Annotated in this window: 40 protein-coding genes, 1 other RNA gene and 1 pseudogene (1 of these 42 running past the window's edge); 10 read left to right on the top strand and 32 right to left on the bottom strand. The window is 64.3% G+C overall.

The annotated features are described in order from the left end of the window. Positions 1-2,582, bottom strand: the 5' portion of a protein-coding gene (gene secA / locus J2X56_RS19215) for a preprotein translocase subunit SecA (protein WP_209568224.1). The gene continues 175 nt to the left of window position 1, outside the view; only the first 2,582 of its 2,757 coding nucleotides appear in the window; the start codon lies at positions 2,580-2,582; the stop codon falls past the left edge of the window. A 346-nt stretch (positions 2,583-2,928) separates the two neighbouring features. After that, the gene (locus J2X56_RS19210) at positions 2,929-3,906 is read right to left on the bottom strand and encodes a M23 family metallopeptidase (protein ID WP_121042534.1); all 978 of its coding nucleotides are present in this window, start codon (positions 3,904-3,906) and stop codon (positions 2,929-2,931) included. 53 nt (positions 3,907-3,959) lie between these two features. On the opposite strand from J2X56_RS19210, the gene J2X56_RS19205 reads away from it, so the two are divergent. After that, positions 3,960-4,514, top strand: a complete 555-nt coding sequence (locus tag J2X56_RS19205; protein ID WP_034329324.1) for a DciA family protein — start codon at positions 3,960-3,962, stop codon at positions 4,512-4,514. A gap of 152 nt (positions 4,515-4,666) precedes the next feature. On the opposite strand, the gene lpxC is transcribed toward J2X56_RS19205, so the two are convergent. From lpxC to mraZ, 17 genes are all read right to left on the bottom strand, one after another. Continuing rightward, positions 4,667-5,602, bottom strand: coding sequence for a UDP-3-O-acyl-N-acetylglucosamine deacetylase (gene lpxC / locus J2X56_RS19200; protein WP_039790443.1), 936 nt, complete (start codon positions 5,600-5,602; stop codon positions 4,667-4,669). Positions 5,603-5,798: 196 nt separating this feature from the next. Next, on the bottom strand, positions 5,799-6,305 hold the full coding sequence (locus J2X56_RS19195; RefSeq protein ID WP_034329321.1) for a peroxiredoxin: 507 nt from the start codon (positions 6,303-6,305) through the stop codon (positions 5,799-5,801). Positions 6,306-6,499: 194 nt separating this feature from the next. Further along, a complete protein-coding gene (gene ftsZ / locus J2X56_RS19190; RefSeq protein WP_034329320.1) occupies positions 6,500-7,690 on the bottom strand; it encodes a cell division protein FtsZ in 1,191 nt (396 codons plus the stop codon). 353 nt (positions 7,691-8,043) lie between these two features. After that, complete coding sequence (gene ftsA / locus J2X56_RS19185) at positions 8,044-9,276, bottom strand: cell division protein FtsA (RefSeq protein WP_008334543.1); 1,233 nt, start codon at positions 9,274-9,276, stop codon at positions 8,044-8,046. Positions 9,277-9,286: 10 nt separating this feature from the next. Then, the gene (locus tag J2X56_RS19180; protein WP_121042532.1) at positions 9,287-10,057 is read right to left on the bottom strand and encodes a cell division protein FtsQ/DivIB; all 771 of its coding nucleotides are present in this window, start codon (positions 10,055-10,057) and stop codon (positions 9,287-9,289) included. Between the two features lie 28 nt (positions 10,058-10,085). After that, positions 10,086-11,090: a D-alanine--D-alanine ligase gene (locus J2X56_RS19175; protein ID WP_121042530.1), complete on the bottom strand. Its 1,005-nt coding sequence runs from the start codon at positions 11,088-11,090 to the stop codon at positions 10,086-10,088. Beyond that, on the bottom strand, positions 11,087-12,514 hold the full coding sequence (gene murC / locus J2X56_RS19170) for a UDP-N-acetylmuramate--L-alanine ligase (RefSeq protein WP_134135690.1): 1,428 nt from the start codon (positions 12,512-12,514) through the stop codon (positions 11,087-11,089). Before murC ends, J2X56_RS19175 begins: the two co-directional genes overlap by 4 nt. Further along, entirely contained in the window at positions 12,511-13,593 is a 1,083-nt protein-coding gene (gene murG, locus J2X56_RS19165) for an undecaprenyldiphospho-muramoylpentapeptide beta-N-acetylglucosaminyltransferase (RefSeq protein WP_034329311.1), read from the bottom strand. The genes murC and murG overlap by 4 nt, the downstream gene beginning before the upstream one ends. After that, positions 13,590-14,864 (bottom strand): putative lipid II flippase FtsW, encoded by a 1,275-nt coding sequence (gene ftsW / locus J2X56_RS19160; protein WP_134135692.1) that lies wholly within the window; start codon positions 14,862-14,864, stop codon positions 13,590-13,592. Before ftsW ends, murG begins: the two co-directional genes overlap by 4 nt. Then, a complete protein-coding gene (gene murD, locus J2X56_RS19155; protein WP_310161771.1) occupies positions 14,861-17,116 on the bottom strand; it encodes a UDP-N-acetylmuramoyl-L-alanine--D-glutamate ligase in 2,256 nt (751 codons plus the stop codon). Before murD ends, ftsW begins: the two co-directional genes overlap by 4 nt. A gap of 119 nt (positions 17,117-17,235) precedes the next feature. Then, a complete protein-coding gene (mraY, locus tag J2X56_RS19150; protein WP_034329301.1) occupies positions 17,236-18,405 on the bottom strand; it encodes a phospho-N-acetylmuramoyl-pentapeptide-transferase in 1,170 nt (389 codons plus the stop codon). Between the two features lies 1 nt (position 18,406). Further along, complete coding sequence (gene murF / locus J2X56_RS19145; RefSeq protein ID WP_310161768.1) at positions 18,407-19,867, bottom strand: UDP-N-acetylmuramoyl-tripeptide--D-alanyl-D-alanine ligase; 1,461 nt, start codon at positions 19,865-19,867, stop codon at positions 18,407-18,409. Further along, positions 19,864-21,390 (bottom strand): UDP-N-acetylmuramoyl-L-alanyl-D-glutamate--2,6-diaminopimelate ligase, encoded by a 1,527-nt coding sequence (locus tag J2X56_RS19140; RefSeq protein WP_310161767.1) that lies wholly within the window; start codon positions 21,388-21,390, stop codon positions 19,864-19,866. Before J2X56_RS19140 ends, murF begins: the two co-directional genes overlap by 4 nt. Next, positions 21,390-23,168, bottom strand: a complete 1,779-nt coding sequence (locus J2X56_RS19135) for a penicillin-binding protein 2 (protein WP_121042518.1) — start codon at positions 23,166-23,168, stop codon at positions 21,390-21,392. Before J2X56_RS19135 ends, J2X56_RS19140 begins: the two co-directional genes overlap by 1 nt. Beyond that, entirely contained in the window at positions 23,165-23,437 is a 273-nt protein-coding gene (gene ftsL / locus J2X56_RS19130) for a cell division protein FtsL (RefSeq protein WP_034329293.1), read from the bottom strand. Before ftsL ends, J2X56_RS19135 begins: the two co-directional genes overlap by 4 nt. Further along, a complete protein-coding gene (gene rsmH / locus J2X56_RS19125) occupies positions 23,434-24,417 on the bottom strand; it encodes a 16S rRNA (cytosine(1402)-N(4))-methyltransferase RsmH (protein WP_134135696.1) in 984 nt (327 codons plus the stop codon). The genes ftsL and rsmH overlap by 4 nt, the downstream gene beginning before the upstream one ends. 12 nt (positions 24,418-24,429) lie before the next feature. Next, a complete protein-coding gene (gene mraZ, locus J2X56_RS19120) occupies positions 24,430-24,858 on the bottom strand; it encodes a division/cell wall cluster transcriptional repressor MraZ (RefSeq protein WP_006465511.1) in 429 nt (142 codons plus the stop codon). An 879-nt stretch (positions 24,859-25,737) separates the two neighbouring features. On the opposite strand from mraZ, the gene J2X56_RS19115 reads away from it, so the two are divergent. Further along, the gene (locus tag J2X56_RS19115; protein WP_006465510.1) at positions 25,738-26,022 is read left to right on the top strand and encodes an HU family DNA-binding protein; all 285 of its coding nucleotides are present in this window, start codon (positions 25,738-25,740) and stop codon (positions 26,020-26,022) included. A 390-nt stretch (positions 26,023-26,412) separates the two neighbouring features. Further along, entirely contained in the window at positions 26,413-26,892 is a 480-nt protein-coding gene (locus J2X56_RS19110; RefSeq protein WP_134135697.1) for a nuclear transport factor 2 family protein, read from the top strand. Positions 26,893-26,932: 40 nt separating this feature from the next. Here J2X56_RS19110 and J2X56_RS19105 read toward each other — a convergent pair whose 3' ends face one another. Continuing rightward, entirely contained in the window at positions 26,933-28,093 is a 1,161-nt protein-coding gene (locus J2X56_RS19105) for an enoyl-CoA hydratase/isomerase family protein (RefSeq protein WP_310161762.1), read from the bottom strand. Positions 28,094-28,160: 67 nt separating this feature from the next. Next, positions 28,161-28,495, bottom strand: an RNA gene (rnpB, locus tag J2X56_RS19100) — RNase P RNA component class A. A gap of 182 nt (positions 28,496-28,677) precedes the next feature. On the opposite strand from rnpB, the gene J2X56_RS19095 reads away from it, so the two are divergent. Together J2X56_RS19095 and J2X56_RS19090 are read left to right on the top strand one after the other, a co-directional pair. Continuing rightward, complete coding sequence (locus J2X56_RS19095) at positions 28,678-29,943, top strand: D-amino acid dehydrogenase (RefSeq protein ID WP_310161760.1); 1,266 nt, start codon at positions 28,678-28,680, stop codon at positions 29,941-29,943. A 37-nt stretch (positions 29,944-29,980) separates the two neighbouring features. Further along, positions 29,981-30,781: pseudogene (locus J2X56_RS19090) on the top strand (HpcH/HpaI aldolase family protein). Positions 30,782-30,875: 94 nt separating this feature from the next. On the opposite strand, the gene J2X56_RS19085 reads toward J2X56_RS19090, so the two are convergent. From J2X56_RS19085 to J2X56_RS19075, 3 genes are all read right to left on the bottom strand, one after another. After that, entirely contained in the window at positions 30,876-31,883 is a 1,008-nt protein-coding gene (locus tag J2X56_RS19085; protein WP_310161758.1) for an aldo/keto reductase, read from the bottom strand. Positions 31,884-31,968: 85 nt separating this feature from the next. Further along, positions 31,969-32,973: an AraC family transcriptional regulator gene (locus J2X56_RS19080; protein WP_121042506.1), complete on the bottom strand. Its 1,005-nt coding sequence runs from the start codon at positions 32,971-32,973 to the stop codon at positions 31,969-31,971. A 298-nt stretch (positions 32,974-33,271) separates the two neighbouring features. Then, complete coding sequence (locus tag J2X56_RS19075; protein ID WP_121042504.1) at positions 33,272-34,285, bottom strand: LysR family transcriptional regulator; 1,014 nt, start codon at positions 34,283-34,285, stop codon at positions 33,272-33,274. A gap of 413 nt (positions 34,286-34,698) precedes the next feature. Between J2X56_RS19075 and J2X56_RS19070 the strand changes: the two genes are divergently transcribed. From J2X56_RS19070 to J2X56_RS19055, 4 genes are all read left to right on the top strand, one after another. Then, complete coding sequence (locus J2X56_RS19070) at positions 34,699-35,562, top strand: alpha/beta hydrolase (protein ID WP_227022654.1); 864 nt, start codon at positions 34,699-34,701, stop codon at positions 35,560-35,562. Positions 35,563-35,572: 10 nt separating this feature from the next. Further along, positions 35,573-36,781, top strand: coding sequence for an efflux RND transporter periplasmic adaptor subunit (locus tag J2X56_RS19065; RefSeq protein ID WP_310161747.1), 1,209 nt, complete (start codon positions 35,573-35,575; stop codon positions 36,779-36,781). 99 nt (positions 36,782-36,880) lie between these two features. Further along, on the top strand, positions 36,881-40,096 hold the full coding sequence (locus J2X56_RS19060) for an efflux RND transporter permease subunit (protein ID WP_088755841.1): 3,216 nt from the start codon (positions 36,881-36,883) through the stop codon (positions 40,094-40,096). 33 nt (positions 40,097-40,129) lie between these two features. After that, a complete protein-coding gene (locus J2X56_RS19055; RefSeq protein ID WP_204726196.1) occupies positions 40,130-41,644 on the top strand; it encodes an efflux transporter outer membrane subunit in 1,515 nt (504 codons plus the stop codon). A gap of 107 nt (positions 41,645-41,751) precedes the next feature. Here the strand turns inward: J2X56_RS19055 and J2X56_RS19050 are convergent, their stop codons facing one another. The 5 genes from J2X56_RS19050 to J2X56_RS19030 all read right to left on the bottom strand — a co-directional run bounded on the left by J2X56_RS19050 (position 41,752) and on the right by J2X56_RS19030 (position 49,618). Next, a complete protein-coding gene (locus tag J2X56_RS19050) occupies positions 41,752-43,236 on the bottom strand; it encodes a SulP family inorganic anion transporter (RefSeq protein ID WP_209533741.1) in 1,485 nt (494 codons plus the stop codon). A gap of 211 nt (positions 43,237-43,447) precedes the next feature. Continuing rightward, the gene (locus J2X56_RS19045; protein WP_310161739.1) at positions 43,448-44,188 is read right to left on the bottom strand and encodes a response regulator; all 741 of its coding nucleotides are present in this window, start codon (positions 44,186-44,188) and stop codon (positions 43,448-43,450) included. Then, a complete protein-coding gene (locus J2X56_RS19040) occupies positions 44,185-46,257 on the bottom strand; it encodes an ATP-binding protein (protein WP_310161737.1) in 2,073 nt (690 codons plus the stop codon). Before J2X56_RS19040 ends, J2X56_RS19045 begins: the two co-directional genes overlap by 4 nt. A gap of 10 nt (positions 46,258-46,267) precedes the next feature. Beyond that, the gene (locus tag J2X56_RS19035; RefSeq protein WP_310161734.1) at positions 46,268-47,842 is read right to left on the bottom strand and encodes a hypothetical protein; all 1,575 of its coding nucleotides are present in this window, start codon (positions 47,840-47,842) and stop codon (positions 46,268-46,270) included. Positions 47,843-47,950: 108 nt separating this feature from the next. After that, positions 47,951-49,618, bottom strand: a complete 1,668-nt coding sequence (locus tag J2X56_RS19030; RefSeq protein ID WP_121042491.1) for an HD-GYP domain-containing protein — start codon at positions 49,616-49,618, stop codon at positions 47,951-47,953. 460 nt (positions 49,619-50,078) lie between these two features. Between J2X56_RS19030 and J2X56_RS19025 the strand changes: the two genes are divergently transcribed. Next, positions 50,079-50,852: a 3',5'-cyclic-nucleotide phosphodiesterase gene (locus J2X56_RS19025; RefSeq protein WP_034330453.1), complete on the top strand. Its 774-nt coding sequence runs from the start codon at positions 50,079-50,081 to the stop codon at positions 50,850-50,852. Between the two features lie 81 nt (positions 50,853-50,933). Here J2X56_RS19025 and J2X56_RS19020 read toward each other — a convergent pair whose 3' ends face one another. The 3 genes from J2X56_RS19020 to J2X56_RS19010 are packed head-to-tail and all read right to left on the bottom strand — an operon-like array spanning position 50,934 to position 57,525. Beyond that, a complete protein-coding gene (locus J2X56_RS19020) occupies positions 50,934-51,701 on the bottom strand; it encodes a FecR domain-containing protein (RefSeq protein ID WP_121043072.1) in 768 nt (255 codons plus the stop codon). A gap of 21 nt (positions 51,702-51,722) precedes the next feature. After that, entirely contained in the window at positions 51,723-55,832 is a 4,110-nt protein-coding gene (locus J2X56_RS19015; protein WP_310161730.1) for a filamentous hemagglutinin N-terminal domain-containing protein, read from the bottom strand. A gap of 1 nt (position 55,833) precedes the next feature. Continuing rightward, positions 55,834-57,525 (bottom strand): ShlB/FhaC/HecB family hemolysin secretion/activation protein, encoded by a 1,692-nt coding sequence (locus J2X56_RS19010; RefSeq protein ID WP_204726201.1) that lies wholly within the window; start codon positions 57,523-57,525, stop codon positions 55,834-55,836. Positions 57,526-57,671 lie beyond the last annotated feature (146 nt).

Below are 57,671 nucleotides of genomic sequence, written 5' to 3'. Positions count from 1 at the left end.
ACGTTGATGGGCGAGCCACCGGCCATGCTTTCCTCGGCCGCTTCGATTTCCTCGCGGCTCTGGATGCGCACGGTCATGACGACCTTGATGACTTCGTTCTTGATCAGGTCCAGCATCTGGGCGAACAGCTCAAACGCTTCGCGCTTGTATTCCTGCTTGGGGTTCTTCTGTGCATAGCCGCGCAGGTGGATGCCCTGGCGCAGGTGATCCAGTGCGGCCAGGTGTTCGCGCCAGTGGTTGTCGATGCTCTGGAGCATGACGCTGCGCTCGAAACCGGCGAAGGCATCCACACCGACCACGGCGACCTTGGCTTCGTAGGTCTCCTTGGCGGCCGTCAGCAGGCGCTCCAGCAGTTCGTCTTCGGCCAGGTCGGGCTCGGCCTTGAGCATGGCTTCCAGGTCGATGTCGAGCTGCCATTCGTTCTTGAGCACAGCTTGCAGGCCGGGGATGTCCCACTGCTCTTCCATCGACTCGGCCGGCACGTATTCGCGGAACAGGTCGGTGAAGACGCCATCACGCAGGGAGGCAATCATCTCGGCCATCTCGGCCGACTCCAGCAGTTCATTGCGCTGCTGGTAGATGACCTTGCGCTGGTCGTTGGCGACGTCGTCGTATTCCAGCAATTGCTTGCGGATGTCGAAGTTGCGGGCTTCCACCTTGCGCTGGGCCGACTCGATGGAGCGGCTCACGATGCCGGCTTCGATCGGTTCGCCTTCGGGCATTTTGAGGCGGTCCATGATGGCGCGCACGCGGTCGCCGGCGAAGATGCGCAGCAGCGCATCATCCAGCGACAGGTAGAAGCGCGAGGAACCCGGATCGCCCTGGCGGCCGGAACGGCCACGCAGCTGGTTGTCCACGCGGCGCGATTCGTGACGCTCGGTGCCGATGATGTGCAGGCCGCCGGCATTGACCACGTGGTCGTGCAGGGATTGCCATTCATCGCGCAATTGCTGCGACTTGGCAGCCTTGTCGGCATCCGACAGGGACTCGTCGGCTTCGATCAGCTGGATCTGCTTGCCCACGTTGCCGCCCAGCACGATGTCGGTACCACGGCCGGCCATGTTGGTGGCAATGGTGATCATCTTGGGACGGCCGGCCTGCGCCACGATCTCCGCTTCACGCGCGTGCTGCTTGGCGTTCAAGACATTGTGCGGCAGCTTGGACTTGGTCAGGATGCCCGAGAGCAGTTCCGAGTTCTCGATCGAGGTGGTGCCCACCAGCACGGGCTGGCCGCGCTCGTAGCAGTCCTGGATGTCCTTGACCATGGCCATGTACTTCTCTTGCGCGGTCTTGTAGACCTGGTCCTGGCGGTCCTTGCGGGCATTGGGACGGTTGGGCGGGATCACCACGGTTTCCAGGTGATAGATTTCCTGGAATTCGTAGGCTTCGGTATCGGCCGTACCGGTCATGCCGGACAGCTTGGCATACATGCGGAAGTAGTTCTGGAAGGTGATCGAGGCCAGGGTCTGGTTCTCGTTCTGGATCTTCACGCCTTCCTTGGCTTCGACGGCCTGGTGCAGGCCATCGGACCAGCGGCGGCCCGTCATCAGGCGGCCGGTGAATTCGTCGACGATCACCACTTCGCCGTTCTGCACCACGTAATGCTGGTCGCGGTGATACAGGGTGTGCGCGCGCAGGGCGGCGTACAGGTGGTGGATCAGGGTGATGTTGGCGGCATCATAGAGCGATGCGCCCTCGGGCAGCAGGCCCATCTGGGTCAGGATTTCCTCGGCCTTGTCGTGACCGGCTTCGGTCAGCAGGACCTGGTGGCTCTTCTCGTCCTTGGTGTAGTCACCGGGGACTTCGATCTTGCCTTTGCCGTCCGGGGTCTCTTCGCCGATCTGCAGGGTCAGCAGCGGCGGCACGGCGTTCATCTTGTGATACAGCTCGGTGTGGTTCTCGGCCTGGCCGGAGATGATCAGTGGGGTACGCGCTTCGTCGATCAGGATCGAGTCCACTTCATCGACGATGGCGAAGTTCAGGGCGCGCTGCACGCGGTCATCGGCATCGAAGACCATGTTGTCGCGCAGGTAGTCGAAACCGAATTCGTTGTTGGTACCGTAGGTGATGTCGGCGGCGTAGGCTTCCTGCTTGACGTCGTGTTCCATCTGCGACAGGTTCACGCCGGTGGTCAGGCCCAGCCAGCTGTAGAGGCGGCCCATGTCTTCGCAATCGCGCTGCGCCAGGTAGTCGTTGACGGTCACCACGTGCACGCCCTTGCCGCCGAGCGCATTGAGGTAGGCCGGCAGGGTTGCCATCAGGGTCTTGCCTTCACCGGTGCGCATTTCGGCGATCTTGCCGAAGTGCAGCGCCATGCCGCCGATGAGCTGCACGTCGAAGTGACGCATCTTGAGCACGCGGCGGGACGCTTCGCGGCAGACGGCGAAGGCTTCCGGCAGGATCGCATCCAGCGTTTCGCCACCGGCGATGCGTTGCTTGAATTCGGGCGTCTTGGCTTGCAGTTCGGCGTCGCTCAGCTTCTCGACCGAGGGCTCCAGCGCGTTAATCTGGCGGACGATTTTTTGATATTGTTTGAGCAGTCGCTGGTTACGGCTGCCGAAAATCTTGGTCAGGAATGACATGCTTGGATTCTATAAAAGCGCCGATGAACGATCCGGCAGAGTGACGTTGGGCTCCCGGCCGCGGGATTCCAGCCGACAACGCCCGAAAATAAACCATGGATTCTAGCACGCAGGCCGAGGGCATTGGCTCGCCAGCCCGTCTTCATGCCGCCTGCGCGCCGCATTCGCTTTAGATCGGGCGTGTTTGCAAGGTTTCAATGGGGGAGGAGGATTTGGCAAAAATCGTCATGCCAGGCTTGCCAGAGATGCAACAACGTGCAGGGAATGCGGCCTGCAGGCTACCCTGCCCGGCCGCAAACGCCCGCCCCACGGGGGCTGGCGCCGGCCAGAACTTGCCTGAACGGACTCAGCGGCCCGCGACGAAGACCGGCATCTGCTTGGGCTGGTTGCCGCCGGTGGCACCGAGCGCCAGGAACTTGCGCGGATCCTGGGCGATGCCGCGAATGCGCACCTCGAAGTGCAGGTGCGCCCCGGTCGAACGCCCGGTCGAACCCACATCGGCCACGTGCTGGCCGCGCTTGACGATGTCGCCCACCTTCACGAACAGGCGCGAGGCGTGGGCATAGCGGGTGATGATGTTGTTGCCGTGGTCGATTTCCAGCATGTTGCCGAACTGATAATGATATTCCGAGGCGATCACCACCCCGGCGGCGGCGGCGACGATGCGGGTGCCGACCGGGGCCGGGAAGTCCAGGCCTTCATGGAAGGCGTTATGGCCGCTGAAGGGGTCCAGCCGCCAGCCGAAGCTCGACGAGTTGTAGGCCACGTTGACCGGTTGATTGGTCGGCAGCAGGCGCGACTTGATCTTGTCGCCCATGAGGGTGGATTCCACCGCGTTGAGATAATCGGAACGATGGCCGGCATCCTGGGCCAGGTTGTCGAGCATGCGGCGCAGCTCGTCCATGCCGACATCCCGGCCGGAGCCGGCGATGCTGGAGACTTCAGCGCCGCCACGACCGGGCAGCTCCTTGAAATTGAATTCTTCCGGACGGATGCCGGCCAGGCCCTGCACGCGTTCGCCCAGCGCATCCAGGCGCATCATCTGGGCCTGCATCTCGCCGACCTTCACGGCCATCATGGCCAGGTTCTCTTTCAGGAATTTCTCGTTGCGGCCATCTTCTTCCTGGCTCATGGAGACGGCCAGCTTGTGCAGCATGGGCGCGGCATCCGGGTCGCCGGCCTTGTTGAGCAGGAAATAGGTGATGGACAGCGAGGCGCCGGCAATCACGCTCACCAGCAGCAGCAACATCAGCAGGAGGTGCTTGGTGCCGAGCGTGACTGATCGGGCTTTGGTGAAACGGGGGTGCAACAGGATAATTTGCATCTTTGCTCCTTGGTCTCCGGCCGGTCAGACACCGGATGTGATAAGGTTTAAAGATGAAGTACGCATCTACGTTTACCCCTTATCGGCCTGCTCTCACAAGTGCTCAACGCATGGCGAAGAGCACGAAGGGAGCCGCGGATTTCTTGCGGTCGAATTCGACGATGGCGGCGCTGTTGCCCGCCCTGGCTCGCATGGGCACGCTGCAGCAGTCAGTGGCCGCGAACTTGCCGGCGATGTTTGCCGCGTGTCAGATCTTGCAGTTTGAAGCTGGCGTGCTGGTCATGAGCGCGCCCAATGCAGCGCTGGCGGCACGGTTGAAGCAGCAAACCCCGAGGCTGCAGGACCGCCTGCTGAAGGACGGATGGCAGGTTAATTCAATCCGAATCAAAGTGCAAGTTGGCCGGACGGCCCCCCCGCCAGCGCCAAAACGGGTGCTGGAACTGACCGAAAACGCGCTCACTTCCTTCGCCGAACTCAGCAGTACACTGGCCAGCGATCCGCGCAGCCAGGGCCTGAAGGAAGCCATCGACGCCATGATACGGCGGCGCGACCAGCGCAGATTGGCCAAGCAGGCAGGAGAAGACCCGCCATTTCTTCAGGGAAAATAGTCCTGAAATAGCCGGATCACGAGATTCTTCTAAAAAATTTACAAGATTTCTCTCGTCAGATCGCCAGCAAGCCACCGCCAGAAAAGCAAACGCCCCGGTCCAGGCCGGGGCGTTCTACATTGCGGCGTGTGCAGCCAGCATCAGCGCCAGCGTCAGTTCAGCGCCCACTCCTGCTGGGCTTGCATCACGTAAGTCTGCGGGGCCTGGTCGAGCTGGTCGAAGCTGACGATCTCATAGGCATCCGGCTGCGACAGCAATTCGCGCAGCAGCAGGTTGTTGAGGCCATGGCCGGACTTGTGGGCATCGTAGCTGGCCAGCAGCGGATGGCCGATGATGTACAGGTCGCCGATGGCATCGAGGATCTTGTGGCGCACGAACTCGTTGTCGTAGCGCAGGCCGTCGGCATTGAGGATGCGGTACTCATCCATGACGATGGCGTTCTCGAAGGAACCGCCACGGGCCAGGCCCATGCCGCGCAGGGTTTCCACGTCCTGCATGAAACCGAAGGTGCGCGCGCGGGCGATTTCCTTGACGTAGGAGTCGATGCCGAAATCGACCTCGGCCACCTGTCCGGTACCATCCACGGCCGGGTGGTTGAATTCGATGAAGAACTTCAGGCGGAAGCCGTCATAGGGCTCCAGGCGCGCCCATTTTTCCTTGTCGCCCGTGCCTTCGCGCACTTCCACCGCCTTCTTGACGCGGATGAATTTCTTGGGCGCGTTCTGCTCCTGCAAGCCGGCCTGCTGCAGCAGGAAGACGAAGGACGAGGCCGAGCCATCCATGATGGGGATTTCTTCGGCGGTCAGGTCGATGATGAGATTGTCGATGCCCAGGCCGGCGCAGGCCGACAGCAGGTGTTCGACGGTGGACACCTTGGCACCATCCTTGGTCAGGGTCGAGGCCATGCGGGTATCGCCCACGCCGGTAGCGATCATCGGCAGCTCGACCACGGGATCGAGATCCACGCGGCGGAACAGGATGCCGGTATCGGGTGCGGCCGGACGCAGGGTCAGCTCGACCTTGGTGCCGGAGTGCAGGCCGACGCCGGTGGTCTTGACCAGATTCTTGATTGTGCGCTGTTTCAACATCCGGTCATTATAGCCAAGATGCCCCTGCCCCGCCCCTTGCGGCAGGGCTTTGTTGCAAATCGTTCCTATCTGTAAAACAGGGGCCGGAGGCGCCCATTCATCGATCACAGCGATAAATCCATTTCCCCAAGGAAAAACGGCATGCCGCAGCATGCCGTTTCTTTTTCCCCTGGTGGCCGGGAAATCCCGGCAGGCATCAGCCCAGCTGGCCCAGCAGGGTTTCCGCGTTGGAGACCTCGAACTTGCCCGGGGCTTCCAGATTCAGTTGCTTGACCACGCCGTCTTCGACCAGCATGGAATAGCGCTGCGAGCGCACGCCCATGTTGCGTTCGGTCAGGTCGAATTCCATGCCCAAAGCCTTGGTGAACGTGGCGCTGCCATCACCCAGCATGCGCACGATGCCGGTGGCCTTTTGGTCGCGGCCCCAGGCGCCCATCACGAAAGCGTCGTTGACCGAGATGCACCAGATCTCATCCACACCCTTGGCCTTGAACTGGTCAGCCAGGGCGATGTAGCCCGGCACGTGCTTGGCCGAACAGGTCGGGGTGAAGGCGCCCGGCAGCGCGAACAGCGCGATCTTCTTGCCCTTGACCAGGTCCGACACCTTGAAGGCATTGGGGCCCAGGCTGCAGCCTTCGGTCTCGGTCTCGATGAATTCGGTCAGGGTGCCTTCGGGCAGGCGGTCGCCGATCTTGATGGTCATGGTGTTTCCTCGTCTGGTTGTAGGACTGTGAATTAAGTGGTGAAACAGATGCATCTGCCGAGATTGATCGATTCAGCAGATGAGTTGCCGGCACGCTGCGCACGAAAAAACGCCGCGCACGTGGCGCGGCGTTAGTATGCCTTGGAACCGGCCGGCCTGCTCTGAAGCCGCCGACCGACCCGAGCCAACGACGATCAGTCCGCCTGCTTGCGCAGGAAGGCCGGGATGTCGTAGGTTTCCATGCCGTTCTTTTCCAGGGCGCGCACGGTGTCGGAAGCCGACTCGCGACGCCACACGGCCGGGGCCTTCAGGCCACCGAAGGTAGCACCACCGGCTTGCGCGTTACCTTGCGGCATCACGCCACCGACGGCCATCATCGGCTCGTTGTGGGTACCGGTGCGCATGACCGGGGTCTGCACCAGTTGCACGGCCTTGCGGGCACGGCCCAGGCCGGTGGCCACCACGGTCACGCGGATCTCGTCACCCATGCTGTCATCGTAGGCGATGCCCTGGGCGATCGAGGCGTCCGGTGCCGCGAAGGCGCGCACGGTCGCCATGACTTCCTTGATTTCCTTGCCCTTCAGGCCACGGCTGGCAGTGACGTTGACCAGCACGCCGCGCGCGCCGGACAGGTCGATGCCATCCAGCAGCGGCGAAGCCACGGCCTGTTCGGCGGCCACGCGGGCGCGGTCGACACCGGCGGCCGTCGCGGTACCCATCATGGCCTTGCCCTGCTCGCCCATGATGGTCTTGACGTCGTTGAAGTCGACGTTGATGTGGCCGGGCACGTTGATGATTTCGGCGATGCCGGCCACCGCGTTGTTCAACACGTCATCGGCGTGCGACAGCCATTCGATCATGCTGTCGTCTTCGTAGATCTCTTCCAGCTTTTCGTTGAGGATGATGATCAGCGAATCGACGTGCTGGGTCAGCTCTTCCAGACCGGCGTCGGCGATGTCCATGCACTTCTGGCCTTCGTAGGAGAAGGGCTTGGAGACCACGGCCACCGTCAGTGCGCCCAGCGACTTGGCCACTTGCGCCACCACCGGAGCGGCACCGGTGCCGGTACCGCCACCCATGCCGGCGGCGATGAAGACCATGTGCGCGCCGCGCAGGGAGTCTTCGATGCGGGCGCGGGTTTCCTCGGCCAGGCGGCGGCCGACGTCGGGCTGCATGCCGGCGCCCAGACCGGTATCACCGATCTGGATGACGTTGTGCGCCTTCGATTGCTTCAGTGCCTGGGCATCCGTATTGGCGGCGATGAATTCGACGCCGGACACACCCTTGTTAATCATGTGCTGCACGGCATTGCCGCCAGCACCGCCAACGCCCACGACCTTGATGATCGTACCCAGCGTCGCATTGTCGACCATATCGATTTCCATGATGACTCCTTAAAATATATGTGTCCTGCAGCTGGCAGTTGATAGGCATCACGCGGTGTGACGACTAGCAACTGATCACTGCTGTCCGTATGTGTGCTTCCCTGTTGTTTCTTGTTGATGCTGATACCGATGCTGCCAATGATGCGACTGATGCCTTGAAACCTTAAATTCTTGAAACCTTAAATTCTTGAAGCCTTGATACCGCTATTCTAAGAAAACACTGCTGCAAATTTGCTGCCGTTCTCATCAATTTTTACTGCCAGAACCGTACAACCGAACCGCCAGCAACGACCAATGCTTTTACATCCTGATGCATTCACCACCGGCCGCTCGTGGCAGCCGATGAGAATCGGTCAGAAATTGCCGAGGAACCATTCCTTCATGCGCTGCCAGACCGCCTTCACCGAGCCTTCCTGGCGCGTCACGATGTAGCCGCGCAGATACTGTTTCTTGGCTTCCTGCAGCAGGCCGAGCACGGTCGAGTAGCGCGGGCTGCGCACCACGTCGGCCAGCTGGCCGCTGTACTCGGGCGTGCCCAGGCGCGCCGGTTTCAGGAAAATGTCTTCGGCCAGTTCGGTCATGCCCGGCATCATCGCCGAGCCACCGGTCAACACGATGCCGGAAGACAGCACCTCTTCATAACCCGACTCGCGCACCACCTGGTGCACCAGCGCGAACAGCTCTTCCACGCGTGGCTCGATCACGGCGGCCAGGGCCTGACGCGAGAGCGTGCGCGGATTGCGGTCGCCCAGGCCGGGCACTTCCAGCGTCTCGGTCGGGTCGGCCAGGATCTGCTTGGCCACGCCATAGCGCAGCTTGATTTCTTCGGCTTCCAGCGTGGGGGTGCGCAGGGCCATGGCGATGTCGTTGGTGATCTGGTCGCCGGCGATGGGGATCACCGCGGTATGGCGGATCGCACCTTCGGTGAAGACCGCCACGTCGGTGGTACCGCCGCCGATGTCGACCAGCACCACGCCCAGCTCGCGCTCGTCGGTGGTCAGCACCGAATCGGCCGAAGCCATCGGCTGCAGGATCAGGTCCGACACTTCCAGGCCGCAGCGGCGCACGCACTTGACGATGTTCTGCACGGCAGAGACCGCACCGGTGACGATGTGTACCTTCACTTCCAGGCGGATGCCGCTCATGCCGATGGGCTCGCGCACGTCTTCCTGGTTGTCGACGATGAATTCCTGCGGAACCGTGTGCAGCAGCTGCTGGTCGGTCGGGATGTTGACCGCCTTGGCGGTCTCGATCACGCGCGACACGTCGGCAGCGGTGACTTCCTTGTCCTTGATGGCGACCATGCCGCTGGAATTGAAGCTGCGGATGTGGCTGCCCGCAATGCCGGTATAGACATTGCGGATCTTGCAGTCGGCCATCAGCTCGGCTTCTTCCAGCGCGCGCTGGATGGATTCGACGGTGGCCTCGATGTTGACCACCACGCCTTTCTTGAGCCCCTTGGATTCGGACTGCCCCAGCCCGATCACTTCATGGCGGCCATCGGGCAGCACCTCGGCCACCACCGCCACCACTTTCGAGGTGCCGATGTCGAGACCGACGATCAGATTTTTTGCGTCTTTTGTCATAGCGTTCCGCTTATTTCTTTTTCCCGTTCATTGCCGCCAGCACCATTCCATCTGCCTTCAGGGCCATCCCGTTGGGATAGCGCAAGTCGACGCTTTCTATCTTGCCCTGCAATCTTTCCAGCAGCTGCGGATATACCGCCACCAGCCGCGCCACCCGTTCCTTCAACACCGCATCGCCCTGGTCACGGCCCAGCTCGACGGTCATGCCGTTGTCCAGCCGCACGGTCCAGGCGTAGCGGTTCGACAGCACCAGCGACTCCGGCTCCAGCTTGATGGGCGCGAACCACTGGCGAAACAGCGCCAGCCGCGCCACCACCTGCTTCTCGCTGCCGGGTGGGCCATCGAACTCCAGCAGGTCACCGTCGTCCTCGGCCTCGGCCAGGTTGGCGGTGAACACGTCACCCTTCTGCGAGAGCAGCTTGCCATCCTCGCCCCAGGTGCCCAGGGCCTTGTGTTCCTCGATCTTCACCACCAGCCGGTCCGGCCATTCACGCCGCACCATGGCCTTGCGCACCCAGGGCACGGCTTCGAAGGCCGCCCGCACCGCCGTCAGATCGGCGGTGAAGAAATTGCCATGGATGCGCGGCACCGCGGTCGCCCGCACCGTCAACGCATTGACCTTCTCCAGCGGCATGTCGCCGGAGGATTCGATGCGTATCGTGTGCAGCGTAAACATCGGGCGCTGCGCTACCCACCATAAACCCGATGCCACCAGGGCCAGCAGCACCAGCGCAATGAGCGCACTGCTGATGGCGTTGAGCATCTTGACGTCCTGCCACATCGACGCGTTCTTCCTTAAACCCGGGCCATTACGGCTGGCCCGCCTGCGGCGTCCAGTCCTTCGAGGGCGTCATGTCCAGCGACGCCATCTGCAGGATCGTGCAGCACAGGTCTTCATAGCTCAGGCCCACGGCCTTGGCCGCCATCGGCACCAGGGAATGGCCGGTCATGCCCGGCGAGGTATTGATTTCCAGCAGGAAGGGCTCGCTCTTGCCATCGGCCTCGCGCAGCATGAAGTCCACACGGCTCCAGCCACGGCAACCGAGCGCATTGAACGCACGTACGGCCAGATCCTGCAAATGGCGCGTCAGTTCCTCGTCAAGGGGCGCCGGACACAAATATTTCGTGTCGTCGGTGAAATACTTGTTCTGGTAGTCGTAATTGCCCTCCGGTGCGCGGATCTCGATGACCGGCAGCGCGCGCGCCTCGCGGCCCGTGCCCAGCACCGGCACCGTCAGTTCGCGGCCACGGATGAACTCCTCGGCCAGCACCACGCTGTCGTAGCGCGCGCAGAGATCAAAGCCGGCCTGCATGTCCGAGTAGCCGTTGACCTTGGCAATGCCGATGGTCGAACCTTCGTGCGGCGCCTTCAACATCAGCGGCAGGCCCAGCTCGTCAGGGACCACGCGCAGTTGCTCACGCGTAGTGGCCTTGGCATCCAGGCTCAGGAAGCGCGGCGTCGGCAGGCCGTGCGAGAGCCAGATGCGCTTGGTCATGATCTTGTCCATGGCGATGCTGGAGGCCATCACGCCGGGACCGGTATAGGGCAGGCCCATCTGTTCCAGCGCGCCCTGCAGCGTGCCGTCTTCGCCGTAGCGGCCATGCAGGGCGATGAAGACGCGATCGAATTTCTCGGCCTGCAGATCACCCAGGCTGCGCTCGGCCGGGTCGAAGGCATGCGCATCCACACCCTTGCTGCGCAAGGCCTGCAGGACACCGTTGCCCGACATCATCGACACTTCGCGCTCGGCGGAGCGGCCGCCGAAGAGCACGCCGACACGGCCGAAGGCCTTGATCTGGTCCTGGCTGATCATGCGGCCCCCTGTTCGTTCTTGCCACCGGCTTGCGCCACCAGGCGGCCGGGTACGGCGGAAATCGATCCCGCGCCCATGGTCATGACCACATCGCCATCGCGCACCACATTGCGGATGGTCTCGGGCATGTCGCCGATGTCATCCACGAAGACCGGCTCCACCTTGCCTGCCGCACGCAGCGCATGCGCCAGCGAGCGCCCGTCAGCGGCCACGATGGGCGCTTCACCGGCCGAATACACTTCGCCCAGCACCAGCACATCGGGCGAGGACAGGACCTTCACGAAATCCTCGAACAGGTCGCGCGTGCGGGTGTAGCGATGCGGCTGGAAGGCCAGCACCAGGCGGCGGCCCGGATAGGCGCCACGGGCGGCGGCAATGGTGGCGGCGGTCTCGACCGGGTGATGGCCGTAATCGTCCACCAGCGTGAAATGACCGGCCGGATTGCCCTGCGCATCGGTGATCGGCACTTCGCCATAACGCGTGAAGCGACGGCCCACACCGTTGAATTCGGTCAGTGCTTTCTGGGTGGCGGCATCGTCCACGTCCAGTTCGCGCGCAATCGCGATGGCGGCGCAAGCGTTCTGCACGTTGTGCATGCCGGGCTGGTTCAGGCTCACCTGCATGGGGGCGTAGCCGTCCTGGATCACGGTGAATTCCATCTTGCCCTCGACCGCCTTGGCATCGATGGCGCGCACATCGGCGTCTTCATGGAAGCCATAGGTGAGGATGGGCTTGGAGACCATGGGCATGATTTCTCGCACGTGCGGGTCATCCAGGCAGAGCACGGCCACGCCGTAGAACGGCAGGCGCTGGGTGAACTCGACGAAGGCCTGCTTCAGGCGCGCGAAATCATGGTTGTAGGTTTCCATGTGATCGGCATCGATGTTGGTGATGACTTCGATCACGGGCGTGAGGTTGAGGAAGGACGCATCCGATTCATCGGCCTCGGCCACGATGAATTCGCCGGTCCCCAGCTTGGCGTTGGCGCCGGCGCTGGTGAGGCGGCCGCCGATGACGAAGGTCGGGTCCAGCCCGCCCTGCGCCAGCACGCTCGCCACCAGGCTGGTGGTGGTGGTCTTGCCGTGCGTACCGGCAATCGCAATGCCCTTCTTCAGGCGCATCAGTTCGCCCAGCATCACCGCACGCGGCACGATGGGGATGTGCTTCTTGCGCGCGGCCAGCACCTCCGGGTTGTCGCCCTTGACGGCGGTGGAGGTGACGATGGCGTCAGCGCCCTCGATGTTCTCGGCTGCATGGCCATAGCGGATGCTGGCACCCAGCTGCGCCAGGCGCTGGGTGGCGGCGTTGCTGCCCAGGTCCGAGCCGGAGACGCCGTAGCCCAGGTTGAGCAAGACTTCAGCAATGCCGCTCATGCCCGAGCCGCCGATGCCGACAAAATGGATGTTCTTGACGCGATGCTTCATGGTGTTACCAGTCCTTCCAGCACGCGCGCGATTGCCTCGTTGGCATCGCGCCGGCCTTGTTCGTACGCCGCCTGCGCCATGGCATGGCATGCAGCGCGGTCCAGTTTCTGCAGCAAACCGGCCAGGTGATCCGGCGTCAGTTCGCGTTGCGGCAGGTGAATCGCCGCCTTGTTCTGTGCCATCCATTTGGCATTGTCGATCTGGTGCGAGGTGGTCGACACCGCCAGCGGAACCAGCACGCTGGCCACGCCCGCTGCCGTCAGCTCGGAGACGGTGATCGCGCCGGCGCGGCAGATCACCAGATCAGCCTCGGCATAGCGGCGCGGCATGTCGTCGATGAAATCGACCACTTCGGCCTGCACGCCTGCCGCCTCATACGCTGAACGCAAGGCCGCGATGTGCTGCTTGCCCGATTGATGCGTCACCTGCGGACGCAACTCGGCGGGCAGTTTTGCCAGCGCCGCCGGCACGTTGTCGTTCAGCACCTTGGCGCCCAGGCTGCCGCCCACCACCAGAATCTTCAGCGGGCCGCTGCGGCCGGCGTAACGCTGGGCCGGTTGCGGCAGCGCGATGATTTCCTTGCGCACCGGATTGCCGGTGACCTCGGCCTTGCCCGCTGCCTTGCCAAAATCGGCAGGGAAGCCGAACAGCACCTTGGTGGCCATCGGCGTGAGGGTCTTGTTCGACAGCAGCAGGGCCGCATCCGCATTGACCAGCACCAGCGGCTTGCCACGCAGGCGCGCCATCATGCCGCCCGGCACGGTGACGTAACCGCCCATGCCCAGCACCACATCGGGGCGACGGCGGCCGAGGATGGCATGGCAATGCAAGAAGCTTGCCGCCAGGCGCCACACGCCCTTGACCGTATGCATCAGGCCCTTGCCGCGCAGGCCGGCGAAGACGATGCTGTCCATCTCCACGCCATGGCGCGGCACCAGCTCGCGCTCCATGCCGTGCGTGGTGCCCAGCCAGCTCACCTGCCAGCCACGCGCACGCATGGTGTCGGCAATGGCCAGGCCGGGGAAGATGTGGCCACCGGTACCGGCGGCCATGATGAGCAATGTGCGGGGCGCGTTCATAGACGGCCTCCGCGCATGAGCACCCGGTTTTCGTAATCGATGCGCAGCAGAATGGCCAGGCCCACGCAATTGAGCAGCACGCCCGAACCGCCATAGCTCATCAGCGGCAGCGTCAGGCCCTTGGTCGGCAGCAGGCCGAGGTTCACGCCCATGTTGATGAAGGCCTGCACGCCCAGCCAGATGCCGATGCCCTTGGCCACCAGGCCGGCAAAGGTCAGATCGAGCGCGATGGCCTGGCGGCCGATCTCGAAGGCATGCTTGACCAGCCAGTAGAACAGCAGCACCACCACCAGCACGCCGGCGAAACCGAGTTCCTCGCCGATCACGGCGAGCAGGAAGTCGGTATGCGCTTCCGGCAGGTAGTGCAGTTTTTCCACGCTGCTGCCCAGGCCCACGCCGAAGAGCTCGCCACGGCCGAAGGCGATCAGCGAGTGCGACAGCTGATAGGCCTTGCCCAGTGCGTTTTCCTCTTCCCACGGATTCAGGTAGGCAAAGATACGCTCGCGCCGCCACGGAGAAGTCACGATGACCAACGAGAACACCCCGACCAGCGTGGCACCGATGCCGCCAAACCAGACGCCGTTGATGCCGCCCAGGAACAGGATGCCCATGGCGATGCAGACGATCACGCCGAAGGCACCGAGGTCGGGCTCCAGCAGCAGCAGCAAGCCCACCAGGCCGACGGCGGCCGCCATCGGGAAGAAGCCCTTGACCAGCTTGTGCATCACCGCCTGCTTGCGCACCGTGTAGTCGGCGGCGTACAGCACGATGAAGAGCTTCATCAGTTCGGAGGGCTGCAGGTTGATGACCTTCAGCGAGAGCCAGCGCTTGGCACCGTTGACGCCCTTGCCGACGCCAGGAATGAGCACCATCAACAGCAGTATCAGGGTGATCGCGAACAGATAGGGCGCCCACTTCTGCCAGGTCTCCATACGCACGCGGAAGGCCAGCGCGCCCGCGATGATGGAGAGCACGATGAAGATCGCCTGGCGGATCAGGAAGTGGTAATTCGAATAGGAGGCGTACTTGGGCGAATCCGGCAGCGCCACCGAGGCCGAGTAGACCATCACCATGCCGAACAGCATCAACAGCAGCACCACCCAGATCAGCGGCTGGTCGTATTCCATCATGCGCGAACGCTGCTCGAAACCGATGCTGCCCGATGCGCTGCCACGGCCACTGCGGCCACCCTGGGCGCGGCCGGCGGCCGCCGGCGCGGCTTCTTTCAAGCCACCCAGCCAGCTGCGCACGGAAGACAGGCCCAGTTTCATGCCAGCACCTCACCGCGCGAGAGCGCCAGTTCACGCACCGCATCCACGAAGACTTCGGCGCGATGGGCGTAGTTGCGGAACATGTCCAGGCTGGCGCAAGCCGGCGAGAGCAGGACGATGTCGCCGGCGGTGGCGAGTTCGCCGGCCTTTTCCACGGCGGCTTCGAGGCTGGCGCAATCGATCAGCTCGACCCCGCTGTCGGCCAGGGCGGCGCGCACGGCAGGAGCGTCACGGCCGATCAGCAAGACTGCACGAGCATATTTCTGTACCGGCAGGTCCAGCGGCGAAAAGTCCTGGCCCTTGCCGTCGCCGCCGGCGATCAGCACGATGCGATTGGGACGGCCGCCCAGCCCCAGGCCATTGAGCGCGGCCACCGTGGCACCGACATTGGTGCCCTTGCTGTCGTCGTAGTATTCGACATCCTGGATCACGCCGACCAGTTCCACGCGATGCGGCTCACCGGTGTACTCGCGCAGGCCGTGCAGCAGCGGTGCCATCGGCAGGTCGATGGCGCGGCACAGGGCCAGTGCGGCCAGCGCATTCATGGCGTTGTGGGCACCGCGAATGCGCAGGGCATCGGCGGGCATGAGACGCTTGACGGTCACCGGCGGCGGCAGCATGTCCTTCTGCTTGCGGCGGCGCTTGCCTTCCGGCACTTCGTCGTCTTCATGCACGAAAGCATTGGCCAGCCACAGCATGCCGTTGTCGTTGACCAGGCCGAAACTGTTGGGGGTGGACGGTTCATCCAGGCCGAAGGTGGACAGTGGCGCGGCCGCGGCGCTCATCTCCATCACCAGGGCATCATCGCGATTGAGTACGCGCACGGTATCCTGGCCGAAGATGCGGGCCTTGTCGGCGGCGTAGTGCTCCATGCTGCCGTGCCAGTCCAGGTGGTCCTGGGTCAAATTCAGGACGGTGGCGGCGTGCGGCAGCAGGCTGTGCGTGGTGTGCAGCTGGAAGCTGGAGAGCTCCAGCACCCAGGCTTGCGGCATCGAGCCGCGATAGGTCGGCTCGGGCGGCGGCGGTGGCGGGACTTCCACCAGCGCATCTTCCTCGGCCTTGCGCGAGACTTCCATGAAGTCGCCCAGGTTCATGGCCTCGCCAGTGGTCGCCGGGGCGTCGATCTCGGCTTGCGGGATCGCGTCGGAAGCGACGTCCAGCGTGGCCGCGACAGCCGGCTCCGGCGCTTCGTGCGCGGCGGAGCTGGCTGCCTCGGCGTCATCGGGGGAGGCTTCGGTGGAATGCCCGGTCTCGGGTGCCGGCTGCTGTGCAGTTTCCTGTCCTGTTTCCTGTCCTGTTTCCTGTCCTGTTTCCTGTCCTGTTTCCTGTCCTGTTTCCTGTCCTGTTTCCTGTCCTGTTTCCTGTCCTGTTTCCTGCCCTGCTTCCGGTACAGATTCCTGCACAGAAGCTGGTACAGAATCCTGTACGTTCTCCTGTCCTGCTTCCTGCTCTGCCACCGGCTGCTGCTCCGCAGTCGCCAGCAGATCCATCTGCGGCGCGGGTTCAGATTCCGATGCGGAGACCGGCGCGTCTGCTTGCGGCTGCGCCTGCAACACCGGCACCGCAATCGCAGCGGCCGCCTCGATGCTGGCGGCGGCACGCCGATGCTTCTCGGCTTCGGCCGCCTGCTGGGCATCCAGCACGGCCTGCTGCGCGGCTTGCGCTTCAGCTTCGGCGGCAGCCTGTTCGGCGGCGATCGCATCCTGCTCGGCCAGTTCGGCCAGGAATACCTTGTCCTTGATGACGGCTTCGCGCAGCACATCCAGGGCGGCCGGGCTGATGTTGCCCGCCACTTGCACCGACAGGCCGGCGCGCTGGCACAGCAGGCCGGTCAGGCGGGTCACGGTAGTCTTGCCGTTGGTGCCGGTGATGGCCAGCACCTTGGGTTGATACAGGGTCTCTTCGCGCAAGGCGGCCAGCGCCTGCGCAAACAATTCGATCTCGCCCCACAGCGGCAGGCCGCGTTCGGCAATGGCCGGCATCAGCGGTGCCAGCTCGCCTTCGGGTGCCAGGCCGGGACTGACGGCGACGAAATCGATTCCATCAAGCAAGGACGGCGACAAGGGCTGGCCCAGCACGGCCTGCGCCTCGGGCGCGTCGGCGCGCAAGGCGGCCAGGCGCTCGGCCAGGGCCGCTTCGCCACGGGTATCGGCCACGCGCACGCCGGCGCCGCAGTAGACCAGCCACCGCGCCATTGCCAGGCCGGACTCGCCGAGTCCGAGCACCAGAACGTGTTTGCCCGAGTAATTCATCGTTGTTTCCAGACTCACTTCTTCACTTGTTTCTTGCCATGCAGGGACTGCCCTGCCAACCACAAAGGCAGCGCTTGCCATACTTCACAAGGGCTGCCGTTTTTGTTCATATCGCCTGTTTACCGCAGCTTCAGCGTCGACAAACCGACCAGCACCAGCATCATGGTGATGATCCAGAAGCGCACCACCACCTGGGTTTCCTTCCAGCCCTTCTGCTCGTAGTGATGGTGCAGCGGTGCCATCAGCAGCACGCGGCGGCCGGTGCCGAAACGCTTCTTGGTGTACTTGAAATAGGCGACCTGAATCATCACCGAGAGCGTTTCCACCACGAAGATGCCGCCCATGATGAAGAGCACGATTTCCTGACGCACGATGACCGCGATGGTGCCCAGCGCACCGCCCAGCGCCAGTGCGCCGACGTCGCCCATGAACACCTGCGCCGGGTAGGCGTTGTACCAGAGGAAAGCCAGCCCCGCGCCGCCCATGGCACCGCAGAAGATCAGCAGTTCGCCGGCCCCCGGGATGTGCGGGATGAACAGGTACTTGGCATAGGCCGCATTGCCGGTCAGGTAGGCGAACAGGCCCAGGGCCGCACCGACCAGCACGGTCGGCATGATGGCCAGGCCGTCCAGGCCATCTGTCAGGTTGACCGCATTGCTGGTGCCGACGATGACGAAATAGGTCAGCGCGATGAAACCCCACACGCCCAGCGGATAGGTCACGGTCTTGAAGAAGGGCACGATCAGGTCGGCCTTGGGCGGCAGGTCCAGGCTGAAGCCGGAGCGCACCCAGGCGACGAAGAGATCGAAGACCTTCATGTTGCTCACCTCGGATACCGAGAAGGCCAGGTAGAACGCGGCCACCAGGCCGATCAGCGATTGCCAGAAATATTTTTCGCGCGAGCGCATGCCTTCCGGATCGCGATAGACCACCTTGCGGTAGTCATCGACCCAGCCGATGGCGCCGAAACCGAGCGTGACGATCAGCACGATCCACACGAAACGGTTGGACAGGTCGGCCCACAGCAAGGTGGAAATGCCGATGCCGATCAGGATCAGCACGCCGCCCATGGTCGGGGTGCCGGACTTGATGAGGTGAGTCTGCGGACCATCCTGGCGCACGGCCTGGCCGACCTTCATGCGGGTGAGCATGCGGATCACGGCCGGGCCGGCGATCATGCCGATCAGCAGGGCCGTGAGCGTGGCAAACACCGCGCGGAAGGTGATGAAGTTGAACAGGCGCAGAAAGCCGAAATCCTGTTGAAAATTCTGTGCGAGCCAGACCAGCATGCTAATGGGTCTCCTGTTGATGTTGCGTGAGGGATTCAACGTTGACCAGATGCTGTACAACTCGCTCCATCTTCATGAAGCGTGAACCTTTTACCAAAACGGTCGCGCCCTGCGGCGCGGCCTGTTCCACCGCCGCATTGAGTGCGGCGATGTCGTCGAAATGCATGGCCTGCGCTACGTTTTGCAGCGCGGGGCCATACGAAGTGACGGCGTGTTTCGTCAATTCGCCCAGCCCGAAGAAGAGCGGGATGCCACGGCTGCGGGCATAGGCACCGATCTCGGCATGGAACTGCGGCCCCTGGTCGCCGACCTCGCCCATGTCGCCCAGTACCAGCACGCGCGGGCCGGCGATGGACGCCAGCACGTCGATGGCGGCGCGCACGGAATCAGGGTTGGCGTTATAGGTATCGTCGATCACCAGCGCACCGCTGCGTGCTTGCTTGCGCTGCAGGCGGCCGTTGACCGGGGCGAAGCTCTGCAGGCCGCGCACCACGGCGTCCACGGGGATGCCGGCACCCAGCGCGCAGGCGGCAGCCGCCAGCGCATTGCGTACGTTGTGCTCACCGACGGCAGCCAGTTCCACCTTGAACTGTGCGGGCGGCACGGCCAGCCCTTTCACCGTCACTTGCAGGGTGCTGCCGAACGCGGTGGCCTGGTAGCTGGCGCTCACATCGGCTTGCGCATTCAGGCCGAAGGTCAGCACGCGGCGCGCACCGGCTTCTTCACGCCAGAGCGCAGTGAAATCGTCATCGGCCGGGAACACGGCCACGCCATCGGCGGGCAGGTGGCGGATCACGGCGCCGTTCTCGCGGGCCACCGCTTCCACGCTGGCCATGAACTCCTGATGCTCGCGCTGGGCATTGTTGACCAGGCCCAGCGTCGGCTCGGCGATGCGCGAGAGCACGGCGATTTCGCCCGGATGGTTCATGCCCATCTCGATGACGGCCGCCTGATGTTGTGCGCGCAGGCGGAACAGGGTCAGCGGCACGCCGATCTCGTTGTTGAAATTGCCGCGCGTGCCCAGATAGCCGTCTTCACCGAAGGCGGCCGCGAGGATGGCGGCGATCATTTCCTTGACGGTGGTCTTGCCGTTGCTGCCGGTGACGCCGATCACGGGAATCTGGCGCTGCGCCCGCCAGCCATGGGCGATCTGGCCCAATGCGGCGCGGGTGTCGGGCACCACGATGGCCGGTACGCTCAATCCCGGCGGCACACGGTCGACCACCACGGCGGCAGCGCCCTGGGCCACGACCGCATCGAGGAAATCATGCGCATCGAAACGTTCGCCACGCAGCGCGACGAAGACATTGCCGGGCTTGACCGCACGGCTGTCGGTGACCACGTCATCGAGTTCAAGCACGCCGGCCGGGGCATTGACCACGCCCGGCACGGTGTGCGCAGAGGCGGCTTCCTCGGCGGTGCGGATCCATTCCAGCAACTGGCGGAAATCGAATCGCATCATGCGCCCCCCATCATGGTCGAGCGCGCGGCGAGCGCCAGCGCGACATGGTCGGCATCGAGGAAGGGCAATTTCTTGCCGGCGATTTCCTGGTAGGGCTCGTGCCCCTTGCCGGCCAGCAGGACCACATCGGCCTTGGTGGCATGGCGGATCGCCCACAGGATGGCACCGGCGCGATCGGGCAGCACGGTCGGTTCGACGCGGCTCATGCCGGCGCGGATCTGCTCGATGATGGCATGGGGATCTTCGGTGCGCGGGTTGTCGCTGGTCAGCACCACCTGGTCGGCCTGCTCGGCGATCTGGCCCATCTGCGGGCGCTTGCCCGGATCGCGATCGCCACCGCAGCCGAACACGCACCACAGCTGGCCACCGCGCTGGGTAGCGACCTGGCGCAGGGTGGACAGGGTCTTGTCGAGGGCATCGGGCGTATGCGCGTAATCGATCACGATCAGCGGTACATCGGGTCCACCGAACTGCTGCATGCGGCCGGGTGCCGGGCTCAGCGCGGCGGCGGCCGCGACCACGGCCTCCCAGGCCACGCCCTGGGTGAGCAGCACGCCCATGATGCCCAGCACGTTACTGACATTGAAACGTCCGACCAGCTGGGTCTTGACCTGGCCGCTGCCGAAAGGGGAATCGACATGGAAGGCGGTACCGGTATGGCTGCTGCGCAATTGGCTGGCGCGCAAAGTCGGTACGCCGTGCGTATCGCCGCCCAGCTCGTCCGCAATCGCGTAGCCGATCACCGGCAGCTTGCGCTCGGCCAGCAACGGCAGCAGGCGCTGGCCCATGCCGTCATCCAGATTGACCACGGCATGCTTCAGGCCCGGCCACTGGAACAGCTTGCGCTTGGCGTCTTCGTAGGTCTGCATGTCACCGTGGAAATCCAGGTGATCGCGGGTGAAATTGGTCAACAGGGCGACATCGACGTGCATGCCGTTCATGCGGCCCTGGGCCAGTCCGATGGAGGAAGCCTCAATGGCCAGCGCGCTCACGCGGGCCTGCGACAGCTTGAACAGGCTGCGTTGCAGCAGCACGGCGTCCGGCGTGGTGTAGCCGGTGACGTCGAAGCCTTGCGGCTTGCCGTTGACGAATGACCCCACGCCCAGCGTGCCGATGACACCGGCGCTGCTGGCACCGGCCAGGCGCGACAGTGCCGTACCCAGCCAGTAGGCGCAGGAGGTCTTGCCGTTGGTGCCGGTCACGGCCACCGTCAGCATGTGCTGGTCAGGCTGGCCATACCAGGCGGCGGCGATCTCGCCGGCACGCATCTTCAGGTCGGGCACGGCCAGGTGCGGCGCATCGATCTGCTCGGGCCAGGTGTAGCCAGCGGCTTCATACAGCACGGCAGCGGCACCGCGCTCGACGGCATCGGCAATATAGGAACGGCCGTCGGCGTCGCCCACGTAGGCGAAGAACACGTCGCCCGCTGCCACGCGGCGGGAATCCGAGGTCAGTTGCGCAGACGGCGACGCCTGGCGCAGCCAGGCGAGGATCTCTTGAAGGCTCGGAACGCGCTGGGACATTACATGCTCTCCTCTAGCGGTTCTTTGGGAATGATGATGTTGGTCACGCTGGAATCAGGCGGTACGTTCAATGCGCGCAAGGCATTGGCGGCCACGTTGGCAAACACCGGGCCGGCCACCGGGCCGCCGTAGTGCTGGCCTTGCGGCTCGTCGATCATCACCGAGATGATCAGGCGCGGGTCCGACATCGGGGCGATGCCCGAGAAGGAGGCCACGTACTTGCGCACATACTTGCCGCCCTCGATCTTGTAGGCGGTACCGGTCTTGCCACCGACGCGATAGCCCGGCACCTGAGCCTGCGGGGCCGTGCCGCCGGGGGCGACCACGGTTTCCAGCATGCGGCGCATCTGCAGGGCGGTATCAGCCGAGATGACGCGCTGGCCAATGGGCGAATCGGTGACCTTGGTGAAGGACAGCGGAATGATGTCGCCATTGCGGGCGAAGATCAGGTAAGCGTGCGCCAGCTGGATCAGCGAGACCGAGATGCCGTGGCCGTAGCTCATGGTGGCCTGCTCGATCGGACGCCACGACTTGTAGGGACGCACGCGCCCGGCCACCGCACCCGGGAAGCCAAACTTGGGCTGCTGGCCGAAACCGACCGTGGTGAACATTTCCCACATCTCTTCCGGCGGCATGCCCAGCGCGATCTTGGCGGTACCGATGTTGGAAGACTTCTCGATGATCTGCGCCACCGTCAGCGGACCGTGGGCATGCGAGTCGCCGATGGTGGCGGTGCCGATGGTCATCTTGCCGGGCGCGGTCTGGAACACGGTCGAGGGCGTGACGCGATGGGTATCCAGCGCCAGGGCCACGGTGAAGGGCTTGAGGGTGGAGCCGGGTTCGAAGGTATCGGTCACGACGCGGTTGCGCAGCTGCGCGCCGGTCAGTACCGAACGGTCATTGGGGTTGTAGGTCGGCAAGTTGGCCAGGGCCAGCACCTCGCCGGTCTTGGCATCGACCACGATGATGCCGCCGGCCTTGGCCTTGAATTTGTCGACCGCTTCCTTCAGTTGGGTGAAGGCGATGTACTGGATCTTGCTGTCGATGGACAGGGTCAGGTCGCGGCCGTCATGCGGCTCGCGGATGGATTCGATGTCTTCCACCACGCGGCCCAGGCGATCCTTGATGACGCGGCGGCTGCCCGTCATGCCGGCCAGGGTCTTCTGCGCGGCCAGTTCCATGCCGTCCTGCCCGGCGTCTTCGATATTGGTGAAGCCGACCACGTGCGCCATCACCTCGCCTTCGGGATAGAAGCGCTTGTATTCCTTGCGGGTCTCGATGCCGGGGATGCCCAGCTTGACGATCTTGTCAGCGGTATCCTGTTCGACCTGACGCTTCAGGTAAACGAAGCTGCGGTCGGAATCGAGCTTCTTGCGCAGTTCGGCATCGCTCATTTCCAGCAGCTTGGCCAGCTGCACCAGCTTGTCCTTGGGCGCGGCCTGCACGTCTTCCGGGATGGCCCAGATGGCCTTGACCGGCACCGACGAAGCCAGCACCTGGCCGTTGCGGTCGGTGATCTTGCCGCGCGTGGCCGGCAATTCGAGCGTGCGGGCGTAGCGTGACGCCCCCTGCTTCTGCAGGAAATCGGTGGACACGCCCTGCAGCCACAGCGCGCGCAGTACCAGCGCCACGAAGGCGGCAAACAGCACGAACAGCACGAAGCGCGAACGCCACGCCGGCAGCTTGACCTGCAGGATGGGATTGGAAGAAAACGCCACACCCTTGGAAGCCGCCACACGGCCACCGGAGAGGTTGGTACGCGGAGGCATCTTGGTCATGGTGCCCCCACGGTCAGGTATTGGGTACGGGCGGAGGAGACCGGAACCATGCCCAAGTCACGGCGCGCCAGTTCCTCGATGCGGGCGTTCTTGCCCAGCGTCGATTGGTCCAGCTGCAGCTGCGCCCAGTCGACGTCGAGCTGGCGGGCCGCGCTCTGGGCGCGCTCCAGCTCGATGAACAGGCTGCGGGCCTTGTACTGGGCGCTCACGACCGACAGCGCGCAACCCACCAGCATGATGGTCAGCAGGATGCACAGACGCCCGGTCATGCAGGCGCCCCTTGGGTCGTGGTGGAGGAAACGGGCGTCACGCGCTCCAGGCCGCGCATGACCGCCGAGCGGGCACGCGGGTTGGCAGTGACTTCGTCAGTGCCGGGCATGACACGCGGCAGCAGGCGGGCCGGCGCTTGCGGCAGGTCCACGGCACGGATCGGCAGGCGACGGTCGGGCTGCGGCGCATGGGCTTTGGAGGCCATGAACTGCTTGACGATGCGATCTTCCAGCGAGTGAAAGCTGATCACGACCAATCTCCCGTGCTGCGCCATCTGGGCAAATGCCTTGTCCAGACCTACTTCGAGTTCTTCAAGCTCTTGATTGACGAAAATCCGTACAGCCTGAAATGTACGAGTGGCCGGGTCTTTGCCTTTCTCGCGGGTTTTGACGGCTTGTGCCACGAGCGCGGCAAGCTGTCGTGTGCTTGAAATTGGCTCGATTGCCCGGCCAGCAACAATCTTCTTTGCAATCTGAAGAGCAAACCGTTCTTCCCCATAATCTCGTATCACCTTTGCAATCTGCTGTTCATCTGCCGTTGCCAGCCATTCCGCTGCCGACACGCCACGGGTGGTATCCATGCGCATGTCCAGCGGGCCATCGAGGCGAAAACTGAAGCCGCGCGCGGCGTCATCCACCTGCGGCGACGAGATGCCCAAATCCATCAATACGCCGTCGACCTGCGCAATGCCGCGTGCGGCAAGCGCTTCATCCATGGTCGCGAAGCTGTCGTGCACGATCTCGAACCGGGCATCGTCAATCTTCTGCGCCGTGGCGATGGCCAACGGATCCTTGTCAAATGCGATCAGGCGCCCTTGTGGGCCCAGCCTGGACAGGATGGCGCGGCTATGACCGCCGCGGCCGAAGGTTCCGTCCAGGTAAATGCCATTGGCGCGCTCGCCCGCAATGGCCAGCGCGTCCACGGCTTCTTCCAACAGCACGGTGCGGTGCTGCAGCTCGGGCACCGGTTGCAGATTCATCTTGTCCGGCCGTCAGAAGGAAAAGTTGCTCAACACATCCGGCATGCCACCTGCCACAGCCTCGGCTTCGCTTTCGGCCAGCTTGACGGCATCCCAGATTTCGAAATGACTACCCATGCCCAGCAACATCACATCACGCTGCAGACCCACGGCCGCGCGCAGTTCGGGCGCGATCAGGATGCGGCCGGCGCTGTCGAGCTCCACGTCCTGGGCATTGCCCAGGAAGATGCGCTGCCAGGCACGGGCCGACATCGGCCAGTTGGCGATCTGCTCGCGATGCGTCTCCCAAGTCGGGCGCGGGAAAAACAGCAGGCAGCCATGCGGATGGCGCGTCACGGTGGCGCGTCCTTCGCACTGCACAATCAGGGCGTCACGATGCTTGGCCGGAATGGTCATCCGTCCTTTGGCATCGAGATTGAGTGCTGACGCGCCCTGGAACACTGTGTTTTTCCTTCGCCTGCGGCGAGTGAGATTGCTGATCGGGTGCCGTGTCCTGCCGGGCAAATGCAAATGACGCCACAAATGCCCCACAAAAAAACACTTTTTGACACTGCCGCCCACTTTAGTGGATGCACTATTGCAGGTCAAGCGGTATACGCAGCGAAAAACCGGGATTTTGCTAATAAAGTCAAAGACTTAGCGCACTTCCTTAAAACCGGCCATTCACAACATTTGTGAAGAAAATGAAGGACTTAGCATTTACATTGAAGGTGTAACCTGAGCTATACACATGTGTTTCGCGCCAGAATTGCGCAACGGCGCGGATTTGCGCCGCATGGAACAGCCGCTGTGCCCGATTTCGGGGCAGCGCCAGAGAGGAAATTGGAGGGAATCCGACTGCGCCCGATTTGCGAGTGCGCGAGGCCAACGGACATGGATTTTGCAGTGCAACTTAAGTTCACCAGAGGGCGGAAAAAAGGGCAAAAAATATCCGGATTCGGGATGCCATCACCCGGATCGTTTTCCATCCCGGTCGCGACCGCGAGGAAGGTGACACCGGGAGGGCGTACAGGAAAGAGGTCGGCGAAGCAGCATCCGACCCCGAAACTTCATCAAATTCTTCGTCAAATGAATGGCAGGAAGCGTTTTTGTTTTGACTTCCGCGGCGAGCACCTTTTACTATCCGTGTCTTTGGGAAGATCGATACGCAAGAACGCGGCCGGCATGGCCCGTTTGCGGGTGTTGAAAAGCACGTCGATTTTTTTCAATCCAAGCCGGTTCCGGCCAGGGCCTATCGGCTGAAAACGCAGATAGGGCTTGCGGATCCGGCTCATTCCAGTGCTAAAATCTGGGCACCTTAACAGTGAAAGGAATTTTAAAGTGAACAAATCTGAATTGGTTGACGTTATCGCCGCCGACACCGAGATCTCCAAGGCAGCAGCCCAGCGCGCGCTGGACTCCGTCATCGAGAACATCATCAAGGCCGTGACCAAGGGCGATACCGTGCAATTGGTTGGCTTCGGTTCCTTCTCGACCGGCAAGCGCGCTGCTCGCACCGGCCGTAACCCGCAAACCGGCGAAGAAATCAAGATCGCCGCTGCAACCACCGTGAAGTTCTCGGCTGGCAAGGCTTTCAAGGAAGCCGTGAACAAGAAGAAGAAATAATTTCACGCTTCGCGCATTTGAATGCCCTAAACCAGGTTCAGGGCATTCAAATCGAGGCCGATTCGACAGGATCGGCCGTCCCCTCCCCCCCCCTCGCTTCACCCGCTTCCGCACTACGCTCCCCTGATGGTTCTTCGCTTGCACACTGGCCACAGTGAATGCACGGTGTCCGGACGCATTCCTTGCACAAGCCCCGCCAGCACAGTTGCCATCCGGACCGGCACGTACAGCAGGAGCGACCTCCATGAGCAGCAAGCTTCGTTTGCCAAGGCCACCCGCAGCGCCTAGAATTTTTTCGGCCTGACTTCTGCACACTGCCTCATTTCCGCTTGCCGTCCCGTCGTACACCATGAACAGCCGGCCCGTCCGGTTCATCCAAGGAGACCGTCGATGAATAGCCCTGCCCAGCGTCCGCCACTTCCGCCCTTCACCTGCGAGACCGCCGCCATGAAGGCGCGTGCCGCCGAAGATGCGTGGAATTCCTGCGATCCGCAACGCGTCTCGCTGGCCTATACCGAAGACAGCCGCTGGCGCAATCGTGCAGATTTCGTCCACGGACGGGCCGAGATCGTCGCCTTCCTCACCCGCAAATGGGCGCGCGAACTGGATTACCGCCTCATCAAGGAAGTCTGGGCGCACGAAGGCAACCGCATCGCCGTGCGCTTCGCCTATGAATGGCACGATGATTCGGGGAGCTGGTTCCGCTCCTATGGCAACGAAAACTGGGAATTCGACGAGCATGGCCTGATGCGCCTGCGTCATGCCTCCATCAACGACCTGCCCATCAAGGAGGCAGACCGCAAATTCCACTGGGACCGTTCAGGCCCGCGCCCGGCCGATCATCCGAGCCTGTCCGAACTGGGTCTGTAAGGCCGGACCGCTGGCCCGGCCGGGGAGCGCCTGAAGCGTTTCATGCACCCAGGTCAGCCAGCGGATGATCCGCCTGCGGCCACGGATCAGCGAAGAAACCTTCCACCCATTGCGGCGTGGCGGTGGCCAGCGAAGCCGGATTCCATTGCGGTTTCTGGTCCTTCTCGATGATCAGTGCGCGGATACCTTCGACGAAATCAGGGCGTGCCGCGCAATGCAGCGACACCACGAATTCCAGCCGGAACACCTGCGCCAGCGACAGCGGACGCACCCGCTTCTGCAAGGCGTAGCCCAACCAGGCCGATCCGGGCGAACCGGCGCGCAAGGTCGCTTGTGCCTTGACGAGCCAGGCATCCTCGGTCTCCAAGGTGAGGATGCCGTCCACGATCTCGGGCAGCGTGGGCCGGCGGCACAGGGAGTCGATCAGATCGAAATGCGTGCGCAGGTTGGAGGACGCGAAGACGGCCGCCCCTTCCTGTGAGGAGGAGGCCTGCGCGCTTGCCAGGACACGATCCAGCAATTCGGCATCATTGCCCTGCCCCCACGGCTGCATCAGCAGGGCATCGATCACCGAGGCCTTGGCGGCATGCGCCACGCGATAGTCGGCCAGCCCGGCGAAGAGCGCGTCGTTGGCATTGAGGTTGGCACCGGTCAGCGCCAGGAAGATGCCGGTCTTGCCCGGCATGCGCGCCAGGAACCAGCTGCCGCCCACGTCCGGATAAAGCCCGATGGTGATTTCCGGCATGGCCAAGCGCGATTTTTCGGTGACCACGCGGTGGCTGCAACCGGCCATCAGGCCGATGCCGCCGCCCATGACGATGCCATGCCCCCAGCACAGGATGGGCTTGGCGAAGCTGTGGACAAGATAATCCAGACGATATTCGTGCTCGAAAAATTCGGCCGCGTAGGTATTGGCGCGGATGTCCTCGCGCGCGGGCGAAGCGTGATGCTCGCGCATGGACCGATAGAGCTGCTGCAGGTCGCCCCCGGCACAGAAGGCTTTCTCGCCCTGCGCCTGCAGGATCACCATGGCCACGCCCGGATCGGCCTGCCACTGCTGCAGTTGCGGCGTGAGCAGCCGGACCATCTCCAGCGAGATGGCGTGCAGCGTCTTTTCGGAAGCGAGGGTGGCGATACCGATGCGACGGCCGTTGGCGGCCGTCAGTTCTTCGAATACCACGGGGGCGGCGGTTTGATTCATGGGTCTCCTGGGTCTCTGGCGAGCCCGCAGTGCCCACGGGCCGCAGTGTGTTTTATGTCAATGAATTCAATGAAGCAGGCCGGTAGGCCGGATTCTGTTACGGCGGGAAACCCGCTATGACAGCCATTCCTCTAGGCGACGGATCACTCCGCCGCTCAAGCTTTCTACCCGCACGCTCCGCGAGCCACATCAACGCGTGCCTATTTGAAATTGCTCCGGGTGGAGGTTACCGCGTTTCACCGTAACTGAATACGCTCGTCTCTGTGGCCCTGTTCCTCGCCTTATACCGGCTTGCGCCGGCTTTCAGCGGACGGCCGTTAACCGTCACCCTGCTCTGTGGAGTCCGGACCTTCCTCCCGCCACCTCCTTGCGAAGGCGGCCAGCGGCTGTCTGGCCTGCATCGGGCGCTATTGTAGCGCAGCATGGCCCGGCACCGGAGATCCTCCGTCGCAAAACGCTTTTGCGTGCGCGCAAAAGCTCATGCCAATTCGGCATGTGACACCCGTGCGGCTCTTCGGTAGTCTGCTGCTGATCCGCGGCAGGCCACGCGCTGCGCGGTTCTTGACTGACTTCCACGAAATTCCATGCATATCTGCGTAATGGGCGCCGGCGTGATCGGCGTGACCACTGCCTACCGTCTCCTGCAGGATGGCCATCAGGTCAGCCTCATCGATGCTCGCCAACAGCCCGGCGAGGGCACCAGCCAGGGCAATGGCGCCCAGCTCAGTTACTCCTATGTGGCGCCCTTGGCCGACCCCTCGGTCTGGACCAAGTGGGCTTACTACCTGTTCAGCAAGGATTCGCCGCTGACCATCCGGCCTACCGCCGATCTCGACCAGTACCGCTGGCTGCTGGAATTCCTGCGCTGCTGCAATGCGCAGCGGGTGCGCCAGACCACCATCGACCTGCTGCAACTGGCCTTCTACAGCCGCGATCAGCTCACGCAATGGAACGCCGGCCTGCAGCTGTCATTCGACCATCAACGTTCCGGCAAGCTGGTGATGTTCACCGACGCGCAGGGACTGGAAGCCGCCGCGCAGCAGGTGCAATTCCAGTCGCAATATGGCTGCCAACAGGAAGTCCTGGGCGCGGCCGAATGCATCCGCATCGAGCCGGCGCTGGGCCACTCGCAGCGCGACTGGGTCGGCGGCATTTACACGCCGAGCGAAGAAGCGGGCGATTGCCCGCAGTTCTGCCGCGCGCTGGTGGCGTCCATGCAGGCCCATCCGAACTTCCGCTTCATCGGTGGTGCCCGCATCAGTGACGTGCGTCGTGAAGGCCGCGCGCTGCGTGCGGTGCAGGCCGGCGGCCAATGGCTTGCGGCGGATCGTTTCGTGCTGGCGCTGGGCGCGGAGAGCGTGGAGTTCGCGCGCTTGCTGGACTTGCGCCTGCCGCTCTATCCGCTCAAGGGTTACAGCATCACGGTGCCGCTGGAGGACGAGGCCAGCCGCACGGCGGCACCGCAGGTCTCCATCACCGACATCGCCAGGAAGATCGTCTATGCGCGCCTGGGCCAGCGCCTGCGCGTGGCCGGGCGCATCGAACTGGTGGGCCAGGATCGCCGCATTCCGCCGGCGGCCATCGAAGAACTGAAGAACGGCCTGCGCGAACTCTTCCCCGGCTGCGCGCTGGGCGAGGATGCCACGCTGTCGCCGTGGATGGGCTTCCGTCCGGCGACGCCGAGCGGCGTGCCGATCGTGGGGGCGTCGCCGATCGAGAATCTTCATCTCAACATTGGCCAGGGTGCACTGGGTTGGACGCTGGCCTGCGGCAGCGCGGCGCTGGTCGCCGACCAGATCGCCGGCCGCCGCCGCGCCATCGACGACACGGCCTTCCAGTACCGCGGCTGAAGAAGTTTCATGCCAGGCTTCGGCATTCGGACTTAACATGGCCCCTGGCCTGCAATGGCGCAGGCCCATCCATGGGAGACGAACGATGCGGGAAAACCGGCTGCGCACCCTCTTCGCGCAACAGCAACTGGCCCTCTCGGGCTGGGTATCGATGGGCAACTCGCTGCTGGCCGAAGTGCTGGGCCACAGCGGCTACGATGCGGTGACGGTGGACTTGCAGCACGGTCCGTTCTCGATCGAATCGGCGCTGCCCATGCTGCAGGCCATCTCCAGCACGCCCGCCGTGCCGCTGGTGCGCTGTTCCGAAAACAGCCTGGGAGAAATCAACAAGCTGCTCGACGCCGGTGCCTATGGCGTGATCTGCCCGCTGATCAACACGGCGGCGGATGCCGAGCGCTTCGTGCGTGCCTGCCATTATTCACCGCGCGGCGGTCGCAGCTATGGCCCGGCACGCGGCTTCCTGTATGGCGGTGCGGACTACTTCGCCTACGCCAACGCCACCATCCTGACCCTGGCCATGATCGAGACCCGCGAAGGCTAAGCCAACGCCGAAGCGATCCTGCAGACCCCGGACCTGGACGGCATCTTCATCGGCCCCAGCGACCTGGCCATCGAACTCGGCCTGGCGCCGGACGCCTACGATGATGCACGCCTCAACGAGGCCATCGATCATCTGCTGGCGCTGGCGCGCAAGCTGGGCAAATACGTGGGGATCTTCGCCGGCACCATGGAGATGGCGCAGCGCATGAAGGGCATCGGCATGGACCTGGTGGTGCCGGGGACTGACATTCAGCAGATCAAGGCGGAGGGGGCGCGGAGGATCGCTGCGTTGCGCTGACGTGCTACCCGGGAAAATCGTAAACAAAAAAAGCGGATCAGCCGCCTGCAGCTGATCCGCTTTCATGCACCGATGCGCGACGCGCGGTGTGACGTCAGCCCCTCACCACCCGCCCAAAGAACGGATAATTCGGATCGTTGTACCCATGCGTGGACGCATGCCCCGGCGTGACCAGGCTGTCGACCAATGCCTCTTCCTCTGCGCTGATCTTCATTTCCGCCGCATCGTAGTAATCCTCCATCTGCGCCAGCGTGCGCGGTCCGGCGATGACGCTGCTGATGGACGCGTTGGCCAGCACCCAGGCGGTGGCGAACTGGCCCAGCTTGATCCCGCGCGCTTCGCAGTGCTGCTGCAGGCGCTGCGCGATCAGCAGCGATTCCTCGCGGAATTCGGTCTCCATCATGCGCTTGTCGCCCCGCCCGGCACGCGTGTCCTGCGGCGGCTTCTGGCCGGGCTGGTACTTGCCGGTCAGCACGCCGCGTGCAATCGGGCTGTAAGGCACCACGCCCAAACCATAGTTGGCGCAGGCCGGCAGGATTTCCACTTCGGGCTGACGGTTCAACAGGTTGTAATACGGCTGGCACACCAGCGGCAGCGGGACATTGTTCTTCTCGCACAGGCGCACGATCTCGGCAATGCGCCAGCCACGGAAGTTGGAGACGCCAAAGCCGCGGATCTTGCCCGCACGGATCAAATCGCCCAGCGCTTGCACGGCCTCTTCCAGGTTCTCGTCCTGGTAGTCGCGGTGCATGTAGAGGATGTCGAGGTAATCGGTATCGAGGCGCTTGAGGATGCTTTCGGTCTCGCGCACGATCCAGCTGCGCGAATAGTGCGACTCATTCGGCTTGCCACTCATGGCATTGCCCAGCTTGCTGGCCAGCACCCACTCATGGCGCTGTCCGGCCAGCAGCTTGCCGACGATTTCCTCGGACTTGCCCTTGGTGTAGACGTCCGCCGTATCGATGAAATTGATGCCATGCTCGCGGGCCGATGCCACGATGCGGCCGGACTCTTCCAGGTCGGTCTGGTCCCCGAACATCATGGACCCCAGACACAGGGCCGATACCTTCAGGTTGCTCTTGCCGAGGCGACGATAATGCATGCTGTCTCCGAATCAAATGGGATGTGGATAACTTAACTGCCGCAAGCCGCTCATTCTAGCGAGCTCCCGGTACGCCTGCTCAAGCTCACAGCACCGGCGCTTCCTCTTCCTGCCAGCGCCGCTTGTCGCGCAGCGGCGGCGCGCCGAACAGGCGGCTGTACTCGCGGCTGAACTGCGATGAACTCTCGTAACCCACGCGATGCGCGGCAGTGGCCACGCTGGCGTCGGCGGTGAGGATCAGTTTGCGGGCTTCCTGCAGGCGCAAATTCTTCTGGTATTGCAGCGGACTCATGGCCGTCACCAGCTTGAAGTGGTGATGCAGCGAAGACACGCTCATATGCACATCGCGTGCCACATCCTCGATGCGCAAGGCCTGGTCAAAGCCTTCCTTGATGAGGCGGATGGCCTTGGCCACGCGGTTCATCTGGCTGTCCTGCAATACGGTCTGGCGCAACAGCGCCCCCTGTCCGTTCATCAGCAGGCGATACAGGATCTCGCGCCGGATCATCGGCGCCATGATCGGCACGTCGCGCGGGGTCTCATGCAGGCGCAACAGGCGCAGCACCGCATCGAGCAGGTCAACGTCCAGCCGGTTCACATACAGGCCGCGCGCAGCCCCTTCGCCAAAATTGGCCGACGCCGGCAGGTTCTCGTCGCCGATCAGCTCGCCGATTTCCTGGGTATCGAGCTCCAGCCGCAAGCCCAGATAGGGTTCATCGGGACTGGTCACCATGACCTTGCCGACCACCGGCAGATCCACCGAGGCGACCAGGTAATGCATGGGATCGTATTCGTAGATCTCATCGCCCACGAAGATGCGCTTGGAACCCTGCGCAATGACCGCAAAGACCGGCTTCTGCACCGCGTGCTTGGGGCCGCTCGGACAGGTGATGCGATAGATTTCCAGGTTGGGGATGGCCGTAGCCAGCATGCCTTCGACGCCGGCCGTAGTGCGCTCCAGCAGTTGCAGCAGCTCCTGCTGCATGGCCTGGAAACGCGGATCATCCTGCTGCCGGGCGGGCGCACTCTCCACTGCCTCCGGCAGCAGCAACGGGCCGGAATCCTGAACGGAATGCAGATCGAGGTCCATAAGCTCCTCTCGTTGAAAGACAGACGCGACTCTAGCGCGGACTGGCAACTGCCTGATCCTCTGCAGTCCATCCATGGAGAATCGGGCAAGAAGTTTGCAGGATCAGGTATGCCCTTGCACGATTGAGCGCAATGATCATGGCACGGACACACCGAAAACCACGCGCCAGCGCGATTTCACCTGAAATCCCAGCAAGCATGAAAAGAGAATCGGGCAAAAAACCAGCAGCTTAAGGCACGCGAAAACACCGGCCCGCCCTGCATAATCCTCGCCGAACCCCAAGCCAGATTTACATCGATCAGAACACGCTCTCGGCGATGTTGTACTGCTCCACCACCGTGCGCACCGTCGTGGATTCGGGCTTGTTGACGAAGTGGCACTCGCTCTCTTCCATGCCCATGGTGCAGGCCTTGTTCAACGGGCAGGTGGCGAACAGTTCGGCCACCCAGTCGACGAAGGCACGCACCTTGGGCGAGAGATGGCGGTTGTGCAGGTACACCACGGAAATCGGCAGCGGTGCCGGCTTCCATTGCGACAGCACTTCCACCAGACGGCCTTCATCGATGTGGCGGGTGACCATGTAGAGCGGCGCCTGCACCATGCCGAAGCCTTGCAGGGCGCACTCCACGTAGGCATCGGCATCGTTGACCGACAGACGGCCATTCATCTTCACCTCGCGGGTGATGCCATCGACCACGAAGTCCCAGTCGATGGTGCGGCCGGTACGGCCGGAGAAATAATGGACCGACTGGTGCTGTTGCAGGTCTTCGATGGTGTGCGGCACGCCATGGCGCTCCAGGTAGGACGGGGCGGCGCAGGTCACGGTCTGGAAGGTGCCGATGCGGCGCGCCACCATCGAGGAATCCTGCAAGTCGCCGATGCGGATGACGCAGTCCACGGCCTCCTGCACCAGGTCCACGGGACGATCGCCCATGCCCATGACCAGCTCGATGTCCGGGTACTTGCTGTAGAAGTCGCACAGGTTGGGCAGCAGCATGAGCCGGCCGATGGAGCCCGGCACATCGATACGCAGCCGCCCCTGCGGACCGCGGGTGACATTGCGGAAGGATTGTTCAGTCTCCTCGACGTCCGCCAGGATGCGCACGCAGCGCTCGTAATACGCCGCGCCGTCGGGCGTGAGGCTGATGCGACGCGTGGTGCGGTTCAGCAGGCGCACCTTCAGCATGCTCTCCAGCCCCTGGATCAGGGTGGTCACGGTAGTGCGCGGCAGGTTCAGGTTGTCGGCAGCGCGTGTGAAGCTGTTGGCATCCACCACAGCAGTAAAGACTTGCATGGCCTGGAAACGGTCCATCGCTCTCTCCTTTGAGGCCGCCGCCAGGGAAAACGCCGGCGCGGCAATCGGGGGCAAGACAGATCCCTGCAAGACCAGGCACCGCCCCCGGCGCGCCATCTTGCCATGACGGGATGGACCTGGATCGCAGTGACCAGCCCCATCCCAATTTAAACCAAATAACGACAAAATCCAGCCAACTTTGCACATCGGAGGACAACAGCATCGATGTCGCAGGAGCCACCCACTTCACCGAGGCGGGAAGCTAGGGCTTTTTCTTCACTGAAAGGATCAGAAAAGTGAATGAATTAATTTCACTGATTGTTCAGACTTACCGAACAGTGTTGTTGGATTATAGGTGTTTATTCGAGACCCTGCTGTGGCGCACAATCCGCTCCATTCTTGGACAAGTGGCTTCGGCCCAGGCGCTCATCATGCAAGGTTCCTCTCCGCTGGACATCCGCAATTTCTTCGTTCCCGGCCCGCTGGGACGCATCCCCGTGCGCCTGTACCAGCCCGCTGCCGCCCTGCCCAAGGGTGAGAAACGCCCGCTGGTGCTGTATTTCCACGGCGGCGGTTTCACCAGTGGTTCGCTGGATGACGCCGACACCCCGGCCAGCTTCCTGGCCGAGCACAACCAGGCGGTGGTGCTGTCGGTCGGCTACGCGCTGGCGCCGGCCAAGCCCTTCCCGGCCGCGCCCGAAGATGCCTTCGCCGCTGCCACCTGGGCCTGCAAGAACGCCACCGAACTGCAGGTTGACCTGGACCGCATGGTGGTCGCTGGCGACGATGCCGGCGGCAGCCTGGCCGCCAGCCTGACGATGATGACCCGCGACCGCTGCGGCAAGCCGCTGGCGGCCCAGGTACTGATCAGCCCGATGCTGGACCCCAGCATGCGCCTGCTGGGCGATGCCACCCGCCTGCAATCCGATGTCACCGCCGAGACTTGCGCGGCCAGCTATCGCCAGTACCTGCCGCAGACCATGCAGCGCCTGCATCCCTATGCCGCGCCGCTGGAAGTGAGCCGCCTGGCGGGCCTGCCGCCGGCCTTCATTGCCACCGCCGAACGTGACGTGCTCTGCCCGGAGGCCGAGAAATACGCCTCCAGCCTGATCCGCGCCGGCGTGCCCACGCAGGTCTCGCGCTTCGTCGGCATCACGCACGGGGCCCTGCGTACGCACCTGCCGCTGCTGACCGAGATCGTCAATTTCCTGCGCTGCCGCTTCGCCACCCTGCGACGCGATGCTGCGCTCCCTGAATTTTTGCCGCATCCGCTTCACCCCTCCACTTCACTCTGAGGACAAGAAAATGAACACTCCCGCCCCACTGCGCAAACGTTTCGCTCTCACTGCCACAGTCCTGGCCGTCATCGCCCTCTCGGTCGGTGGCACCATCTCCATGGTCGGCCTCTCGGCCAATGCCTCCACGGCCCCGACCGCTGCCGCCGCCGGCGCGCCGGTCGATGTCGCCGAAGTGGTCCAGCGCCAGATCATCGACTGGCAATCCTATTCGGGCCGCATCGAAGCGGTCGATCGCGTCGAGGTCCGTCCGCTGGTGGGCGGCACCCTGACTGCCGTGCACTTCAAGGATGGCGCACTGGTCAAGAAGGGCGACGTGCTCTTCACCATCGATCCGCGTCCGTATGAAGCCGAAGTCGCCCGCGCCGAAGCGCAACTGGCCGGTGCCGAAGCCCGTGCCGGCTATACCGCCTCCGACCTGGCCCGTGGCCAGCGCCTGCTGGGCGACAACGCCATCGCCAAGCGCGATTTCGAAGAGAAGCAGAACGCCTCGCGCGAAGCCTCGGCCAATGTCGCCGCCGCCCGTGCCGCCCTGCGCGCGGCCCGCCTGAACCTGGAATACACCCGCATCACCGCACCGGTCTCGGGCCGCATCTCGCGCGCCGAAGTGACCGTGGGCAACGTGGTGAACCCGGGTGCCGCCAATGCGCCGCTGACCACGCTGGTATCAGTGGCCAAGGTCTATGCCTCCTTCGATGTGGATGAACAAAGCTTCCTGAAGTACGTGAACCCGGCGCGCGCCGCGGGTGCCACCGTGCCGGTGGAACTGGGCCTGGCCAATGAAGACGGCTACTCCCGCAAGGGCCGCGTCGGATCGGTCGACAACCGCCTCGATACCGCCTCCGGCACCATCCGCGTGCGCGCCATCTTCGACAACGCCGATGGCCAGCTGGTCCCGGGCCTGTATGCCCGCGTGCGCCTGGGTGGCGGCGCGCCGCACCAGGCCGTGCTGATCGACGAAAAGGCCCTCGGTACCGACCAGGACAAGCGCTTCGTCATGGTAGCCGACAAGGACAACAAGGCGAATTACCGCCAGGTGGTGGTGGGCGCCGGCCATGACGGTCTGGTGGTGATCGAAAAGGGCCTGCAGCCGGGCGAACGCATCGTGGTCAATGGCCTGCAGCGCATCCGTCCGGGTGACGCCATCACCCCGACCGTCGTGCCGATGCAGGCGCAGACCGCCACGGCAGCACCGGCACCTGCCGCCGGCAAGGCCTGATCCGAAGCAGCGCTCTCGCATTCAAGGAAGAACAAGTCGCAGGGGCTGCAAGGCCCGCTGCCAGGGCATTTGCATCCTGACGACTGACAAGGAACCTACATGAATATCTCAAAATTCTTCATCGACCGCCCGATCTTCGCGGGCGTGCTGTCGGTACTGCTGCTGCTGGGCGGCGTGCTGGCCATGCTGCAGCTACCCATCTCCGAATATCCGGAAGTGGTGCCGCCCTCGGTAGTGGTGCGCGCGCAGTATCCCGGCGCCAACCCGAAAGTGATCGCTGAAACGGTGGCTTCGCCGCTGGAAGAGCAGATCAACGGCGTGGAAAACATGCTCTACATGCAGTCGCAGGCCAACAGCGACGGCAACCTCACCATCACCGTCAACTTCCGCCTGGGCGTCGATCCCGACAAGGCCCAGCAGCTGGTGCAGAACCGCGTCTCGCAAGCCCTGCCGCGCCTGCCGGAAGACGTGCAGCGACTGGGCGTGACCACGCTCAAATCCTCGCCCACGCTGACCATGGTGGTGCACCTGACCTCGCCCGACAACCGCTACGACACCACCTACCTGCGCAACTATGCAGTCCTGAACGTCAAGGACCGCCTGGCGCGTATCCAGGGCGTGGGTGAAGTGGGCCTGTTCGGCTCGGGCAACTACGCCATGCGCGTCTGGCTCGATCCCAACAAGGTGGCCCAGCGCGGCCTGACGGCCACCGACGTGGTGCGCGCCATCCGCGAGCAGAACGTGCAGGTAGCGGCCGGTGTGATCGGTGCCTCGCCCAGCTCGCCCGAAACGCCGCTGCAATTGTCGGTGAACGCGCAGGGTCGTCTGAAGACCGAGGGCGAATTCCGCGACATCATCCTGAAGGCCTCGCCCGATGGCGCGACCACCCGCCTGGGTGACGTCGCACGTGTCGAACTGGCCGCCTCCGAATATGGCCTGCGCTCGCTGCTGGACAACAAGCCGGCCGTGGCCATCCCCATCTTCCAGGCCCCTGGTGCCAATGCGCTGGATGTCTCGACCCAGGTGCGGGCGGCGATGAAGGAATTGTCGGCCGACTTCCCCAGCTCGGTCAGCTACAGCATCGTCTATGACCCGACCCAGTTCGTGCGGGCCTCCATCGAAGCGGTGGTGCATACCCTGCTGGAAGCCATTGCATTGGTCGTGATCGTGGTGATCATCTTCCTGCAGACCTGGCGCGCTTCCATCATTCCGCTGTTGGCCGTGCCGGTCTCCATCATCGGTACCTTCTCGCTGATGCTGGGCTTTGGCTACACCATCAATGCGCTGTCGCTGTTCGGGATGGTGCTGGCCATCGGTATCGTGGTCGATGATGCCATCGTGGTGGTGGAAAACGTGGAGCGCAACATCGGTGCCGGCCTTTCGCCGCGTGACGCCACCTATCGCGCCATGCAGGAGGTCTCCGGCCCCATCATCGCCATTGCCCTGACGCTGGTAGCGGTGTTCGTGCCGCTGGCCTTCATGACCGGCCTGACCGGCCAGTTCTACAAGCAGTTCGCGATGACCATTGCGATCTCCACCGTCATCTCGGCCTTCAACTCGCTCACGCTGTCCCCGGCTCTGGCCGCCCTGCTGCTCAAGGGCCACGGCGACAAGCCGGACTGGCTGACGCGGCAGATGGACCGCTTCCTCGGTGGCTTCTTCATCCGCTTCAACCGCTTCTTCAACCGCGCCTCCGACAACTACGGTCATGGCGTGACCGGCGTGATCAAGCGCAAGGGTGCCACCATGGGCGTGTATGTGGTGCTGCTGGCGGCGACGCTGGGTGTGTCCTACATCGTTCCCGGCGGCTTCGTGCCGGGCCAGGACAAGCAATACCTGGTGGCCTTCGCCCAGCTGCCCAATGGCGCTTCGATCGACCGCAGTGAAGAAGTGATGCGCAAGATGAGCGACATCATGCTGAAGGAACCGGGCGTGGCCAGTGCGATTGCCTTCCCTGGCCTGTCCATCAACGGTTTCACCAACAGCTCTTCGGCCGGTATCGTCTTCGTGGGCCTGAAGCCCTTCGAGGAACGCAAGAGCAAGGAACTGTCAGGCAATGCCATCGCCGCCTCGCTGAACAAGAAATTCGGCGGCATCAAGGAAGCCTTCACCGCCGTCTTCCCGCCGCCGCCGGTGATGGGCCTGGGTACGCTGGGTGGCTTCAAGATGCAGATCGAAGACCGCGATGCGCTGGGTTACGCCGAACTGGACAAGGCTGCGCAAGCCTTCATGAAGGCCGCCGCCAAGGAACCGGCGCTGGGTCCGATGTTCTCCAGCTACCAGATCAACGTGCCGCAGCTGGATGTGGAACTGGATCGCGTCAAGGCCAAGCAGTTGGGCATTCCGGTCACCGACGTGTTCAACACCATGCAGATCTACCTGGGTTCGCTGTATGTGAACGACTTCAACCGCTTCGGCCGCGTCTATCAGGTGCGGGCCCAGGCTGACGCGCCCTTCCGCGCCAAGGCCGAGGACATCGCGCAGCTGAAGACCCGCAACGATGCCGGCGAGATGGTGCCGCTGTCTTCCGTGGTGAAGGTCAAGCAGACCTTCGGTCCGGAAATGGTGGTGCGCTACAACGGCTATACCGCCGCCGACATCAATGGCGGCCCGGCTCCGGGTTATTCCTCGGACCAGGCCCAGGCTGCGGCTGAACGCGTGGCGGCTGCCACCCTGCCGCGCGGCATCAAGTTCGAATGGACCGACCTGACCTACCAGAAGATCCTGGCCGGCAACGCAGGCGTCTGGGTGTTCCCGATCAGCGTGCTGCTGGTGTTCCTGGTGCTGGCGGCGCTCTATGAAAGCCTGACCCTGCCGCTGGCCGTGATCCTGATCGTGCCGATGAGCATCCTGGCGGCACTGACCGGTGTGTGGCTCACCCGCGGCGACAACAACATCTTCACCCAGATCGGCCTGATGGTGCTGGTGGGTCTGTCGGCGAAGAACGCCATCCTGATCGTGGAATTCGCCCGCGAACTGGAGATGCAGGGCCGCACTGCCGTGCAAGCCGCCATCGAAGCCAGCCGCCTGCGTCTGCGCCCGATCCTGATGACCTCGATCGCCTTCATCATGGGGGTGGTGCCGCTGGTGACCTCCTCCGGCGCCGGTTCGGAAATGCGCCATGCGATGGGCATTGCGGTGTTCTTCGGCATGCTGGGCGTAACCCTCTTCGGCCTGTTCCTCACCCCCGTGTTCTACGTCCTGCTGCGTACCATCGACCGCCGCGCCCTGCACTCGGCCTCGCATCACGAAGCCCCGATGACCGCCGGCACCCACATCGCCCACGCTGCACCGGGCGCACAGGATGATCGCTGATCTGCGGATCGGCCCATGAATGGAGCAAGAAAAATGATGACCCAATCTCTCTCGATGAGCCGCCTGCTGCGCCCCGTGCGCATCAGCTCGGCCCTGCTGGCGGCACTGCTGGTGCTGGCCGGCTGCTCGGTGGCCCCGACCTATGAACGTCCGGCGGTGGACACCCCGGCCGCCTTCAAGGAAGCGGCCCCTGCGCCGCAGACCGGCGAGAACGGCAGCCAGTGGAAGACCGCGCAACCGGCCGAAGACATTGCCCGTGGCGAGTGGTGGAAAATCTTCGGCGACGACAAGTTGAACGCCCTCGAAGACACCGCCCAGCAAGCCAACCAGGACCTCAAGGCGGCCGCCGCCCGCCTGGGCCAGGCGCGCGCCCTGACCCGCGATGCGCGCTCGGGCTACTTCCCGCAGGTGGATGCAGGGGTCGGTGCGACCCGCCAGCGCCCGTCGCCCGCCTCGCAAGGCTTGCCGGCCGATGCCAACACACAACCATTCACTCTCTATCGTGCTCAGGTGAACGTTTCTTACGAAGTTGACCTGTTTGGGCGAGTCGCCTCGACCGTCGATGCCGCCACCGCCGATGCCCAGCGCAGCGAAGCGCTGTTCCACTCGGTACTGCTGGCCCTGCAGGCCGACGTGGCGCAGCAGTACTTCCAGGTGCGTGAACTGGACGCTGCCGCCGAGCTGTATCGCGGCACCGTCGAGTTGCGCCAGGAATCGCTGCGCCTGGTGCAGCGCCGCTTCGACGAAGGCGACATCAGTGAAGTGGACGTGGCCCGCGCCCGTTCCGAACTGGCCTCGGCCCAATCGGAAGCGCTGGGCATCGCCCGCCAGCGCGCCACCGCCGAACACGCGCTGGCCATCCTGCTGGGCCGCACCCCGGCCGAGTTCTCGCTGCCGCCGCAACCGCTGACGCGCCTGAGCGTGTCGGTGCCGGCCGGACTGCCCTCGACGCTGCTGGAGCGCCGTCCCGACATCGCCGCTGCCGAACGCGCCATGGCTGCCGCCAATGCCCGCGTGGGCGTGGCCAAATCGGCCTTCTTCCCGGCGCTGAACCTGACCGGTGGCCTGGGCTATGAGTCGGCGCAACTGGGCGATCTGTTCAACTGGTCCAGCCGCACCTTCCTCCTGGGCCCGCTGGTGGGCACGGCGCTGTCGATGCCGCTGTTCGATGGCGGACGCCGCCAGGCCGGTGTGGATCGTGCGCGCGCCAGCTATGAAGAGCAGGTGGCGACCTATCGCGGCACGGTTCTGAACGCTTTCCGCGAAGTGGAAGACAACCTGGCCAACCTGCGCATCCTGGACGACCAGAACCGCGCGCAAGACGAAGCCGTAGCCGCTTCCTCGCGCGCAGCCAAGCTCTCGCACACGCAGTACCGCGAAGGTGCCGTCAGCTACTTCAGCGTCATCGATGCCGACCGTACCGTGCTGCAAACCCGGCGCGCTTCGGTCACGCTCGATGGCGAACGGGCCCGTGCAACAGTCAACCTGATCCGCGCCCTGGGCGGCGGATGGGGTAGTCCGGAAATGCAACTATCCTCATCGAAGTAAGCACGCAGACGTGACATCGGCCCGCATCCTGCGATGCGGGCCGACGATGAAACATGATTTCCCGTGGTACTTCTGGCCCGCCTTGCGCAAGCGACGGCGGGCTTTTTTTACGCCACCTGCGGCAAGCCCGCGCGTTCCAGCAACTGGCTGCAACGCTGCGACAAGGCCACCACGCGCAGCTCCTTGCCAGCACGCACGTAACGCTCGGCCAGGGTCTGCACGGCCGCAATGGCGGAGTGGTCCGCCAGGCGCAGATGACGGCAATCCAGGGTGACCTGCTGCGGATCGTTGGCCGTATCGAAGAGGTCGAGGAAGTGTGTGGTGGAGGCGAAGAACAGCGTGCCCTGCGGCAGGTAAGTGCGGCTGCCGTCGGCCTCATCGCGGCGGTCGGCACGGATTTCACGGGCATGCTGCCAGGCGAAGTTGAGCGCGGTGATGACGATGCCGCACAGGACGGCCACGGCCAGGTCGGTCAGCACGGTGATGATGGTCACCGCAATGATGACCAGCGCATCACTGCGCGGCACCTTGCCCAGCACGCGCAGCGAACCCCAGGCAAAGGTCTCCTGTGCCACCACGAACATGACACCGGCCAGCGCGGCCAGCGGGATGCGCTCGATGGCCGGCGACAGGAAGAGGATGAACAGCAGGATCATCCCGCCCGCCACCACACCCGAAAGACGCGAGCGCCCGCCCGAGCCGAGGTTGATCATGGTCTGGCCGATCATGGCGCAACCGCCCATGCCGCCGAACAGGCCCGAGACGATGTTGGCCGCGCCCAGTGCCAGGCATTCGCGGTTGGGCTGGCCACGGCTGGCGGTGATTTCGTCAGTGAGGTTGAAGGTCAGCAGGGTTTCCAGCAGGCCGACGATGGCCATCAGCACCGCATAGGGACCGATGATGCGCAGCGTCTCCAGGTTCATCGGCACACTGGGCCAGTGCAGCGGCGGCAGGCCGCCGGCGATCTGCGCCATGTCGGCCAGGGTGCGGGTGTGGAGGCCGCTGAAATAAGTCACCAGGCCCACGCCGAGAATGGCCGCCAGCGCCGGTGGAATCGCCTTGGTCACGCGCGGCAGCAGCCACACGATCAGCATGGTGGCCAGCGTCAGGCCGATCATGATGGCCAGCGCCCCGCCCTGCAACCATTGCGGACCGGCGGGGGTCTCGACGCGGAAATGTTCCAGCTGCGACATCGCGATCACGATGGCCAGGCCATTGACGAAGCCCAGCATCACCGGATGCGGCACCATGCGCACCAGCTTGCCCAGCCGCAGCGCGCCGAAGAGCAGCATGATCACGCCCGACAGCACCACCGTCGCCAGGAAATATTGTGCACCATGCTGAACGACCAGGGCCACGATGACCACGGCCATCGAGCCGGCCGCCCCGGAAATCATGCCCGGGCGGCCACCGAACAGGGCCGTGATGGTACAGATGAAGAAAGCGCCATATAGCCCCATCAGCGGGTTCAACTGCGCCACCAGCGCAAAGGCGATGCATTCGGGCACCAGCGCGAAGGAGGTGGTGAGGCCGGCCAGAACGTTCTGGCGCAGGTCGCGCAGGCGCGAAGTGGATGAGGAGAGAGTCGTCATGGGCAGGGAAGAAACAGGCCGCAGGGGCCGGCACCATCATGAACGCGTCAGCGCGCGTGAGGCGGCAAGGGCGGTACGGCAGAGATGCCCTGCGCACGCACTGCCATCGCCGGAAACTGGGCGAAAGCACGTCCGCAAGACTTGAAGACAGCATTTTACCGCACCGCAGCATCGACTGCCGGTGGCCGTGGCGCGGCTGCCACGCCAGGCCCTAGCTCCAGATCACCTCGATCTCGGTATCAAGAAGATAGCCAGCCCCACGCTCGGTACGCAGCAGGGTCGGATGCTTGGGGTCGGCTTCGAGCTTGCGGCGCAGGCGCAGGATCTGCACATCAATGGCGCGATCATAGACTTCGTCGAAGGCGCGCGTGCTTTCCAGCAAGTGTTCGCGCGAGATGATGCGGCCCGGTGCGCCCAGGAACGCCACCAGCAGGCTGAATTCGGCATTGGTCAGACTGACCTGGCGCTGGTCCGGCGCGGTCAGCCGGCGCGTATTGAGGTTGAGCTCCCAGCCGGCGAAGCGATAGGCCCGCGGATGCCGGCCGCGCGTCACCGGAGCGGCCGGCGCAGCCTGCGCCGCGGCGCGCCGCAGCACCGCGCGCATGCGTGCCAGCACTTCGCGCGGCGAGAAGGGCTTGGTGATGTAGTCATCCGCGCCCAGTTCCAGGCCCATGACCATGTCGGCCTCCTCATTGCGGCCGGTCACGCAGATGATGGACAAGCCACCCGCAGCCCGCCAGCCGCGCGCCAGTTCGGCACCATCGACATCGGGCAGACCGAGGTCGAGCAGCACCATGTCGTACTGCGTGGCCTGCACGGCGGCCTGCGCCTGGGCACCGGTGGTGGCGCTGTCCACGATCAGTCCGTGGCCGCTCAGGTAGTCGACCAGCAATTGACGCATGGCCTGGTCATCATCGACGACCAGGATGCGCGGCGGGGGCGTGATGCTCATGGAGAACCTCGTTCGGATGCGCCCAGGGCGTGCAGGACCGCACGCCGCAGGGCAGGAAGATCATACGGCTTGGCCAGCGATCGCGCTGCCAGCGCCGCCGCCAGGGTGGCCGCACGCGGCTGGCCGGAACACAGCAGCACGGGCAGGTCGGCACGCAGCGTGCGCATGGCGGCGATGAGCGCATCGCCCTGCATCTGCGGCATGTCCAGATCGGTGATGACCAGATCCACGGCCAGCGGCTCCAGCGTCAATTCCGCCAGCGCCTGCTGCGGGTCGCCGAACACCATGGGGCTGTAGCCCAGACTGGCGAGCCACTGCGCGCACAGGGCGCGCTGGGCTGCATCGTCATCGATGACGAAGATGCATTCGCCTTGTCCACAGGCACTCGCGCCGGCCGCGCCCGGCGCAGCAGAGGGTACGACGCGCTCAGGTACTGCCAGCGGCAGCTCCTGTGCCGGCAGCGGCAACAGCAGGCGAAAGCGCGTCCCCGACGGCGAGCTGCTGACCGCCACGCCGCCTTCATGTTCAATGGCGATGCCGGCCACGATGGCCAGCCCCAGACCGGTGCCGCTACCCTTGCCACCGCCCCCGCTGCGGGTGCTGAAGAAGGGCTCGAACAGACGTGCCAGATGTTCCGGGGCGATGCCGGCACCATCGTCCGTCACTTCCAGCCAGACCGCCTGCGGCTGCGGCAGCTCACCGGCCAGCGGCGCTTGCGGCGGCGTGGCTCCGGCATGCAGACTGACTACCACCTGGCTGCGCGCCGCCTGGCTGGCATTGCGGATCAGGTTCAGCGCCAGGCGCGCCAGTTGTCCCGCATGGCCCTGCACGGCCAGCGGTTGTGGCGGCGGCTGGTAGGCGATCACCACGCCCGCTGGACACAGCGGACGGGCCAGCATGACGGCCTCGGCCACCGGATCGCGTACATCAAGCAGGCTGCGCTGACGATCGCCACGGCGACCGGCCAGCAGGATCTGCTCGGTCAGATCGCGGCCACGACGCACGGCCGCCAGCACTTCGCTCAATGGGCGCTGGGCGGGCGCGTCGGCATCGAGCTGCTCCTGGGCCAGTTCCGCATAGCCGCCGGCCGCGCCCAGGACATTGTTGAAATCATGGGCGATGCCGCCGGCCATCATCCCCAGCGCTTCGAAACGGCGCATCTGTTCCATGCGGGCGGCCAGGACCTGCCGTTCACGCATGGCCACGGCAATGAAGAAGGTCAGCATCGCCAGGCCGGCCAGGTCGACCTGCAGGTTCCAGGTGCTGTCCAGCCCCTCCTGCGCATAGGGGCCGATATCGTAAAGCGTGAACAGCACTGCCATCACGGCCGCCAGACTGGTCGCCAGGGTGGCGCTGCGCAGGCCGCCATACAGCGCGGCGCCGGCCAGCGCCAGCGAGAGCAGCACGCGCTGCACCTCGCCCGACCAGCCCAAGCCCGCGCAAGCCAGCAGCGCGCCGCTCACCGCCAGCGCGCCCAGCAGGGTGATGCGGTCATGCAACAGCGTGCGCCAGGCACCGTCTGACCACGTCAGCACGGCCGGCGTCAACACCAGGATCGCCAGCCCATGCCCCACCAACAGCGTGCGCCATTCGGCCCACCAGCCGCCCGGCATCACATCGGCAGCCAGCGTGGCACCCAGCGCGGCCACAACGGCCACCGCCACCAGCGGCAACAGCAGCAGGAAACGGCCCAGCCTGACCAGCCCGTCGAATTGTCCGTCGCGGCTGACGAAGCGCCGCCCCAACAGCACACAGGCCACAATCTGCACCACGTTGAGCAGTGCAAAGCCGGCATCGACCTGCCACGGCAGGCTGTCGCGATCGCCGACCACCATCATCGCCACGAACACCGCCAGCAGATAAGGGAACCAGTCGCGCGCCGGCTTGCGCCACAGCAGCGCGATCATCAGCGCCGGTGCCGGCGCAGCGATGGGAGCCAGCGTAGTGCTGTCCTGCAGATGGGCAGCGGGACTGGCCAGCAAGGCATAGCCCACGCCGCACGCCAGCGCTGCCAACAGCGTGCGCAGACTGTCGGCGAAGGCGGGGCGGGAGCTTGGGAGATCGGCCATGAGGAACGTGTCAGCTGCGTGAGTAGAGCACGCGCAGGGCCACCCGCCGTTCGTCCTCCGGCAACTGCATGACTGCACGCAGATAGGCAATGGAGGCGTCGCAGGTAGCGTCCGGGTCAGCCTGGCGGCGCAGGGGCGAAGACAGCAATTTCAGTTGTTCCTGGGTCAGCGGCGCAAGTGCCTTGCGCATCACGCGGGTGCGCTCGGCCAGGCTGTAGCGCCCGGCATTGGCCGGATCGGCGTCACGCAGCAGGCGCTGCGTCATCACCTGTTCGCGGTTGGCGAATTCCTGCGGCAAGGCCGCTTGCGGCGCCTCGCGCCCGGCCGCCGCCTCCGCGCGCGAACGCGGGTAGATCAGCTCGGTGCAGGCCGCCACGCTGATGCCGCGCAAGGCCACGGCTTCATCCAGCAGCAATTGCTGGAATTCGGCCAGTGACGCATCAGAGGCAATCGGCAGCAGCCGCCGGCTCAACAGGCCGACCTGCTCGCGGCCCACGGCCAGGATCTCGGCGTCCGACGCATGCGCCTGTACCTTGGCCCAGGCCAGGTCGATGGTGCGGGCAAAGTCGGCGGGGTGGTAACGGGCCATGATGTCGAACAGCGCCCCCTTCTTGAATTCCGCCTCCAGCACGTCGCGCGAGGTGGCGATGGTGGCCAGTTGCGCGGTCTCGCCGCCCGGTGCCAGACGGGTCAGCACACCGGCCTGCAGCAGCTGGCCCAGCTCCGGATACCAGCTCTGCGCCGCCGGGGTATCGGCAATGCGTTCGATGAAGTCATGCGGCAGACCCAGCTTGCCGTAGGTATCGAAGGTCAGCTTGCGGTCGAAGCTCTTGTTGATGCGATCATCGCCGCCGACCGTATAGAGCGTATGGAAACCGATGTGTGCACGCGGGTCCATCGCGCGGTCACGTCCCGCCAGGAAGGCCAGCGTGCAGGAGGACGAGCACTCCTGCTCGACATAGGTATTGAGCCGGCGGCGGCGGATCACCTCGCCCACCAGCTTGCCTTCGCGCACCCAGCCACCGGCCGAATACAGGACCACCGTCTGCACGCCAGGATGCTGCTGCAGGATCGCATCCAGCCCATCGGCCGCGCCGTCGTTCATCCCCCCTTGCAGCAGGACCGACTTGCCATCCACCCGCACCTGGTACACCACCGGTGGCCCGAGCTGTTTGCCCAGGGCGATCTCGAGCTGTTCGCGCACGGAATGCGCGGCCCGCCAGGTACTGGTGACCATGCTGATGGCACCGCACACGATCAGGAACTTGACCACCACCTCGGCCCAGCGCCGTCCGCCGCGTGCCACGTGCTTGCTGGCCGAGCGCCAGCAGCCCCACACACCCCAGGTCCAGGCCAGGTAGCTGAAGGCGGCGATACCCAGCACGCCGGCCATGCCGTAGCGCGCCGGCATGTCATTGGTCAGCCGCGCCAGTACCGAGATGGCCAGCGCCGGCACCAGCGAAGTCAGGAGGACGGTATGCAGCCAGTAGGAACGGCCCAGCGAATAGTCGCCGCGCCAATGACGGCGCAGGAAACTGGCGGGCGGGCTGGAAGGAACGGACGATCGGGTTACTGCCTGGGACACGTGATGCTTTTCCTCGATGCGCTGCCGCGCAGTGCGCACAGCGTCTTCAATGAAGGGAGACTTTATGAAGCCAACAGCATAACCCAGCTTGGCGATGCCGTCGCGCCTTCACCCGCCATGACCGGGGATACGCGACAGGTCGACCGGGTCGATCTGGCTGGGATGCATGAATTGCTCGGCATACTTTTCGTAGATGCGTTCGCGCACGAACAGGTCGAAGATATCCGGATCGATGTGATTGCGCGCCTTGAAGCCGGCCAGGATATCGACCGCCTCGTTGAGGGTATTGCCGCGCTTGTAGGGACGGTCAGCGGCGGTCACGGCTTCGAAGATGTCGGCCACCGCCATGATGCGCGCCTGCACCGACATCTGCTCGCGTGTCAGTCCCTTGGGATAGCCTTTGCCATCCATGCGCTCGTGGTGGCCACCGGCAAACTCGGTGACGCGGGCCAGCTGCTTGGGCCACGGCAGGGACTCCAGCATCTTGATGGTGATGACGATGTGGTTGTTGATGATGGCGCGTTCGGCATCGTTGAGCGTCCCCGCACGGATGCGCAGGTTGCCGGCCTCTTCGTCATCGAGCAGCTTGCGGATCTGGCCGTCGGGACCGCGCCAGCTGCGTTCGGCGATATCCAGCACGCGCTGCTGGTCTTCGGCGCGCATGCCTTCGTTGCCGTAGTTGATCCTGCGCAGGAAGGCGCGCTCATCCTCCATCTGCAGAAACTCGGCCTGCAGGCCGGCGTCCAGCTCGGCGGAGCGCTCCGGCGTGAGCGCGCTACCCAGCGCCAGCTTCTCCTGCAGCACGCGGATCTGGGCATCGCGCTTGAGCACTTCAAAACGGGTATCGATCAGGTGGATGCGATCGAAGATGGTTTCCAGCTTGGTGGCTTTTTCCACGATGTGGCTGGGCGTGCCGATCTTGCCGCAGTCGTGCAGCAGCGCTGCCAGCCACAATTCGCGACGATCGGCGTCGGTCATGCGGAAATCGGCCAGCGGGCCTTCGGTGGTGTTGTGCGCAGCCTCGGCCAGCATCATGGCCAGTTGCGGTACCTGCTCGCAGTGGCGGCCGGTGTGCGGCGACTTTTCGCCAATGCCGATGTTGATCAGCTTGATCAGGCTTTCGAACAAGTTTTCCAGGCGCGCGATCAACTGCTGGTTGGTCATCGCCATGGCGGCCTGCGAGGCCAGGGCCTCGATGAAGCGCTGGTCGGTCTCCGAGAAGGGGACCGGCACGCCACTGTCGGGATCAATGGCATTGATGAGCTGCAACACCCCCACCAGTTCCCCCTCGTGATCCTGCATCGGCACGGTCAGGATGGACTTCGAGCGGTAGCCATACTTCTCGTCGAACAGGCGCATGCCGTTGAAGTTGAAGCCGCTGGCCTGGTAGACGTCGGCGATGTTGACCGACTCCCGGGTGTTGGCCGCATAGGCGGCGACCGCCGCCAGGTTGGGCTGGCCATCGGGAAGCGTCAGGGCGATATCGGGAATCGAGACGGCCTGGCCACTGCTGCCGCCCTGGTGCATCTTGAGGGTCTGGTTGACGGAGATGTCGAAGCGCAGCGCATCTCCATGGTCGGTGGTGCGGTACAGCGTGCCGCCATCAGCGCGCGTGATGTCGCGCGCGGTCAGCAGGATGCGCTCCAGCAACAGCGGAATGTCGCGCTGGCTGCCCAGCTCGCGGCACAGCTCGGTCAGCCGTTCCAGGCGATAGGCAATGTCGCGGTGCTCGCCGGCCGTGGGGGCGAGATCATGCATGCTGGCCGGGACGTTCATGCCGCCCTCTCCCGTCCGCCGCAGTGCAGGCACTGGACGGTCTGGCAGGTGTGGGCTGCTGGGTGGACTGCTGGCAACATGCGACTCCCTGAAGCGTTGGCGGACGGACATGGCGCGATCATTGCGCAAGGGCAATGCCGACGCACTTCTGGCGGATGCTTTTTCGGCATCATCGCGATTCTAGACCGGCAGCGCACGCCGTCTTGCAGCGAGCTTGAGGGGATTTGGCCGCCAATTCTGCGCTTGCCGGCAACCGCGACCAGCACCCCTTGGCCGCGCCCGCGTTCAGGGATCTCCCGATTGCGCTGATGAGCCGTATCCCTTACCATCCACCTGTGTTGCATAATTTGCCACATCGTCCGCAAAGCCAGTCCGGAAAAGGGTTTCCGGGCTGCAACAAGGTTCCCTCTCAACCCGTGCGGCAGGGCCGGAACCCACAACTCTATGAGCGGCAATCACAATGCGTGTAGAAATCCTGGGCTGCAGCGGGGGCATCGGTGGCAATGGCATGCGCACCACCTCCCTGCTCATCGATGACGATATTTTGATCGACGCCGGTACTGGCGTAGGCGACCTGCCGCTGACGCGGCTGGCGCAGATCGATCACGTCTTCATCACCCATGCGCACCTGGATCACATTGCCTGCCTGCCGCTGATGATCGACAGCGTGGGCGACATGCGCAGCACGCCGCTGACCATGCACGCGACGGCCGCGACCATGGAGATCATCCGCAAGCACATCTTCAACTGGCATATCTGGCCCGACTTCAGCGTCATCCCGACCCCCGAGCAAGCCTTCCTGCGCTTCGCCACGGTCGAGCCCGGCCAGCCGGTGCAACTGGGCCAGCGCAGCATCACGCCGCTGCCTGCGGCGCACACGGTGCCGGCGGTCGGCTACCAGCTGCGCAATCATGCCAGCGGGTCGTCGCTGGCCTTCAGCGGCGATACCTGTCTCTGCCCGCCGCTGTGGGAAGCGCTCAATCGCATCGGACAATTGCGCTACCTCATCATCGAGGCCGCGTTCGCCAATCGCGACCGTGAGCTTGCGCTGCTGTCCAAGCACCTGTGCCCCAGCCTGCTGCTGGAAGAACTGCAACACTTGCAAGGCCGGCCCGAGGTGCTGGTCACGCACGCCAAACCCGGGCAGCTGGACGAGATCGCCGCCGAGATCAAGGCTGGCAACAGCGCGCACCAGCCGCGCATGCTGGCCACGGGCACCGTGCTCGACTTCTGATCCATCCCGCCCTCAACGACAAAGGCACCGCGCTCCAGAGCCGGTGCCTTTTCTCTTGATCTGTCGCCAGCCGCTCCCGCCTTACTGGGTCACGCAGGCATCCAGCTTGGCCGCGCCGATCTTCTGCGTCCCGGTGTTGCCATTGCTGCTGATGGCCGGCGGCATCGTCACTGTCACGCCCTGTGCCGGCGGCACGATCACCGGCGGCTGCGAGATCGAGGGGACGAAGCCGAACTGGCCGGCGCTGTAGAGTTGCGATCCGCTCGGGTTGGTGACCTGGATGGCCCCGGTCACCACATCCACATGCAGGCCATTGGCCGGCGGCTGCCCGCTCGGGGTCGGCACGCCGGCGCAATCGTCCTGGCAGTACAGGGCACCGAAGTGGGTGCCGCGGATGCCGATGGTGGCCGTGGGCGTATCGAAATTGACGGCATCATGATTGCGCTTGCCGACCAGCCCGGTCACCGCCCGCAGACCGCCCTTGACCAGGCCGATGGCCACGGCATCATTCTTGGGTTCCTTCTCGTCATAGAGGTATTTGCTCACCGCCACCTCGGAACCCGGCCGCAGCACGATCTCGCCGTTGTCGACGAACTTGACGCGGGCATAGGTCTCGCGCTCGGTGATGAGCGTATCGCCTTGCAGGATCGCCGATTTCACCGACAGCACCACGCGTGCACCGTCCGCATGGCGCACGCTGAGCACACCCGACAGATGGGTGACTTGGCCCACCACCGGCTGCGACTGGGCGAAAGCAGTCGCCACCGCCAGCAGAAGCAGCAGCGCCAGGATCAACCCGGCCAGAGGGCGCCGGACCGAGGCCGGCGAAGTTTGCTTGAAGGAATTCATGAAGATCACATCATCCGGTTATCAGGTGCACATCGGCAGCGGCTTCTTGGCCTGCTTGCGGTCATCGCCTTCGTCGCCAAAGTGGTCCGTCGTACCGCCCACGGTTTGGGTGGTGGCACCGGTCTGCTGTACGACATTGCCGCTGGTGGCGGGCACGGTATCGGTGAGCTGGGCGTTGTTCAGGCTGGCCTGCAGGTCACGGCTCTGCTGGTTCTGTTGCTGCTGCACGGCCAGCGCGGTCTGGCTGTTGGACGCGCTGCTGCTGGTACTGCTGGAGTTGGAACTGGAACTGGAACTGCTGGAGCTGGCCGCTACCGGCGTGCGCGTCCCGTTGGCGTCGACGATGGTGACGCCCTGGGCGTAACCGATCACCTGGCCGGAATCCACCGACAGCAGCGCCACGCCCGGCGGCGAGGTGGAGATGTTGGCGTTGATGGTCATCGAATCACCCGCCGACAGCGTGATGTTGCCGCCAGTGGAAACCAGCACGCCATTGACCGTCAGCGTGTCGTTGCTGCCCGACGAGGCGCTCGCGGTCAGGGTAATGGTTCCGGTGGCGCTGACGCCGCCCGAACCGATGGTCAGCGGGCTGTGCGTGACCACGCTGACCGAACCGTTGCTGCTCTTGAGCTGGCCGGTGCTGTTGATCCCCAAGGTAGCCAGCTTGCTGTCGGTACTGATGGCCGTGCCATTGGCATTGCTGGGCAGACTGCCGAGGAAGCTGGCGCGGGTGCCGATGGCCGAAGTGACCACACCGCCCGTGTTGTCGATGCTGATGTTGCCGCGCGCGGTGGTCACACCGTTGATGCTGACCGCGCTGGCATCGCTGGTGTTGAGCGCGTTCTTCAGCGTGATGTCGCCGGTGCCGCTGTTGTTGGCGGCAAAGCCGGCAATCTGGTTGCCGCTGTTGTTGAAGGTGATGCCGCTGCTGGCCGAGGCGATCAATTGCGACTTCACCCGCATCGAGGTGCCGGTGCTCTGGGTAAGGTTGCCATTGGCAGCCTGCAGCACCAGATTGTTGGCGGTGATGTTGCCGATGGCCAGCGAGCCGGTAGCCTGCGACAGCGCGGCATCAGCCAGGGTCAGGTTGCCGCCGGTCTGGCTGAAGGCATCAGCCACGACCAGGCGCGAGCCGACGTTGCCGGTCACGGTGCCGTTGGACACGGTCAGATTGGACAGGCGGACATCGCCGCCCAGGGTCAGGTTGCCGGCGACCAGCTCCGCCGTCATGTTGGACTGGGCGGCATTGGCCAAGGTGACGGTTCCGTTGAGCAGGACCGTCTCGCCGTTGATGAAGTCCGTGCTGCCGATATTGAGCGTGCCGTTTCCGCTGGTAGTGCCATTGAGCACCAGGGCAGCGATGCTGTTGTTCGAGCCACTCATGCGGTTGACGCTGATCGTGCCGTTGTTGCTGGTGCTGTTGCGTACCGTCAGCGTACCGCCGCGCTGGTTGAGCTCGGATCCCGCGGCGATCTGCAGATTGGCGATGGTATCGTCAACACTGTCATGTCTCACGGTCTGGTTGCCCGAGATCACCACGGTATCGATCTGGGTCGGCATGTAGGTGGACACGCTGCCCACGGTCGCGTTGCTGACCCAGTTTTGGCGGTCCTCCCAGCCCCCTTCCGAATAGCCGTACTGCTGATATGTGAAGGTCTCGGCACCGCGCAGGGAGAGGTTCGCCAGGCCGTTGTCCCCGTAGACCGCCTTGAACATCTTCTCCTGTCCGCCCGCCGTGACGATATCCCCGGTCACGGAGCGGAAGTAGCCAGTCGGTGACGAAGTACCGCTGATGTTGATGGCATTGATGCTCACTTCGCCAGAGGGTGAGTAGCCGCTCAGCAGACGGGTCTTGAGGCTGCCGTCCAGACTGGTCGAAGAGAATCCGGTCAATTCGATCACGTCATAACTGCCGTCGCTGGCACCTGCGATATCGATCAGCATTTTTCCGGTATCGCCCTGGCTGAAGCTGGCATCGCTGGGGTCGCCGGTTGCCCGCAACGCCAGACGCCCTACTGTCCCGTCACCACCCGGTGCGAGGCTACCGTCATTGGTAAACGACCCACTGACCGACAACGTACCATTGCCCGAAATGGTCCCGTTGGTCTCGTTGCGGATGTAGCTCGCGCTGACATTGCCGCCGGCCATCGTCAGGGTGCCATAGTTGCTCACACTGGCATTGCCGGTGACGCTCAACACGGCAGCGTCACCATTGAGGACCAGCGTGGCATTGGCATTGTTGGTCACATCACCACTGGAGTTGACGCGACCGCTGATGTTGAGCGTACCGTTGTTGGTGATGCCATCGCTACCGACCGACAATCTGCCCTCACCGTTGGAGGCGACGCTGACGGTACCGTTGTTCGTGAGCGAATTGATATTGCCCCCGCCGCCGTTGAGCGTAAGCGTACCGGCGCTGTTGACGCGCACTGCTGCGGCGTAGAGGTTGCCGCTGCCAAGGTTGACCGTGCCATTGCTGATGAGCAGATCCCCGTTGCCGGAATCATCGGTGACCCTCAGCGAGCCACCGTTCAGCACGATGCGTGCGCCATTGTCGATGGTACTCAGATTGCGCGGCTTGACCGCGTCCATGATACGGGCTTCCGAGAAGCTCTCTTGCGATGACTGCACATAGCCGCTGTTGAGGGTCAGCCCAAGCCGTCCGCTCTCGCTGATGATGTTGGCCCGGATGCTGATGTTGTTGGCGGAGTTGAGCGTCAGTGTGCTGTCCGCGCCGCCGCTCTTGGTGATGTTGGCGGAGACGGTGATGTTGCCGCCCACGCCATCGCTATCGCCGGTGGTCAGGCTGACGCTGACACCATTGCTGAGCTGATTGGAAATGGTCGCCGCCGAAATCGTCGCGCCGCTATCGGTGGAGGTGACCGCGTAGGACGAACAGCCATCGAAGCTGACGTTCGTTGTGGTGTTGGGCACCACCTCCAGATCATGCGGATCGATGAGCCAGGTCCCGCCCGTCCCGACCTTCGGCACCTTCACCACATCCAGCCGTTTCAGCCCGGAGGTATCCACAAATCCACCCTGCCCTGGCGCGCCCAGCGCCGACACATCGCCATCGATGAAGGCGGCATTGGCGGCATACAGCGTGACATTGCCGCCCTTGGTGCCATCGGCACTGATGCTGGAACTGGCCGTGGTGGTCAGGTTGCCCGAGGCGCGCAGGAAGATGCGTCCGCCCTCGCGCACCACGCTGGAGGCATTGATGACGCCGCCATTCGTGATGAGGCCCGCCGCCACGCCGATGCGCCCGGCTTCGGCGGTGATGGTGCCGAGGTTGGTGACGTTGCCGGCACTGCCGGTCACGTTCACGGTCACGCCCGGGGTGGCGGTATCGGCCAGCGTCACGGTCTGGCCGGCTGCGAGGATGACCTCGCCCTGCGGGCTGGTGATGATGCCGCTGTTGGACACGCTGCCGCCAATCAGGTAGACGCTGCCGCCGGTGGCCGAACTGATCTTGCCCTGGTTGTCCACCAGGCCGGCATTGCCGTCCTTGATGAAATTGAGACGGCCGGCCAGAAAGTCGTTGTCGCTGATGGCCAGGGAGGTCGCGATGAAGCGGGCGGCATCCACCGTACCGCCGGGCCCGATCACCACGCCATTGGGGTTGTACAGCACCACCGTGCCATTGGCCGAGAGCTTGCCGTAGATCTGCGAGATGTCGGCACCGGTCACCTTGGCCAGCAAGGCCGCGGACGAACTCGGCTGGGCCACGTTGACCGCCGCATCGGCACCGATGCTGAACGAGGCGAAGCGGGCAATGGCCTGCGGCGACAACTGGTTGATGTTGAGCGTGTTGCCGTTCTGGCTGAAGCTGAGATTGCCATTGGCCACGCTCCAGCCGGTGGGCAAGGTACCGGGCGCAGGCGCGGCGGCCAGCGCCGGGGCCTGCCACGCGCCACACACGGCGGCGGCGGCCAGCGACAGGCGCAACCCGGGCGCGAGCGCCCGCTTCCACGCACGCTGCAACAGGCGCGACAGCAGCAGCGGCAAGGGCTTGCGCGCCCGCCAGGAAAGCGTCAGGCGGCGCTTGCCGACACGTACCGTGATCGAGGGCGGCAGCAGTTCGATGGCCGGCGGAACCGGGGCTGGTGCGGGAGTGGATGGTGATGTCATGTCAGAACCCCAGGATGGCACTCAGGTGGGCGTTGAGATCGCCCCGCTGTTCGGTGACGGAATTGCCGTTGAGCAGAACCCGCGCCACATCCAGGCGCAAGGTGAAGTCACGTCCCAGCGTATAGCGCAGCCCGGCGCCGAAGCTGGCCAGCGTGAGCGTCGACGGCACCGTCGAGGCCGCAGTCACGTTGTTGTTGGCACCGCGCGCGGCATCGACAAAGCCCAGCAGACGCAGGTTGCCGCGCGCCTCGCTCTTGACCAGCAGATCCGGGGTGTAGAGTTCGGCATTGACCACCGCACCGCTGTCGGCAGCCACCGCGCGCTCGGTGAAGCCGCGCACGGTATTGGCCCCGGCCAGACCGAACTGTTCCACCGGCGGCAGCGCATGGGGAGAGACCTGCAAGCTGCTGGCCAGGCGTACCTGCCAGTCATTCTGGAAGACCTTGAACCAGCTTGCACCGCCCCGCACGATGATGAAATTGTCCATCGACTGGCGCGAACCGGTGAAGAGCGAATAACGGTCCGTCACCTGCAGCGCGTCGTTGCGGCGCGCCTCGCCGGTGGCCATGTTGCGGGCGATGCCGAGGTTGTAGTCCAGCACCTGTCCCACGCCCTGCTGCTGCGCGCTGTAGCTCACCGACAGCGGCAATGTGGAATACGGCAGGCAGGTATTGAGCGAGGCGCCATTGAGCAGGCCGCCATTGATGTTGCAGCTGGAATCGACCTTCTTGTAGTCGGCACCGAAGACCAGCTTGCTGCTCCACTCGCCGCTGCGGGCAAAGTAGTGGTTCCAGCGCAGCGCATAGATTTCGCCGCGGCCGGTGATGTTGAGCGTGGAGTTGACCGCCAGCGTCTGGCCCGAGGTGACGTTGGATTTGCCGTAGATGAAATCGAGGCTGTCGCCCAGTCCATACATGGGCAGACGATAACCCAGCGAATACAGGTCGACCTTGGCCCCCGAGGGACTGTCGGGCGAGGTGGTGTAGGCCACCGTAGCCACATGGTCGCGGTTGAACAGGTTGGAGTGCTGCACGGCCACGCCGGTGCGCCATTGCCCGGTATCACGGTTGCCGCTGTTGTCGACGTTGAGCATCACCCGCAGGGGATTGTCATCCTTGACCGTGATGGCCGCATCGATCTGGTTGGTGGATTCGGAGGCGGTGAGCGTGACGTTGACCTGCTTGGCCGGATTGTCGTTGGCCAGTTGCACCGATTCGGAAATGCGCCGCAGGTTGGGAGCACTGCCCTCCACCAGCTGCGGAATGCTGGCGCGGATGTTCTGCTCGCTGAAATGGCGGTTGTCGCTCACCACCACCTTGCCCACCACCGTCTCGACCACCTGCAGGCGCACTACGCCGCCGGTCAGTTCCTGCTCCGGCACGCTGACCTGCACGGCGGTATACCCGGCACTGCGATAGGCGTTCTCCAGGGCTTCCAGCGCCTGCTGGATGTCGCCATAGACGCGGCCGGGGCCGCGGAAAGGCGTGACCGCTTCGTCGACCCTGGCCTGGGGCAGCAAGGTGTTGCCCTCCACCGCGAAGCGCGTGATGTCGAATCGTTCGTCGTTGCGGACCGGCGCGCTGCCCGCCGCCACGGCGGACGCCTGTGGTGCCGGCTGTGGCTGTGCCCATGCGGCGACGGCGCTGCCCAGCAGCGCCATCCCGATCAGAGAATGCCCAAAGCATCGTTTCATTGTCTCTGTGACCCGCCCCCCGGCGAGCCCTCCCAGTTCTCTTGTTGCGCAGCGCGGCGGCAAGCCACGCTGTCACTGCCACCCTCCCATCCGGCCAGCCGCCTGCACTGACGTCAGCACATGGATCGCGCGGACGCAATGCGTGG

The sequence above is a fragment of the Herbaspirillum sp. 1173 genome, from assembly GCF_031455335.1.
Classification (GTDB): Bacteria; Pseudomonadota; Gammaproteobacteria; order Burkholderiales; family Burkholderiaceae_D; genus Herbaspirillum; species Herbaspirillum huttiense.
This window is presented reverse-complemented; position numbering and strand designations above follow the sequence as displayed.

Coding starts and splice junctions, on each gene's coding strand:
- J2X56_RS19210 (WP_121042534.1), bottom strand. CDS start 3,906: ATGCAAATTATCCTGTTGCACCCCCGTTTCACCAAAGCCCGATCAGTC.
- J2X56_RS19205 (WP_034329324.1), top strand. CDS start 3,960: ATGAAGTACGCATCTACGTTTACCCCTTATCGGCCTGCTCTCACAAGT.
- lpxC (WP_039790443.1), bottom strand. CDS start 5,602: ATGTTGAAACAGCGCACAATCAAGAATCTGGTCAAGACCACCGGCGTC.
- J2X56_RS19195 (WP_034329321.1), bottom strand. CDS start 6,305: ATGACCATCAAGATCGGCGACCGCCTGCCCGAAGGCACCCTGACCGAA.
- ftsZ (WP_034329320.1), bottom strand. CDS start 7,690: ATGGAAATCGATATGGTCGACAATGCGACGCTGGGTACGATCATCAAG.
- ftsA (WP_008334543.1), bottom strand. CDS start 9,276: ATGACAAAAGACGCAAAAAATCTGATCGTCGGTCTCGACATCGGCACC.
- J2X56_RS19180 (WP_121042532.1), bottom strand. CDS start 10,057: ATGTGGCAGGACGTCAAGATGCTCAACGCCATCAGCAGTGCGCTCATT.
- J2X56_RS19175 (WP_121042530.1), bottom strand. CDS start 11,090: ATGATCAGCCAGGACCAGATCAAGGCCTTCGGCCGTGTCGGCGTGCTC.
- murC (WP_134135690.1), bottom strand. CDS start 12,514: ATGAAGCATCGCGTCAAGAACATCCATTTTGTCGGCATCGGCGGCTCG.
- murG (WP_034329311.1), bottom strand. CDS start 13,593: ATGAACGCGCCCCGCACATTGCTCATCATGGCCGCCGGTACCGGTGGC.
- ftsW (WP_134135692.1), bottom strand. CDS start 14,864: ATGAAACTGGGCCTGTCTTCCGTGCGCAGCTGGCTGGGTGGCTTGAAA.
- murD (WP_310161771.1), bottom strand. CDS start 17,116: ATGAATTACTCGGGCAAACACGTTCTGGTGCTCGGACTCGGCGAGTCC.
- mraY (WP_034329301.1), bottom strand. CDS start 18,405: ATGCTGGTCTGGCTCGCACAGAATTTTCAACAGGATTTCGGCTTTCTG.
- murF (WP_310161768.1), bottom strand. CDS start 19,867: ATGATGCGATTCGATTTCCGCCAGTTGCTGGAATGGATCCGCACCGCC.
- J2X56_RS19140 (WP_310161767.1), bottom strand. CDS start 21,390: ATGTCCCAGCGCGTTCCGAGCCTTCAAGAGATCCTCGCCTGGCTGCGC.
- J2X56_RS19135 (WP_121042518.1), bottom strand. CDS start 23,168: ATGACCAAGATGCCTCCGCGTACCAACCTCTCCGGTGGCCGTGTGGCG.
- ftsL (WP_034329293.1), bottom strand. CDS start 23,437: ATGACCGGGCGTCTGTGCATCCTGCTGACCATCATGCTGGTGGGTTGC.
- rsmH (WP_134135696.1), bottom strand. CDS start 24,417: ATGAATCTGCAACCGGTGCCCGAGCTGCAGCACCGCACCGTGCTGTTG.
- J2X56_RS19110 (WP_134135697.1), top strand. CDS start 26,413: ATGAATAGCCCTGCCCAGCGTCCGCCACTTCCGCCCTTCACCTGCGAG.
- J2X56_RS19105 (WP_310161762.1), bottom strand. CDS start 28,093: ATGAATCAAACCGCCGCCCCCGTGGTATTCGAAGAACTGACGGCCGCC.
- J2X56_RS19095 (WP_310161760.1), top strand. CDS start 28,678: ATGCATATCTGCGTAATGGGCGCCGGCGTGATCGGCGTGACCACTGCC.
- J2X56_RS19085 (WP_310161758.1), bottom strand. CDS start 31,883: ATGCATTATCGTCGCCTCGGCAAGAGCAACCTGAAGGTATCGGCCCTG.
- J2X56_RS19080 (WP_121042506.1), bottom strand. CDS start 32,973: ATGGACCTCGATCTGCATTCCGTTCAGGATTCCGGCCCGTTGCTGCTG.
- J2X56_RS19075 (WP_121042504.1), bottom strand. CDS start 34,285: ATGGACCGTTTCCAGGCCATGCAAGTCTTTACTGCTGTGGTGGATGCC.
- J2X56_RS19070 (WP_227022654.1), top strand. CDS start 34,699: ATGCAAGGTTCCTCTCCGCTGGACATCCGCAATTTCTTCGTTCCCGGC.
- J2X56_RS19065 (WP_310161747.1), top strand. CDS start 35,573: ATGAACACTCCCGCCCCACTGCGCAAACGTTTCGCTCTCACTGCCACA.
- J2X56_RS19060 (WP_088755841.1), top strand. CDS start 36,881: ATGAATATCTCAAAATTCTTCATCGACCGCCCGATCTTCGCGGGCGTG.
- J2X56_RS19055 (WP_204726196.1), top strand. CDS start 40,130: ATGATGACCCAATCTCTCTCGATGAGCCGCCTGCTGCGCCCCGTGCGC.
- J2X56_RS19050 (WP_209533741.1), bottom strand. CDS start 43,236: ATGACGACTCTCTCCTCATCCACTTCGCGCCTGCGCGACCTGCGCCAG.
- J2X56_RS19045 (WP_310161739.1), bottom strand. CDS start 44,188: ATGAGCATCACGCCCCCGCCGCGCATCCTGGTCGTCGATGATGACCAG.
- J2X56_RS19040 (WP_310161737.1), bottom strand. CDS start 46,257: ATGGCCGATCTCCCAAGCTCCCGCCCCGCCTTCGCCGACAGTCTGCGC.
- J2X56_RS19030 (WP_121042491.1), bottom strand. CDS start 49,618: ATGAACGTCCCGGCCAGCATGCATGATCTCGCCCCCACGGCCGGCGAG.
- J2X56_RS19025 (WP_034330453.1), top strand. CDS start 50,079: ATGCGTGTAGAAATCCTGGGCTGCAGCGGGGGCATCGGTGGCAATGGC.
- J2X56_RS19020 (WP_121043072.1), bottom strand. CDS start 51,701: ATGAATTCCTTCAAGCAAACTTCGCCGGCCTCGGTCCGGCGCCCTCTG.
- J2X56_RS19015 (WP_310161730.1), bottom strand. CDS start 55,832: ATGACATCACCATCCACTCCCGCACCAGCCCCGGTTCCGCCGGCCATC.
- J2X56_RS19010 (WP_204726201.1), bottom strand. CDS start 57,525: ATGAAACGATGCTTTGGGCATTCTCTGATCGGGATGGCGCTGCTGGGC.